Annotated in this window: 36 protein-coding genes (1 of these 36 only partly in view); 25 read left to right on the forward strand and 11 right to left on the reverse strand. The window is 73.8% G+C overall.

The features are described 5' to 3' along the window. Window positions 1-509 precede the first annotated feature (509 nt). Window positions 510-2,357, reverse strand: coding sequence for a S9 family peptidase (locus tag ABEB07_RS14805; protein WP_345668733.1), 1,848 nt, complete (start codon window positions 2,355-2,357; stop codon window positions 510-512). Between the two features lie 182 nt (window positions 2,358-2,539). On the opposite strand from ABEB07_RS14805, the gene ABEB07_RS14810 reads away from it, so the two are divergent. Beyond that, on the forward strand, window positions 2,540-3,325 hold the full coding sequence (locus ABEB07_RS14810; protein WP_176149885.1) for an SURF1 family protein: 786 nt from the start codon (window positions 2,540-2,542) through the stop codon (window positions 3,323-3,325). 65 nt (window positions 3,326-3,390) lie between these two features. Here ABEB07_RS14810 and ABEB07_RS14815 read toward each other — a convergent pair whose 3' ends face one another. The 7 genes from ABEB07_RS14815 to ABEB07_RS14845 form a co-directional block, all read right to left on the reverse strand. Continuing rightward, window positions 3,391-4,569 (reverse strand): hypothetical protein, encoded by a 1,179-nt coding sequence (locus ABEB07_RS14815; protein WP_425589004.1) that lies wholly within the window; start codon window positions 4,567-4,569, stop codon window positions 3,391-3,393. Further along, a complete protein-coding gene (locus ABEB07_RS14820) occupies window positions 4,566-5,165 on the reverse strand; it encodes a SigE family RNA polymerase sigma factor (protein WP_164582818.1) in 600 nt (199 codons plus the stop codon). The genes ABEB07_RS14815 and ABEB07_RS14820 overlap by 4 nt, the downstream gene beginning before the upstream one ends. Window positions 5,166-5,674: 509 nt before the next feature. Beyond that, entirely contained in the window at window positions 5,675-6,742 is a 1,068-nt protein-coding gene (locus ABEB07_RS14825) for an aspartate-semialdehyde dehydrogenase (protein ID WP_345668736.1), read from the reverse strand. Between the two features lie 25 nt (window positions 6,743-6,767). After that, a complete protein-coding gene (locus tag ABEB07_RS14830) occupies window positions 6,768-8,045 on the reverse strand; it encodes an aspartate kinase (RefSeq protein WP_164585635.1) in 1,278 nt (425 codons plus the stop codon). 207 nt (window positions 8,046-8,252) lie between these two features. Beyond that, entirely contained in the window at window positions 8,253-8,912 is a 660-nt protein-coding gene (locus ABEB07_RS14835; protein WP_164585636.1) for a DUF5063 domain-containing protein, read from the reverse strand. Next, window positions 8,905-9,504 (reverse strand): recombination mediator RecR, encoded by a 600-nt coding sequence (recR, locus tag ABEB07_RS14840; RefSeq protein ID WP_164585637.1) that lies wholly within the window; start codon window positions 9,502-9,504, stop codon window positions 8,905-8,907. Before recR ends, ABEB07_RS14835 begins: the two co-directional genes overlap by 8 nt. Window positions 9,505-9,594: 90 nt before the next feature. Then, window positions 9,595-9,939 carry a YbaB/EbfC family nucleoid-associated protein gene (locus ABEB07_RS14845; protein WP_164585638.1) on the reverse strand — a complete coding sequence of 115 codons (345 nt, stop codon included), beginning with the start codon at window positions 9,937-9,939 and terminating at the stop codon, window positions 9,595-9,597. Between the two features lie 276 nt (window positions 9,940-10,215). Between ABEB07_RS14845 and ABEB07_RS14850 the strand changes: the two genes are divergently transcribed. Next, a complete protein-coding gene (locus ABEB07_RS14850; protein WP_176149881.1) occupies window positions 10,216-10,962 on the forward strand; it encodes an SLATT domain-containing protein in 747 nt (248 codons plus the stop codon). A 54-nt stretch (window positions 10,963-11,016) separates the two neighbouring features. Here ABEB07_RS14850 and ABEB07_RS14855 read toward each other — a convergent pair whose 3' ends face one another. Further along, the gene (locus ABEB07_RS14855; protein ID WP_345668737.1) at window positions 11,017-12,546 is read right to left on the reverse strand and encodes a substrate-binding domain-containing protein; all 1,530 of its coding nucleotides are present in this window, start codon (window positions 12,544-12,546) and stop codon (window positions 11,017-11,019) included. A 140-nt stretch (window positions 12,547-12,686) separates the two neighbouring features. Further along, entirely contained in the window at window positions 12,687-14,387 is a 1,701-nt protein-coding gene (locus ABEB07_RS14860) for a serine/threonine-protein kinase (RefSeq protein ID WP_345668738.1), read from the reverse strand. A gap of 185 nt (window positions 14,388-14,572) precedes the next feature. Here ABEB07_RS14860 and ABEB07_RS14865 point away from each other — a divergent pair, with 185 nt between their 5' ends. From ABEB07_RS14865 to ABEB07_RS14880, 4 genes are all read left to right on the forward strand, one after another. Further along, on the forward strand, window positions 14,573-15,973 hold the full coding sequence (locus tag ABEB07_RS14865; RefSeq protein ID WP_345668739.1) for an aspartate aminotransferase family protein: 1,401 nt from the start codon (window positions 14,573-14,575) through the stop codon (window positions 15,971-15,973). Between the two features lie 112 nt (window positions 15,974-16,085). Beyond that, on the forward strand, window positions 16,086-16,826 hold the full coding sequence (locus ABEB07_RS14870) for a GntR family transcriptional regulator (RefSeq protein ID WP_345668740.1): 741 nt from the start codon (window positions 16,086-16,088) through the stop codon (window positions 16,824-16,826). After that, the gene (locus ABEB07_RS14875) at window positions 16,823-19,288 is read left to right on the forward strand and encodes a dolichyl-phosphate beta-glucosyltransferase (RefSeq protein ID WP_345668741.1); all 2,466 of its coding nucleotides are present in this window, start codon (window positions 16,823-16,825) and stop codon (window positions 19,286-19,288) included. The genes ABEB07_RS14870 and ABEB07_RS14875 overlap by 4 nt, the downstream gene beginning before the upstream one ends. Window positions 19,289-19,389: 101 nt before the next feature. Beyond that, window positions 19,390-20,040: a phospholipase D-like domain-containing protein gene (locus ABEB07_RS14880; RefSeq protein WP_345668742.1), complete on the forward strand. Its 651-nt coding sequence runs from the start codon at window positions 19,390-19,392 to the stop codon at window positions 20,038-20,040. A gap of 139 nt (window positions 20,041-20,179) precedes the next feature. Here ABEB07_RS14880 and ABEB07_RS14885 read toward each other — a convergent pair whose 3' ends face one another. Continuing rightward, window positions 20,180-21,463, reverse strand: a complete 1,284-nt coding sequence (locus tag ABEB07_RS14885; protein ID WP_345668744.1) for an adenylosuccinate synthase — start codon at window positions 21,461-21,463, stop codon at window positions 20,180-20,182. 195 nt (window positions 21,464-21,658) lie between these two features. Between ABEB07_RS14885 and ABEB07_RS14890 the strand changes: the two genes are divergently transcribed. The 19 genes from ABEB07_RS14890 to ABEB07_RS14980 all read left to right on the forward strand — a co-directional run. After that, complete coding sequence (locus ABEB07_RS14890; RefSeq protein ID WP_345668745.1) at window positions 21,659-22,549, forward strand: diacylglycerol kinase family protein; 891 nt, start codon at window positions 21,659-21,661, stop codon at window positions 22,547-22,549. Window positions 22,550-22,812: 263 nt separating this feature from the next. Further along, on the forward strand, window positions 22,813-23,559 hold the full coding sequence (gene fabG, locus ABEB07_RS14895) for a 3-oxoacyl-[acyl-carrier-protein] reductase (protein ID WP_164589301.1): 747 nt from the start codon (window positions 22,813-22,815) through the stop codon (window positions 23,557-23,559). Continuing rightward, complete coding sequence (locus tag ABEB07_RS14900) at window positions 23,556-24,323, forward strand: thioesterase II family protein (protein ID WP_217711081.1); 768 nt, start codon at window positions 23,556-23,558, stop codon at window positions 24,321-24,323. Before fabG ends, ABEB07_RS14900 begins: the two co-directional genes overlap by 4 nt. 58 nt (window positions 24,324-24,381) lie before the next feature. Next, window positions 24,382-25,317 (forward strand): TauD/TfdA family dioxygenase, encoded by a 936-nt coding sequence (locus tag ABEB07_RS14905; RefSeq protein ID WP_345668747.1) that lies wholly within the window; start codon window positions 24,382-24,384, stop codon window positions 25,315-25,317. A gap of 104 nt (window positions 25,318-25,421) precedes the next feature. Further along, complete coding sequence (locus tag ABEB07_RS14910) at window positions 25,422-26,396, forward strand: TauD/TfdA family dioxygenase (protein WP_345668748.1); 975 nt, start codon at window positions 25,422-25,424, stop codon at window positions 26,394-26,396. A gap of 180 nt (window positions 26,397-26,576) precedes the next feature. Beyond that, window positions 26,577-27,533, forward strand: a complete 957-nt coding sequence (locus ABEB07_RS14915) for a beta-ketoacyl-ACP synthase III (protein ID WP_176149870.1) — start codon at window positions 26,577-26,579, stop codon at window positions 27,531-27,533. A 78-nt stretch (window positions 27,534-27,611) separates the two neighbouring features. Continuing rightward, entirely contained in the window at window positions 27,612-27,857 is a 246-nt protein-coding gene (locus tag ABEB07_RS14920) for an acyl carrier protein (RefSeq protein ID WP_203635092.1), read from the forward strand. 3 nt (window positions 27,858-27,860) lie between these two features. Continuing rightward, complete coding sequence (locus tag ABEB07_RS14925; RefSeq protein ID WP_345668750.1) at window positions 27,861-29,327, forward strand: condensation domain-containing protein; 1,467 nt, start codon at window positions 27,861-27,863, stop codon at window positions 29,325-29,327. Next, window positions 29,324-30,358, forward strand: coding sequence for a 2,3-diaminopropionate biosynthesis protein SbnA (sbnA, locus tag ABEB07_RS14930; protein WP_345668751.1), 1,035 nt, complete (start codon window positions 29,324-29,326; stop codon window positions 30,356-30,358). Before ABEB07_RS14925 ends, sbnA begins: the two co-directional genes overlap by 4 nt. Next, window positions 30,352-31,374, forward strand: coding sequence for a 2,3-diaminopropionate biosynthesis protein SbnB (gene sbnB / locus ABEB07_RS14935; RefSeq protein WP_345668753.1), 1,023 nt, complete (start codon window positions 30,352-30,354; stop codon window positions 31,372-31,374). Before sbnA ends, sbnB begins: the two co-directional genes overlap by 7 nt. Before the next feature lie 66 nt (window positions 31,375-31,440). Then, complete coding sequence (locus ABEB07_RS14940) at window positions 31,441-36,309, forward strand: amino acid adenylation domain-containing protein (protein WP_345668754.1); 4,869 nt, start codon at window positions 31,441-31,443, stop codon at window positions 36,307-36,309. 109 nt (window positions 36,310-36,418) lie between these two features. Continuing rightward, a complete protein-coding gene (locus ABEB07_RS14945) occupies window positions 36,419-37,339 on the forward strand; it encodes an ornithine carbamoyltransferase (RefSeq protein WP_345668755.1) in 921 nt (306 codons plus the stop codon). After that, the gene (locus ABEB07_RS14950) at window positions 37,336-38,739 is read left to right on the forward strand and encodes an MFS transporter (RefSeq protein ID WP_345668756.1); all 1,404 of its coding nucleotides are present in this window, start codon (window positions 37,336-37,338) and stop codon (window positions 38,737-38,739) included. Before ABEB07_RS14945 ends, ABEB07_RS14950 begins: the two co-directional genes overlap by 4 nt. Then, on the forward strand, window positions 38,732-39,481 hold the full coding sequence (locus ABEB07_RS14955; protein WP_345668757.1) for an ABC transporter ATP-binding protein: 750 nt from the start codon (window positions 38,732-38,734) through the stop codon (window positions 39,479-39,481). The genes ABEB07_RS14950 and ABEB07_RS14955 overlap by 8 nt, the downstream gene beginning before the upstream one ends. 5 nt (window positions 39,482-39,486) lie before the next feature. Continuing rightward, entirely contained in the window at window positions 39,487-41,967 is a 2,481-nt protein-coding gene (locus tag ABEB07_RS14960) for an ABC transporter permease (protein WP_345668758.1), read from the forward strand. 271 nt (window positions 41,968-42,238) lie between these two features. After that, on the forward strand, window positions 42,239-42,454 hold the full coding sequence (locus ABEB07_RS14965; protein ID WP_164585452.1) for an MbtH family protein: 216 nt from the start codon (window positions 42,239-42,241) through the stop codon (window positions 42,452-42,454). Between the two features lie 193 nt (window positions 42,455-42,647). Further along, window positions 42,648-53,564, forward strand: coding sequence for an amino acid adenylation domain-containing protein (locus ABEB07_RS14970; RefSeq protein WP_345668759.1), 10,917 nt, complete (start codon window positions 42,648-42,650; stop codon window positions 53,562-53,564). Continuing rightward, a complete protein-coding gene (locus ABEB07_RS14975) occupies window positions 53,561-56,476 on the forward strand; it encodes a non-ribosomal peptide synthetase (protein WP_345668760.1) in 2,916 nt (971 codons plus the stop codon). Before ABEB07_RS14970 ends, ABEB07_RS14975 begins: the two co-directional genes overlap by 4 nt. Window positions 56,477-56,760: 284 nt before the next feature. Next, on the forward strand, window positions 56,761-57,671 hold the 5' portion of the coding sequence (locus ABEB07_RS14980) for a BTAD domain-containing putative transcriptional regulator (RefSeq protein ID WP_425589005.1). 901 nt of this gene lie beyond the right edge of the window; 911 of the gene's 1,812 nt are visible here — the first part of the coding sequence; the start codon lies at window positions 56,761-56,763; its stop codon lies beyond the right edge, outside the window.

Consider the following 57,671-nt stretch of genomic DNA (forward strand, 5'->3'; position numbering starts at 1 on the left):
TGGGTGGGGGTGGGGTGGGGTCCGGGCCGGTGTGGGATCCGCCCGAGACGTATGTGCTCCGCAAGGAGGATCGGGTGGTGTTGGCTGCGACTCGGCGGGGGTTGGCGGAGTTGTTGGGGCGGCGGGGGCGGGGGGCGGGGTAAGGGGTGCGGGGGTGTGGGCGGGGAGGGTTTCGCCCCCGCCGCCCTTACCCGTTCCCCTCCACAGAAGGGGCTTCGCCCCTTCGACCCCACCAGGGGCTCCGCCCCTGGACCCCGGCGGGGGCTACGCCCCCTGCGCCCCCAGGGCGGTTCGCGCCGCCGCTCCCGGCAGAGCACCAGCGGGGGCTTCGCCCCCCGCACCCCCGGGCCAGGCGCGGCCCCGTCCGCCAGCCGCCCCGGCGGGGGCTACGCCCCCCGCACCCCCACGGTGGTCCGCGCCGCCGCTCCCGGCACGGCACCAGCGGGGGCTACGCCCCCTGCGCCCCGGGGTGGTCGCTCCGGCGCAGCCCGTGATGCGTGGGGCGGGGCTCAGTTGTGGGGGCTGAGGTTGTTCGTTGCGAAGGTCAGTTCCTTGTGGACTTGTTTGATGCGTTCTTCGATGACCAGGGAGCCGTGGCCAGCGTCGTAGCAGTAGACCTCGTGGGGGGCCGCTCGGGAGGCGAGGCGTTTGACGTAGTTGTCGATCTGGCGGATGGGGCAGCGGGGGTCGTTGACGCCGGCCGAGATGTAGACCGGGGCCTTGACCTGGTCGACGTAGGTGAGCGGGGAGGACGCCTCGAAGCGTTCGGGGACTTCCTCGGGGGTGCCGCCCAGCAGGGTGCGGTCCAGGGCCTTCAGGGCCTCCATCTCGTCGTGGTAGGCCGTGACGTAGTCCGCGACCGGGACCGCGGCGATGCCCAGCGCCCACGCGTCGGGCTGGACGCCGAGGCCGAGCAGGGTGAGGTAGCCGCCCCAGGAGCCGCCGGTGAGGATCAGGCGCTCGGGGTCCGCGAGGCCCGAGGTGATCGCCCACTCGCGGACCGCCGCGATGTCCTCCAGCTCGATCAGACCCACCCGGTGCTTGAGCGCGTCCGTCCATTCGCGGCCGTAGCCGGTGGAGCCGCGGTAGTTGACGCGGACCACCGCGTAGCCGTGGTCGACCCAGGCGGCCGGGCCCGCGGCGAAGGCGTCGCTGTCGTGCCAGGTCGGGCCGCCGTGGATGTCGAAGACGGTCGGCAGCGGGCCGGTGGCGCCCGCCGGCTTCTGGACCAGGGCGTGGACGCGGCCGCCGGGGCCCTCCACCCACACGTCGTGCACCGGGACCGAGGCGGGGCACTTCATGCCGGGCGGGTCCAGGACCACGCCGCCGTTCGTCGAGCGGACCGCCGGCGGTTCGGCGGCCGAGGACCACAGGTACTCCACGCTGCCGTCCGGGCGGGCCGTCGCCCCGGACACCGTGCCCGGCGGGGTGTCGATCCGGGTGAGCGCGCGGGTCGCCGGGTCGTAGCGGAACAGCTCGCTGCGGGCCTCGAAGCTGTGCACGACGAGCAGCCCGGAGCCGTCCGGGTACCACTCGGCGCTGACGTCGCCGGGCAGCTCCAGCGCGAGGTCGCTCTCCTCGCCCGTCACCACGTCCCACACCAGCGGCTCCCAGCGGCCGCGCCGCTGGTGGCCGACGAGCAGCCGGGTGTCCCCGGTGACCGGGGCGAAGCCCAGCGCCTCCAGGCCCAGCTCGACCGTCCCGCCCTTGGTGTCGTCCAGCTCGGCCACCGTCGTGCCGTCCGGGCGCAGCACGCGCAGCGCGGAGTGCATCGCGTCGCCGTGCTCGGTGTGCTCGACGGCGATCAGCGTGCCGTCGTGGGACAGGTCGCCGACGCCCGCCGACTCGCGGTGGCGGTAGATCTCCACCGGCTCCGCGTCCGCGCCCACGTGCGCGAGGTGCAAGGTGGTGCCGTCCTCGTCCGTGGAGCGGCCCACCACCGCCGTCCGGCCGTCGCGGCCCAGGACCAGGCCCGCCGGGTAGGACGGGTCGAGGCCCGGCACGGCCGGTTCGTCCGGGCCGCCGGCGAAGGGCTGGCGGCGCCAGACGCCGAACTCGTCGCCGTCCTTGTCGTCGAACCACCAGATCCACTCGCCGTCCGGGGAGAGCACGCCGTCCGTCGTGCCGTTCGGACGGTCCGTGACCTGGCGTTGGCCGCCGGTGGCCCGGTCCCACGCGTACAGCTCGTACGTCCCGGTCGCGTTGGACACGAACAGGGAGCGCTCCGGCGCGTCCTCGGCCCAGTCGGGCAGCGACACCCGCGGCGCCCGGAAACGCTTCTCCCAGTCCGGCATGTCCTCGATCGGTCCCCGCGGACTCGGCCGGTCCACCGGGCCGGTCCCATTGCTCTCAGTCATGGCCCCATAGTGCCTGGCCGGGCCGGCGACGCGCCGCCCCGCTCCCCAACCTGTGGACAACCGGCCAACCGGCCGCTGCCCGAGCGAGCCGCCTGTGGAAAACCGGGCCGGTCCCGGGCCGGCTGTGGAAAACTCCGACCCCGCGGCCGGGGCGGGTCCCGCGGGGCCGTACCGTGGGGGGCGTGTACCGGTTTCTGCTGACGCCCCGCTGGTGGGGCATCAACGTCTTCGCGCTGCTGGCCATCCCCTTCTGCGTGTTCATGGGGTCCTGGCAGCTGAGCCGGTTCGACGCGCGGGTGGACGAGCACCGGACCGCGACGAAGCAGGCCGCCTCGTACCGGACGGAGGCGCCGCGTCCGCTGGACGGGCTGCTGCCCGTCGACAAGCGGACCTCCGGCATGCAGACCACCGCGACCGGCCGGTACGGCCGGCAGCTGCTGGTGCCCGGCCGCGAGCTGGACGGAAAGTCCGGCTTCTACGTGCTGACGCTGCTGCGGACCGGTTCCGGCAAGGCGCTGCCCGTCGTGCGCGGCTGGCTGCCGGGGCCGGCGGACGCGGCGAAGGCGCCGGTCCCGCCCACCGGCGAGGTCACGGTCACCGGTGCGTTGCAGGCCTCCGAGACGCCCGGTGACAACGGCGTCAGCGCCCAGGGCGGGCTGCCGGCCGGGCAGACCGGCGCGATCAGCGCGGCCTCGCTCGTCAACCTGGTGCCGGACCGGGTGTACGACGCGTGGGTGACGCTCAACACGGCGGACTCCGGGATGAAGGCGGTGCCGGCGAAGGCGCCGGAGGGGTCGGGGCTCGACCTGAAGGCGTTCCAGAACCTCGGTTACACCGGTGAGTGGTTCGTCTTCGCCGGGTTCGTGGTCTTCATGTGGTTCCGGTTGGTGCGCCGTGAGGTGGAGGCCGCGCGGGACGCCGAGCTGGGGCTCGTCCCCGAGGAGCAGTCCCCCGCCGTCGTCGTCTGAGGCGGCCCCCGCCGTCACCGTCAGAAGCGCTCTTCCCCGCCGTCGTCCTCCGAGGCGATCGTGGGCTACGGGGCCGGCAGCACTCCGGTGCGGTAGACCGTGCCGGCGCAGGCGTCAGGGACCGTGGCCGCGGCCGTGGCCGAGCCGCCCTCCGGGGTGTGGGAGACCACGACGCCGCCCGTGTCCTGGCCGGCGTTCCCGGCGGCGAGCTGGGGGGCGGCGCCGGAGTCCGGGCCGGTGCTCGTGCCGTCCGTCGCGCCTTCGCCCTGGGTGGGCGACGGGTCGGGCGAGGGCGCGCCGGTCTCGGTGCCGCCGGAGCCGGTGCCGCCGCCGCTTGCGCCGCCGGGGCAGGTCTGGGAGGGCACCCAGGCGAACTTCACCTCGTACGCCCCGCCCGGTGCGAGGACCAGTCCGGGGGCCTCCGTGGCGGGGTCCGGCAGCCCGGTCGCCGGGTCGCCCGCGGTGTGCTGGACGACCTGGATCTTCGTGGCGTCGGCCGCGCCCTTGGCGAGCGCCGTCACCGCGCCGGAGCCGCCGACGGTACAGCTGCCGTCGGAGACGTTGGTGACGTGGAAGGTGCCGTAGACGACGCCGGCCGAGTCGGGGGCGCCGGCCGCGCCGGTGGCGGAGCCGAGCTGGGTGGCCGTGCACACGGGGGCGCCGGTGCCCGCGGACGCCGACGGGTCGGCCGTGCCCGCGGTGGCGCCGGCGCCGGGCGCGGTGCTCCGGTCGTGCGTGGGGTCGTTCTTCTTGCCGTCGGCGCCCGGGTCCCGGGTCCTGCCGTCGGCGCCGCCCGCGGTGCTCGACGCGCCGGCCTTGTTCTTGCCCGGGCCGGTGCCGCCCTGGGCCTGCGACGCCTGGCCCGCGATGGCCGGGTCGGCGTCGGAGCCGGTGGTGTGGGAGACGTGCAGCAGGGCGGGGACGGCGGTGCCGAGGAACAGGGCGGCGGCGGCCATGCCGACCACGGCCTGCCGCTTGCGGGCCCGCCGCGCCGGGACCGCGCGCCGCAGACGGTCCAGCGTGCCGTCGCGCGGCTCGACGTCCTCGACCGCCCGGTGCAGCATCCTGCGCAGTTCCAGCTCGTCCGAGTCGAACCCCTCGGGGCCCTGTTCGGCGGGGCTGTTCTTCACGGTTCCGTTCCCAGCGTGCGTCGGCGTGTTCGGTTGCTCCGGCCGCGTCGGCTCGTGCCACGCGTACGGTTCGTGGCGGTCGTGCGAGTCGCGCCCCTCGGCGTTCTCCCTCATGTCCGCGCCCCCATGGCGACCCGGAGCGCCGCGATGCCGCGCGAGCCGTACGCCTTGACCGAGCCGAGCGATATGCCGAGGGTCTCGGCGACCTGGGCCTCGGTCATGTCCGCGAAGTAGCGCAGCACCAGCACCTCGCGCTGGCGGCGCTGGAGGCCCTTCATCGCCTGGATCAGGGAGTCGCGCTCCAGCTGGTCGTAGGCGCCCTCCTCGGCGCTGGCCATGTCCGGCATCGGCTTGGACAGCAGCTTGAGGCCGAGGATGCGGCGGCGCAGCGCCGAGCGCGAGAGGTTGACGACCGTCTGGCGCAGGTAGGCGAGCGTCTTCTCGGGTTCGCGTACGCGTCTGCGGGCGGAGTGGACGCGGATGAACGCCTCCTGCACGACGTCCTCGCAGGAGGCGGTGTCGTCCAGGAGCAGCGCGGCCAGGCCGAGCAGCGAGCGGTAGTGGGCGCGGTAGGTCTCGGTGAGGTGGTCGACGGTGGTGCCGGCCGCCGCGGTCTCCTCGGCGGCGCCGTCACGCTGACTGGGTATGCGGGCGGGCCGCGCTGCGGGCATGGGGGCGATCACCGGCATGCCGCCGGGCGGACCCGGCATGCGGGGCATGCGCGGCCCGAGCGGCGTGCGGAGCGGGCGCGGGGCGGCGCCGCCGGCCGCCGCCGGGGACACTCCCGGCTCGAAGAGCCTGGGGGACAAGTCGAGTACCTCTGCCACGCCAGTTGGACACGCGCACCCCCTCGGGGGTTGTACGTGCCGGGTGTCACTTTCGCGCCGGGCGGCGCGGCCGGCCACGTCCCCGCGCCGGGCGGCACCTCGGACGGCGCCCCACATGCCCTCATGCGTCCCGCTCTTCCCCTGTGTCGTTGACTGACAGGGGCGCCCCGCGCCCCTCGGCGTCCCCAGGCCCCCGGAGGGCGACCGCAAAGACGCTCCCCGCCGTCCGCGTGGTTGCGGAGGGCGGGGGAGAAAATCTTCGGACGCCGAGGCAGCACGGTTCAAGTGGTGTTAACCATTGGCCAGACCACACGCTCTTACGAAGATCCTACAAAGGAACCGGCCGTTGGCCAGGGGTTTCCGGCCACGGCCGGCGCCCGGCGGACGACGGGTCAGGCCCGTCCCGCCGCCAGGGATTCCGCCGCCAGGAGTTCCGCGAGCTGGGCGGTGTTCAGGGCCGCGCCCTTGCGGAGGTTGTCGCCGCTGAGGAAGAGCTCCAGGGCGGTGGGGTCGTCCAGGGCGCGGCGTACCCGGCCCACCCAGGTCGGGTCGGTGCCCACCACGTCCGCCGGGGTGGGGAACTCGCCCGCGGCCGGGTCGTCGCACAGCACCACGCCGGGGGCGGTGGCGAGGATCTCGCGGGCGCGGTCCACCGTCACCTCGTCCTCGAAACGGGCGTGCACGGTGAGCGAGTGGGCGGTGATCACGGGGACGCGTACGCAGGTGACCGCGACGGGCAGCCGGGGCAGCCCGAGGACCTTGCGGGTCTCCTCGCGCACGTCCATCTCCTGCGAGGACCAGCCGTCCTCGCGCGGCGTGCCGGCCCACGGCACCACGTTCAGCGCGACCGGGTCCGTGAAGGGGCCGGTGGCGTCCCCGACCGCCCGGCGCACGTCGCCGGGCGCGGTGCCCAGCTCGGTGCCGGCGACCAGGGACAGCTGCCGGCGCAGTGTCTCCACGCCCGCCCGGCCCGCGCCGCTCACCGCCTGGTACGAGGAGACGACCAGTTCGCGCAGGCCGAACTCGGCGTGCAGCGCGCCGAGCGCCACGATCATGGTGAGCGTGGTGCAGCCGGGCCCGGCGACGATCCCGCGCGGGCGGCGGCGCAGCGCGTGCGCGTTGACCTCGGGCACCACGAGCGGCACCTCGGGATCCGCGCGGAAGGCGCCGGAGCCGTCCACGACGACCGCGCCCTGGGCCGCCGCGACGGGCGCCCAGCGGGCGGCGACCTCGTCGGGGACGGCGAACAGGGCGATGTCCACCCCGGCCAGGGCCTCGTCGGTGAGCGCGACGACCTCGACCTGCTCGCCGCGCACGGCCAGCTTGCGGCCGGCCGAGCGCGGGGAGGCGATCAGCCGGATCTCGCCCCAGACGTCCGCGCGCTGGGACAGGATCCGGAGCAGGACCGTGCCGACGGTCCCGGTCGCTCCCACGACCGCGAGCGTCGGTCGGACGGTCATCGCGGCCCGCACCCGCGCCGGACGGTCATCGCCCGGTGCCGCCGTAGACGACGGCCTCGTCGCTCTCGGAGTCGAGCCCGAAGGCGGTGTGCACGGCGCGGACGGCCTCCGTCACGTCGTCCTTGCGGGTGACCACCGAGATGCGGATCTCGGAGGTCGAGATCAGCTCGATGTTCACGCCCGCGTCGGACAGCGCCGTGAAGAAGTCGGCCGTGACGCCCGGGTTGGTCTTCATGCCCGCGCCGACCAGCGAGATCTTGCCGATCTGGTCGTCGTAGCGCAGGGAGTCGAAGCCGATGCCGGATCGGTTCTTCTCCAGCGCGTCGATGGCCTTGCGGCCCTCGGCCTTGGGCAGCGTGAAGGAGATGTCCGTCAGGCCGGTGGCGGCGGCGGAGACGTTCTGCACGACCATGTCGATGTTGATCTCGGCATCGGCGATGGTGCGGAAGATGGAGGCGGCCTCGCCCGGCTTGTCGGGCACGCCGACGACCGTGATCTTGGCCTCGGAGGTGTCGTGCGCGACACCGGAGATGATGGCCTGCTCCACCTGCTTGTCCCCTTGCTCGATCGGCTCGCTGCTGACCCAGGTGCCCTGAAGTCCGCTGAAGGACGAGCGCACGTGGATCGGGATGTTGTACCGCCGGGCGTACTCCACGCAGCGGTGGAGCAGCACCTTGGACCCGGACGCGGCCAGTTCGAGCATGTCCTCGAACGAGATCCAGTCGATCTTCCGGGCCTTCTTCACCACCCGCGGGTCGGCGGTGAACACGCCGTCCACGTCGGTGTAGATCTCGCACACCTCGGCGTCGAGGGCGGCGGCGAGCGCCACGGCGGTGGTGTCGCTGCCACCGCGGCCGAGCGTGGTGATGTCCTTCTTGTCCTGGCTGACGCCCTGGAAACCGGCGACGATGGCGATGTTGCCCTCGTCCAGCGCGGTCCGGATCCGGCCCGGCGTGACGTCGATGATCCGGGCCTTGTTGTGCACCGAGTCGGTGATCACGCCCGCCTGGCTGCCGGTGAAGGACTGGGCCTCGTGACCCAGGTTTTTGATCGCCATGGCCAGCAGCGCCATGGAGATCCGCTCTCCGGCGGTCAGCAGCATGTCGAACTCACGCCCGGCAGGCATCGGGGATACCTGTTCGGCGAGATCGATCAGCTCGTCCGTCGTGTCGCCCATCGCGGAGACCACGACAACCACCTGGTTGCCGTTCTTCTTGGCTTCCACGATCCGCTTGGCGACGCGCTTGATGCCCTCGGCATCGGCTACGGAGGAGCCTCCGTACTTCTGCACGACAAGGCCCACGTGCGCTCCTCGCTCAGTCCGTGTGTATCGCAGCTACGCATCTGCGCGTGCGGTCGGCTCAGTCTATCGAGCGTCCGAAATCGCCCCTTCGCGATGTCGCATCGTGAGATGCCGGACGTCCGATCACCAGGACGGCTCCTGCCCACGGGGCGGTACGTCACTCGGAACGTGGGCGGGGTCACAGCGCGCGGGAGCGCGGCGGACGCCTCACGACGCGCCGTGCAGCCCCAGCGGTCCGGCGATCTCCTCGGCCATCACCTGGCCGGCCTCGAACTCCAGCGTCTCGTCGCCCATGCCCTGGTCGGTGTCCAGGCCGTCCAGCTCCGCCAGGGGCTGGTTGAGGCGGACGTGGGCGACCAGGGACTGGAGCGCGCGCAGCGCCGCGGAGGCGGTGCCGCCCCAGTTGGAGAAGTAGGAGAACTGCCACCACCACAGGGCCTCGGTGGTGCGGCCGGCGCGGTAGTGGACCATGCCGTGGCGCAGGTCGGCGACCACGTCGGCGAGGTCGTCGGAGATCCGGGCGGGCACCGGGGCGCGGCGCGGCTCGTAGGGGTCGAAGACCTCGGAGTAGACGTCGATCGGCTCCAGCAGGCGGGCCAGGTTCTCGCGCAGGACGTCCACGTCCTGCTCGGGTCCGGGATCGGGCTCGTAGCGCTCGTCGGGGAGGATGTCCTCGTGCGCGCCGAGCCGGCCGCCGGCCAGCAGCAGCTGGGAGACCTCCAGCAGCAGGAAGGGCACCGCCGAGTCGGGCTCGTCGCCCTTGGCGACCTCCGTGACGGCGACCAGGAAGCTCTCGACCTGGTCGGCGATCTGGACGGCGAAGTCGTCCGGGTTCCGGCCGGTCGCGTGCAGCGTGGCGTCAGACATCTAGGAGTCGTCTCCCCTCGAAGGCGCGGCCGAGGGTGACCTCGTCCGCGTACTCCAGGTCGCCGCCCACCGGGAGGCCGCTGGCCAGGCGGGTGACCTTCAGGCCCATGGGCTTGATCATGCGGGCGAGGTACGTCGCGGTGGCCTCGCCCTCCAGGTTCGGGTCCGTGGCCAGGATCAGCTCGGTGACCGTGCCGTCCGCCAGCCGCGCCAGCAGCTCACGGATGCGCAGGTCGTCCGGGCCGACGCCCTCGATGGGGCTGATCGCGCCGCCGAGCACGTGGTAGCGGCCGCGGAACTCGCGGGTGCGCTCGACGGCGACGACGTCCTTGGGCTCCTCCACGACGCAGATGACGGCCGGGTCGCGGCGGCTGTCGCGGCAGATGCCGCACAGCTCCTCCTGCGCCACGTTGCCGCACACCGCGCAGAAGCGGACCTTCGCCTTCACCTCCGTCAGGGCCTGGGCGAGCCGGCGCACGTCCGTCGGCTCCGCCTGGAGGATGTGGAAGGCGATCCGCTGCGCGCTCTTGGGACCGACGCCGGGCAGCCGCCCCAGCTCGTCGATGAGGTCCTGGACCACGCCTTCGTACACCGGGTCGCCGTCCTTCCTGTGGGTCGCTTCGGGGCTCTGGTTCGGTGCTCGGTTCGGTGCTCGTTCGTACGGTAGTGGCCCGCGGGCGGCCTAGAAAGGCAGCCCGGGGATGCCGCTGCCGCCGCCGAGGCCCTGGGCCAGCGGGCCGAGCTTCTGCTGCTGGAGCGTCTGGGCGTTCTCGTTGGCCGCCTGGACCGCGGCGACGACCAGGTCGGCCAGCGTCTCGGTGTCTTCCGGATCGACCGCCTTCGGGTCGATCTTCAGGGCGCGCAGCTCGCCGGCGCCGGTGACGGTGGCCCGCACCAGGCCGCCGCCCGCCTGCCCGTCGACCTCGGTCCGCGCCAGTTCCTCCTGGGCCCGCGCCAGGTCCTGCTGCATCTTCTGGGCCTGCTGGAGCAGCTGCTGCATGTTGGGCTGGCCACCACCGGGAATCACGATCGGCTCCTGCTTTCGTACGGCGTCCGCGCGGGGACGGTCTGGGAGATTCCCCGCTGGCACGAGCCTACGTGGTCCCGGCGGGCCGTGCCCCACCACTCTTTCGAGTGACATACCCGTGCGTCGTCCCCCATGATGCGGCCCTCTTTGGGGCGGAAAAGGCGTCCTTCCCGGCCGACGGCCGTCCGGCGGAGGGTAGGAAGGGGTCCGGCACGGCGGTGCGCGGCGCAGCGGCGCGTGCCGGCGACACGGTCCGTGATCAGTAGGGAGTGCCGGGTGGGTCAGCCGGAGATGCAGCCCGAGCGTCCGCCTCGGGACGGGCGGGGGGACGGGGCGGCCGGGCCGGGACCGGGCGACCTGACCGGCCGGCCGTTCCCGCTGGGCGACTGGGGCGAGCCCGCGCAGCGGCTGGACGACCTGTACCGGTGGGTGGAGCGGGGCGCGTTGCAGACCGCGTCCTGGTACCTGGCCGAACGGGTGTGGAAGCGGCGGGGCGCGCGGGCGCTGCGGTGCGGGGCCGCGGCGGGGGCGGTGGCCGGGGCGGCGCTGCCGCTGCTGGACCTGGCCGGGGTGCTGGACGGCGCGGCGCGCTGGGGGTACCTGGCGCTGCTGGTGTCGGTGGCCTGCGTCGGGGTGGACCGGTACTTCGGGGTGACCTCGGGGTGGATGCGGGACGTGGCGACCGCGCAGGCGGTGCAGCGGCGATTGCAGCTGCTCCAGTTCGAGTGGGCCTCGGAGAACGTGCGGGAGGTGCTGGGCCCCACCGAGGGCACCGCCGGGGAGGCCGCCGAGCGGTGTCTCGGGGTGCTGCGGCGGTTCTCGGAGGACGTGACCGACCTGGTGCGCACGGAGACGGCGGACTGGATGGTGGAGTTCCGGGTCGGCGCGGCGCCGATGGGCCTGGCGTCGTCCCTGGCGGGCGCCGGCCGGCCGGAGCTGGGGGGCGCGCAGGGCCGGCTCGCGCTGCCGCCGGCGGGCACCCGCCCGAACATGCCCCGGCAGCGCCCGCCGGAGCCGAGGTGAACGCACGTCGGCCGGGGTGAGCGCCCCCGGCCGCGGTCACGCGCCGGTGTGCGCTCAGGCGCAGAGCTTGAGGCCCTCCGGGGTCCAGCACGGCACGTGGCCGTGGGTGCGGACCACGTCCTGGCCGTCGCCGCGGGTGAGATAGGTGAGGAAGGCGGAGGCCAGCGAGTCGGCGGGCGGGCTGCCGTAGGTGTAGGCATACTCGATCTCCCGGTACGGGTACGCGCTCGTGCCGTGTTCGAGCGCGTCCACCGAGGCCGGCTCGCCGTCCAGATCGAGGCGGTGGACGCCCTTCGCGGCAGCCGCCAGGTTCAGCTCGCTGTACCCGATCGCGCCCTTCGTCCCGGCCACCTGCGCCAGCACCTGGTCGGTGGAGTCGAGTTCGCAGCGCACCACGGGGGCCGTGACGTCGTCCTTGTGGACGCAGTCCACCGAGGAGGCGGCGATCTCGCCGCGCCCGCCCAGCACCCGCCGCTGGAACACCTGCCGGGTGCCGGAGCCGGAGTCCCGGCCGACCAGGACGACCGGCAGCGCGGGGCCGCCCAGCTGCCGCCAGTTCGTGATCTGGCCCAGGAAGAGCCGCCGTACGTCGCCGGTGGACAGGTTCCTCAGGGGTACGGCGTCGTTGACCACCAGGGCGAACACGGAGACCGCCACCCGGTTCTCGCGCAGCTGGGGCAGGCCGCCCGGCTTGGGGCCGTCCGACAGGGCGACGACGGCCGGGGAGCCCTTCCCGGCCCGGGCGCCGGCCGCGGCGAGGTCGCGGATGCCGGCCGCCGAGCCGTGCGGGTCGACGGTGATCGTCACGCCCGCGCAGTCGTGCGCGTACTTGCCCGCCGCCTCGCGCAGCACGGGCGCGAAGGCGGTCGAGCCGGTGAGGGTGAGCGTGCCCCGCTCGCAGCCCACGGGCGGCGGGTCGTCGTCGCGGACGACGACGATCGCGGCCAGCGTCACCACGCACACCGTCAGCAGGATCGTGATCGTCCGGGCGGCCCGGCTGAACAGGGGCGGCTTGTCGTCGGGCGTGGCGCTGCGGTTGGGGTGCACCTCGCCGTCGCGCAGTCCGCCGGTCAGCCGTATCCCGTAGCCGACGTCCCCGCCGGAGAGCAGGACCAGCAGCTTGAAGTGGTCGCCGCGGTTGAGCGGGACGCGCGGGATGCGCAGCCGGTTGCCCTCGTAGCCGAAGCCGCGCTCGGCGGTGAAGTGGTCCCTCAGGTGGTCGGCGTCGGTCGGCTGGGTGACCGACGCCCCGCGGACGGTGCGGTCGGCGAAGACGGCGGTCAGGCCGTGGCGTTCGGGGCCGGTGTAGTCGTCGCGGGTGATGCCCTGCGAGCCGTCGTTCTCGATGCGCAGCAGCACCAGCGTGGCGTCCGCCATGCCCGGGGTCTCTTCGAACAGACCGAGCCGGCTGCCGGCCCGGCCCGAGCGGACGTCGTCGCCGATCGGGCTGTCCATCTGCACCCGGTACCCAACACGTTTGCGGCGCGGCACCCGGCGCTCGTACCAGAGCATCAGGCCGGAGGCGGCGATGCCGAGCACCGCCGTTCCCACGGCCACGACGTTCTCCGCACTCAGCCACTCCATCTGGGTGCCCCCGCCCCTCCGGTCCCCCTGGCCGGATCGTGGGGGCCACCGTACGTCCGTGCGGACGGGCCGTCCGGTGCCGCACGGTGAAATGCGGGGGAAGTTCAACCGACGCGTGTTTTACGGGAACTGATGCGGTGTCACTCCTTGGTGTACGTCACTTCGTCACCGGATGAGAGGTTGGTGCGGCGCAGGCCGCCGTCCGGAAGGAGGGTGACCTCGCTGGCCGCGCCCGGAGCGCAGGACGTGCTGTCCCCGCCGGCCGTCACGGTGGACGGACCGATCTTCAACGGGCCCTGCTCGGTCGGCGGTTGGGTGAGCTGGGCCTCGAAGACGCAGTGGTAGGAGTCGCCCTCCTGGCCGGTGCCGTCGGCGACGAGCCGGAGCACGGTGTCGCCGACCTCGCCCTGACTGATCGTGAGCCGGCGGGGGTTGGGGCCGTACCGGTTCTCGACGCTGCCGAGCCAGGTGCCGAGGTAGCCGGACGGGACGACGCCGTCCGCCGGGGAGGACGGGTCGGGGGACGGGGTCGCCGGGTGCGAGCCGTCGGCGGCGTCGGAGCCCTCGGAGCCTCGGGAGTCGTCCGTCGCGGTCGGCGAGGGGTGGGGGCCGCCGGTCTTCGCGTCACCGGCCCCGTCCCGCATCAGGGCGTACACGGAACCGCCCGCGCCGAGCGCGACGACCAGGGCTACGGCTATGAGCGCCGCCGTGGCCCGGCCGTTGCCGCGGCGCGGCGGCGGGTACGGCGGCGGCACGGCGCCCGGCCCGCAGGGCGGGACGGGGCCGGCGGGGGCGTACCCGGAGGGAATGCCCAGGGGGGCGGCGGGAGGGTTCGCGGGCGCGGGAGGCGTGACCGGGGGCGCGGGAGGTGTGACCGGGGGCGCGGGGAGCAAGGCCGTACCGGACGGGCCGGCCGTCTCCACCGGATGCTCCGTGTCCAGCAGCCGTACCGCGTGGCGGCCCAGTTGGGCGACCAGGGCGCTCGGCAGCCACGGGTCGCGGAGGCGGCCGTCGGACACCGTGTCCCGCGCGCCCGTGCGGCCGATGATCTCCGCGAGGCCGGGCCGGGCGGCCGGGTCCTTGCGCAGGCAGGCGCGGACCAGGTCGGCGAGGCCCTCGGGCAGCGCGGCGAGGTCGGGCTCGCCCTCCGCGATGCGGTACATCAGCACGTGCGCCCCGCTGTCCGCGCCGCCGAAGGGCAGGGCGCCGGTCGCCGCGTAGGCGAGCACCGAGCCGAGGCAGAAGACGTCGCACGCGGGGCCGACCCGGTCGCCGCGCACCTGCTCGGGGGCCATGAAGCCGGGCGAGCCGATCAGCGCGCCAGTGCGGGTGAGCCCGCCGTCCGCGACGCTCTCCAGCGCCCGCGCGATGCCGAAGTCGATGACCCGCGGGCCGTCGAGGGTGACCAGCACGTTGGAGGGCTTGAGGTCGCGGTGGACCAGCCCGGCCGCGTGGATGTCCTGGAGCGCGGCGGCGAGTCCGGCCGCCAGGACCCGCACCGAGCGTTCGGGCAGCGCGCCGTGGTCGTGGCCGACGACCTGCTGGAGGCTGGGCCCGGCGACGTAACCGGTGGCCACCCACGGCACCTCGGCCTCGGTGTCCGCGTCCAGCACGGGCGCCGTCCAGTGCCCGCCGACGCGCCGCGCGGCCCGCACCTCCTGGCGGAACCGCGCCCGGAACTCCTCGCGCCGCTCCGGCTCGCACCGCACCAGCTTCACCGCGACGGTGCGCCCCCGGTCCGAGCGGGCCAGGTACACCTGCCCCATCCCGCCGGACCCGAGCCGCGCCAGCAGCCGGTACGCCCCGATCCGCCGCGGATCGTCCGCCCTCAGCTCCTCCATGGCGACCACGCCTCCCCCGACATCCCCCGCACCGCCCCCGTGCGACGGACCGAGAATAGTGCGGCGGAGCGGAGCGGGGGCCGCGGTCGCGGGCCGGCGCACCCCGACAAGATGTCGCTAAAACCCGGCGTCCGCAGACAGGACGCCCATGCCGCGCCCACCGGCCGGCCGCCTACCCTCCCCGTATGACCCCTCAGTCCCCTCAGTCCTCCCAGTCGTCCCAGTCGTCCGCGTCGCCCCGGCCGAACCCCGAAGCCGGCGCCGCCGTCAAGGCCGCCGACCGCGCGCACGTGTTCCACTCCTGGTCCGCGCAGGACCTCATCGACCCGCCGGCGGTGGCCGGCGCCGACGGGTCGTACTTCTGGGACTACGACGGCAGGCGGTATCTGGACTTCACCAGCGGGCTCGTCTTCACCAACATCGGCTACCAGCACCCCAAGGTCGTCGCGGCGATCCAGGAGCAGGCCGCCACCATGACCACGTTCGCGCCGGCGTTCGCCGTCGAGGCGCGCTCGGAGGCGGCGCGGCTGATCGCCGAGCGCACGCCCGGCGACCTGGACAAGATCTTCTTCACCAACGGCGGCGCGGACGCCGTCGAGCACGCGGTGCGGATGGCGCGGCTGCACACCGGGCGGCCCAAGGTGCTCACGGCGTACCGCTCCTACCACGGCGGCACCCAGCAGGCCGTGAACATGACCGGCGACCCGCGCCGCTGGGCCTCCGACAGCGGCTCGGCCGGGGTCGTCCGCTTCTGGGCGCCGTTCCTCTACCGCTCGCGCTTCTACGCCGAGACCGAGGAGCAGGAGTGCGCGCGGGCGCTGGAGCACCTGGAGACGACGATCGCCTTCGAGGGGCCGTCGACCGTCGCCGCGATCGTCCTGGAGACCGTTCCGGGCACGGCCGGCATCATGGTGCCGCCGCCGGGCTATCTCGCCGGGGTGCGGGAGCTGTGCGACAAGTACGGCATCGTCTTCGTCCTGGACGAGGTGATGGCCGGGTTCGGGCGGACCGGTGAGTGGTTCGCCGCCGGTCTGTCGGGCGTCGTGCCGGACCTGATGACCTTCGCCAAGGGCGTGAACTCCGGGTACGTGCCGCTCGGCGGCGTCGCGATCTCCGGGGCGATCGCAGAGACGTTCGGCAAGCGGCCCTACCCGGGCGGCCTGACCTACTCCGGGCACCCGCTGGCGTGCGCCGCCGCCGTCGCGACGATCAACGTGATGGCCGAGGAGGGCGTCGTCGAGAACGCCGCCCGGCTCGGCGCCGAGGTCGTGGAGCCGGGGCTGCGCGCGCTGGCCGAGCGGCACCCGAGCGTCGGCGAGGTGCGCGGCGTCGGCATGTTCTGGGCGCTGGAGCTGGTGAAGGACCGCGAGACCCGCGAACCGCTGGTCCCCTACAACGCGGCCGGCGAGGCGAACGCGCCGATGGCCGCCTTCGCCGCCGCCGCGAAGGCGCACGGCCTGTGGCCGTTCGTGAACATGAACCGCACGCACGTCGTCCCGCCGTGCAACGTCACCGAGGCCGAGCTGAAGGAGGGCCTGACCGCGCTGGACGCGGCGCTGTCCGTGGCCGACGAGCACACCGTGTGACGAGCCGGTCGCGAGGAAAACCGAACGCGTAAGGTGGCGTGCTCGTAGAGACACATGTGCGAGACACATGGACGAGCACGCCGTTCGCGCGCGTAAGGGAGACGCTCCGACCATGCCCGGCATCAGCGGCCCAGGCGCCGTGACGCGCAGCACCCTGCGCCAGCAGATCGCGGACGCGCTGCGGGACGAGGTGCTGGCGGGGCGGCTGCAACCGGGGCAGGAGTTCACGGTCAAGGAGATCGCCGAGCAGTACGGGGTCTCCGCGACGCCGGTGCGCGAGGCGCTGGTCGACCTGTCCGCGCAGGGGCTGCTGGAGGCCGACCAGCACCGCGGCTTCAGGGTGCACGAGTTCTCGCCGGCCGACTTCCGGGAGATGATCGAGGCGCGCGGGCTGGTCGTGGACGGCATGTTCCGCACCCTGGCCGAGCGGCTCGGCAGCGCCCGTACGGCCGCCGGCGCCGACCCCGTACCGCCCCGCCCCCGCTCCCCGCTGGACCCCTGGACGGCGGCCACGCTCTCCGGGGTGCGCCGGCGCGGCGAGGAGGCGCAGCGCGCGGCCACCGCGGGCGACCTGAGCGTGCTGATCGGCTACGACCTGCGTTTCTGGCGGGAGCTGAGCGCCCTGTTCGGCAACGCCTACCTCGCCGACTTCCTGCACCGGCTGCGGGTGCGGTGCTGGGTGTGCGCGGTGCAGCACCTGCGCCGGCTGGACGATCTGCGCGGTCTGCTGTGGGCCGGCCACACCGAACTCGTGGACGCCCTGGCGCGGGGCGACCTGCCGGCCGCCCGGGCGGTCGTCGCCGCCCACCACGCGCACTCGCTGTCCCTGGTCGACCGGCTGGCCGGCGCGTGAGCGGGACCGCCCCGGACGCGGCCACCGCCGACGGGTCCGCGCCCGGTGAGCGGACCGTCGGCCTGTCCGTCGTCATCCCCGCCTACAACGAGGAGAGCCGGCTCGGTCCCTCGCTGGACGCCGTCACCGCCTATCTGCGCGCGCACGAGGACCGCTTCGGGGAGTGGGAGGTCGTCGTCGCCGACGACGGCTCCACCGACGGCACCGCCGGCCTCGTCACCGCCCGCCGCGACCCGCGCGTCCGGCTGGTCGCCGGGGACCGCAACCGCGGCAAGGGCGACGCGCTGCGGCGGGGCGTCGCCGCCAGCCGCGGCCGCCGGGTGCTGCTCACCGACGCCGACCTCGCCGCCCCCATCGAGGAGCTGGCGCGGCTCGACGAGGCGATCGGCGCGCGCGGCGCCGCCGCGATCGGCTCCCGCTCGGTGCCCGGCGCGGCGATAGAGCGCCACCAGCACCGGGTGCGCGAACTGCTCGGCCAGGCCGGCAACCTGCTCATCCGCCAGGTCGCGGTGCCCGGGATACGCGACACCCAGTGCGGTTTCAAGCTGTTCGACGGCGAGCGCGCCCGCGCCGCCTTCGCCGCCTCCCGGCTCAACGGCTGGGGCATCGACGTGGAGGTGCTGCGCCACTTCCACCGGGCCGGCTGGCCGGTCGCCGAGGTGCCGGTGCGCTGGTCGCACCAGCCCGGCTCCAAGGTCGGCCCGCTCGCCTACGGCCGGGTCCTGGCCGAACTCGTCCGGCTGCGGATGCGCGCCGTACGGCCCGCCGATCTGCTCGCCGTCGCCCTGTTCGCGCTGCTGTCGGCGCTGCTGTACTCGGGGCGCCTCTTCGACCCGGCGCACCGCTACCTGACCGACTCGATGCAGGACCAGAACCAGTGGGAGTGGTTCTTCGCCGTCACCGCCGACAACGTCGCCCACCTGCGCGATCCGCTCTTCACCGACCTCCAGAACTTCCCCGGCGGCGTGAACCTGATGGCCAACACGGCCATGCCGGGCCTGTCGGTGCCGTTCGCCCCGCTCACGCTGGCCTTCGGCCCCGCGCTCTCGCTGAGCGTGTGCATGGCGGTGGGCCTGGCCGCGACGGCCGCCGCCTGGTACTGGCTGATCGTGCGGCGGGTGACGGCGCACCGGGGCGCGGCCGTGGTCGGCGCGGCGCTGGCCGCGTTCGCCCCGCCGATGGTCAGCCACGCCAACGCGCACCCGAACTTCGTCGTCCTGTTCATGATCCCGCTGATCATCGACCGGGCGCTGCGGCTGTGCGCGGGCGACCGGGTGCGGCGGGACGGGATCGTGCTCGGGCTGATGGCGGCGTACCAGGTCTTCCTGGGCGAGGAGCCGCTGCTGCTCGCCGCGCTCGGCATGGCGCTGTTCGCCGCCGCGTACGGCGCCGTCCGCCCGGACGTGGCGCGGGCGGCCTGGCGGCCGCTGCTGACCGGGCTGGTGATCGGCGGCGCGGTCTGCCTGCCGCTCGTCGCCTACCCGCTGTACTGGCAGTTCGCGGGCGCGCAGAGCTACGGCAGCGTCCCGCACGGCGACAACGCGGGCAACAGCCCGCTGGCGCTGCTCTCCTTCGCCGAGCGCTCCCTGCTGGCGGGCGACGCGCGGCGCGCCGACGCGCTGTCCCTGAACCCCACCGAGCAGAACGCCTTCTACGGCTGGCCGCTGTTCCTCGTCGCCTTCGCGATCACCGTGCGGATGTGGAAGAACGCCCTGGTCAAGGCGCTGGCGGTGACGGCGGTCTGCGCGGCCGCGCTGTCGCTGGGGCCGAAGGTCCGGCTGCCGATGACCGACACGGTCTACCCGGGCCCGTGGGCGTTGCTCGCCCACGCGCCGCTGTTCGAGTCGGTCATCGAGGGGCGGGTGGCGATGGTCTGCGCGCCCGCGCTGGGCATGCTCCTGGCACTCGCCCTGGCCCGCCTGTCGGACACGCCCCGGATCGGCGCCCTGTACGGCGGGCTGCTCGCCGTGTCCCTCGCCCTGCTGCCGCTGGTGCCGGCCCCGCTGAAGGCGGTGGACCGGGCGCCGGTGCCGGCCTTCGTCGCGGACGGCGGGTGGAAGCCGTACCTGCGCGACGGCGAGGCGCTGGTGCCGGTGCCGCTGCCCGACCCGGGCGCGGCGGAGGCGCTGCACTGGCAGACGGCGGCCGGGCTCGGATTCAAGCTCCCCGGCGGCTACTTCAACGGTCCCTGGGGACCCGACCGCGTCGGCATCTACGGCGCGGTGCCCCGGCAGACCTCCAGCATGCTGCGGGACGTGCGCTACACCGGGAGGGCGCCGCAGATCGGCGCGGCGTGGCGGCGGCAGGCGCGGGAGGACTTCGCGTACTGGCACGCGGGCGTCCTGGTGCTGGCGCCCCAGCCGAACGACGACCGGCTGCGCCGGGTCGTCACCGAGCTGGTGGGGCGCGACGGCACGTGGACCGGCGGGGTGTGGGTATGGGACCTGCACGAGGGGCGCTGAGGGAACCCGCACCGACTACGCTCTACACTCCCCCGACGGCCGCTCAGGACCGTCCCGCGACCCGTCCGCACGCACCCACTCCGCTACGCGAGGAGCCCTCCTTGGCCTGTGACCTGTGGCTGGTACCGCTCGTCGACGTGTTGTGCCACACGCCCGACAATCCGTTCGCCGAGGAACTGGCGCAGTACAACAAGGTGCTGGCGGAGAACGGGCTGCCGCCGGTGCCGGTGTACCAGTACATGCCGGGCCTGTCCGGGGACGTCGCGCCGGTGGCCGGCTTCGACTACGACGCGCTGCACTTCCTGCGCCGCGCCCACCTGCTCCAGCTGTGCGGCCTCCCGCTCGCCCCGGTGGACGAACTCGGCGGCGACTACGAGCAGTTGCTGGAGATGTTCGAGCCGACGGCCCAGCAGTCGCACCTGGTCTGGCACTACGACCACGCGGGCGCCTACGTCCCGCTGGACTTCGCGCACCCGCTGTCCAACAACGAACTCCTCGCGGGCGGCGGCCCGTTGGGCTCCTCGCAGGGGCTGCTGCGGGAGCTGGAGCAGGTCGCGCCGGCGCTCGGCATCGACCCGGCCAACCCGCCCGCTCCGCCGGCGCCCCCGCCGGCCCCCACGGAGCTGGAGCAGCCGGCCGCCCCCGCCCCCTACGACCCGAGCCCCTTCGCCCGCGAGCGCCACGTCTGGCTCGGCCTGCACGCGGCGGCGACGCGGAGCCTGGCGCAGGGGTCGATGATCGTCTTCAGCTGACGGCCGTCTGCGGCCGCGTCACGCCGCCGGCCGCGTTCCGCGCCGTTTCCGGGAGCGCACGCGCGGCGGGGCGCCCGGCACGGCTGGTCCGTGCCGGGCGCCCCGCCGGGGCGCGCGTCGCCCCGCCGGGCGCGGGCGCTCAGAGGAACGAGTTGATCTCGATCGTCTCGTCGCGGCCCGGGCCGACGCCGATCGCGGAGATCGGGGCGCCGGACATCTCCTCCAGCGCCTTGACGTAGCCCTGGGCGTTCTTCGGCAGGTCGGCGAAGGTCTTGGCCTTCGTGATGTCCTCCTGCCAGCCGGGGAGGTACTCGTAGACGGGCTTCGCGTGGTGGAAGTCGGTCTGCGAGTAGGGCAGCTCCTCGACGCGCTTGCCGTCGATCTCGTACGCGACGCAGACCGGGATCTGCTCCCAGCCGGTGAGCACGTCCAGCTTGGTGAGGAAGAAGTCGGTCAGGCCGTTGACGCGGGTGGCGTAGCGGGCGATCACCGCGTCGAACCAGCCGCAGCGGCGGTCGCGGCCGGTGGTCACGCCCCGCTCGCCGCCGATCCGGCGCAGCGCCTCGCCGTCCTCGTCCAGCAGCTCGGTCGGGAACGGGCCCGAGCCGACGCGGGTCGTGTACGCCTTGAGGATGCCGATGACCCGGCCGATCTTCGTCGGTCCCACGCCCGCGCCGGTGCAGGCGCCGCCCGCGGTCGGGTTGGACGAGGTCACGAACGGATACGTGCCGTGGTCGATGTCCAGCAGCGTGCCCTGGCCGCCCTCGAAGAGGACCACCTTGTCCTGCTCCAGCGCCTGGTTGAGGATCAGCACGGTGTCGGCGACGTAGGGCCGCAGCTGCTCGGCGTAGCCCAGCAGCTCCTCGACCACCTGGTCGGCGGCGATCGCGCGGCGGTTGTAGAGCTTGGTGAGGATCTGGTTCTTGGCGTCGAGCGCCGCCTCGACCTTCTGGGTCAGGATCGACTCGTCGTAGAGGTCCTGGACCCGGATGCCCACGCGGTTGATCTTGTCCGCGTAGGTCGGGCCGATGCCGCGCCCGGTGGTGCCGATCTTCCGCTTGCCGAGGAAGCGTTCCGTCACCTTGTCGACGGTGACGTTGTACGGCGTGATGATGTGAGCGTTTCCGCTGATCAGGAGCTTCGACGTGTCGACGCCGCGCTCGTTCAGACCGCTCAGCTCGGAGAGCAGGACCGACGGGTCAACGACTACGCCGTTGCCGATGACCGGCGTACATCCGGGAGAGAGGATTCCGGAAGGGAGGAGGTGCAGTGCATACTTCTGGTCGCCGACGACGACCGTGTGGCCGGCGTTGTTGCCGCCCTGATAACGCACTACATAGTCCACTGAGCCGCCGAGCAGGTCGGTGGCCTTTCCCTTGCCCTCGTCACCCCACTGAGCACCGAGCAGCACAAGTGCGGGCACGCGCGTACACCCCTTCCGGGCGGGGCATGTCCAAGGTCAGGGGCGTACGCGGGTTCACCGCCGCGTGCACCGCGCGACCGTCGTTGGCCGCACAACCGTCGGACCGGATGCCCCGGAATAGACGAAGCCCCTGGCGCAATAGCGCAAGGGGCTCTTGCACAAAGATGCTACCCGAGGAAGCGAGGCAGGACCGAGGTGGCGACATATCCGACGTCCGAACAGCTGCTGGTGGTCATCGACCCGGTCGCCCGGCGGACGGACGGGGAGTCCGTGCGGATCGCGAAGGACGTGCTCGGAGCGGGCGCGGCCGTGAAGGTGTGCCTGCCCGAGGACCCGGAGGAATTCGCCCGCGCGCTGGCGCGGCGCGGGGCGCGGCGGCCGGTGGTGATCGGGGACGACCGGGCGCTGCTGCGGGCGGTGACCGTGCTGCACCGGCGCCGGGAACTGGCCGGCTGCGCGCTGTCGGCGGTGCCGGTGGGCGGCGCGGTCTCGCTGGCCCGTTCGCTGGGCGTGCCCGCCGGTCCGGTGGCGGCGGCCCGGGCGGTCCTGGACGGCGCCGAACGCCGCCTCGACCTGCTGGTCGACGACAGCGACGGGGTGGTACTGGGGGCGCTGCGGATCCCGCCGCTGCTCGCGCGGGACGCGGCGGGGGCGGTGGGCGATCCGGGGGCGGGGCGCGACTGGCTGCGCACCTGCCAGTCGCTGGTGCGGACCCTGGTCGCCCGTCCGGCCCGGCCGGTCGCCGACGCCGTGCCGGCCGCGCCCGCGCGGCTGCGGGTGGAGGTGGACGGGGTGACGGTGGTGGACCTGGACCGGCCGGTGGCGGCGGTGTCGGTCGCCCCGGGCGGCGCGGGACGGGCCGAGGTGGAGGTGCGGCCGCTGTCCGGCCCCGGCGCCGAGGTGTCGCCGCTGCGGGCGCGGGGCCGCACGGTGACCGTCTCCGGCGCGGACTTCCGCTACCGCGCCGACGCGACGGTCTCCGGCCCGGTCCGCACCCGCACCTGGCGGGTCCGGGAGGGCGCCTGGGGCCTGGTGGTACCGGTGACCACGGCGGACCGCGCGGCAGCCGACAAGGCAGCGGGCTGACCCCGGCCGCCCCGCACCGCCCCGGCCCGGGCCCGGTCCCTCTCCTCGACCGACATCTGGGACGCGTGCCACGTGCGCTCTGCCATCACCGTCATGCCGCTTCCTCCCGTAGGCGCGCACCAGCTTGCCTAGGAGTGCGGCGGCGTACTCCGTCGGGTGGTGAGGGCTGCGTGGGGGGTTGGTGAGGGGCGGGTGCAGGGGGGCTATAGGCCGGATATAGCCAGCGAACACACGCTCGACCCATCCGAACGGATGGGGGAGACATGCCGGACGAAGCAACTCAGGTGGCGCTGGTGACCGGAGGGTCGCGCGGAATCGGCCGCGCGGTCGCCACCCGCCTCGCGCACGACGGGTTCGACGTCGCCATCTGCTACCGCTCCGACGAGAACGCCGCGGAGCAGGTCGCCAAGGAGATCAAGGCCGCGGGCCGCCGCGTGCTGACCCGCCGGGTGGACGTGGCCGACCGGGTGGGGGTACGGGCCTTCGTCACCGACGTCGAGTCGGGCCTCGGCCCGGTGACGGCGGTCGTGACGTCCGCCGGCATCACCCGGGACCGGCCGCTGGCCCTGATGCAGGACGACGAGTGGGACTCCGTCCTGCGCACCAACCTCGACGGCACCTACAACCTGCTGCGGTCCGTGGTGCGGTCGATGATCCGCCGCCGCACCGGCACCGTGGTGACGCTGTCCTCGGTGGCCGGCGTCGTCGGCAACGCGGGACAGACCAACTACTCGGCGTCCAAGGCCGGCATCATCGGCCTGACCCAGGCGCTGGCGAAGGAGTTCGGCCGCTACGGCGTGCGGGCCAACGCGGTCGCCCCCGGCTTCATCGACACCGAGATGGTCGCCGGGGTGCCCGAGTCGGTCGCCAAGGACGCGATGAGCCGTATCCCGCTCGCCCGCTTCGGCACCCCCGACGAGGTCGCCTCGCTGGTGTCCTACCTGGTCTCGCCGCAGGCCGCGTACATCACCGGCCAGGTGGTCCGGATCGACGGCGGCATGGCGCTGTGACGGAGTCCGGGGTCTGGTTCCGGCGCTACGCGCGTACCGCGTCGCCGCGGCTGCGGCTGGTGTGCTTCCCGCACGCGGGCGGCAATGCCCGGCTCTTCCACGGCTGGGCGGCCCGGCTGCCCGCCGACGTCGAGGTGCTCGCCGTGCGCTACCCGGGCCGCGTGGAGCGCATGGACGAGCCGTGCGTGGAGTCCATGGACGAGCTGGCGGACCGGATCTCCCGGGCCCTGGAACCCGAGCTGGACCGGCCGCTCGCCCTGTTCGGCCACAGCATGGGCGCCGCCGTGGCCTACGAGGTCGCGGCCCGCCTGGAGGACCGGCCGGCCGGCGGCGCCGGCCCGGCCCTGCTGATGCTCTCCGGCCGCTCGGCCCCACACCGCACCGCGCCCACCGCGCTGCACCGGGCCGCGGACGACGTGCTGGTGGCCGGCGCGACCCGGCTGGGCACCCTCGGCGGCGACGCCTACGCCGTACCGGAGCTGCGCGAGCTGCTGCTGCCGGTGCTGCGGGCGGACTACCGGCTCATCGAGACGTACCGGCGCGAGCGGCCGGCCGTGCTGCGGGCGCCGTTCGTGGTCTACGCGGGCGACCGCGACCCGGCGGTCAGCGGGCCGGGGATCGACGCCTGGGCGGAGCTGACCGAGGGCGGCCTGAGCGTGCGCTCCTTCCCCGGCGACCACTTCTACCTCGCGCCCCGCGAGGCGGAGCTGACCGCGGACATCGCTCAGCGGCTGGCGCGCCTGGCGACGGCACGGCCGGTCTGAACCGGCGACCCGCACACCCACAGGACGAGCAAGGACGAGCAAGGAGAGGAGCGGTGACATGGCGAGCAGCACGGCTTGGGCACCGAAGGAGATCGAGGCGGCGGACGGCGGCGGGCCCGAGGAGCTGCTGCGGCGCGTGGACGACCTGAGGGAGGGCCTGTCCGGCGCACTGGTACGGGAGAAGGCGCTGGTGTTCCGCGGCTTCGGCATCACCCCCGAGACCCTGGACCCGGTCCTGGACCGGCTGCTGCCCAACCGGCTGGCCTACGTGCACGGCAACTCCCCGCGCACCAAGGTCGGCGGCAACGTCTACACCTCGACCGAGTACCCGCAGGAATTCACCATCTCGATGCACAACGAGATGAGCTACGCCCACGCCTGGCCGACCCGGCTGGCGTTCTTCTGCCAGATCACCCCGGGCGGCGGCGGCGCCACCCCGGTGCTCGACGCGGCGCTCTGGCTCGCCTCGCTGGACCCGGAGGTGCGCTCCGCCTTCGCCGACGGGGTGCGCTACGTGCAGAACCTGCACGACGGCTACGGCCTCGGCAAGAGCTGGCAGGACACCTTCGAGACCTCCGACCGCGGTGAGGTGGAGGCGTTCCTGAAGGTCGCCGGCGCCGAGTGGGACTGGCGGCGCGACGGCAGCCTGCGCGTGGAGTCGCTGCGCCCGGCCACCACCGTGCACCCGGTCACCGGCGCCGAGGTGTGGTTCAACCAGGCCGACCAGTGGCATCCGGCCGGCCTCGGCGACGAGACCTCCAAGGAACTCGCCCAGATCCTCGGCGAGGACGAGCTGCCGCAGTCGGTGACCTTCGCGGACGGCGGCTCCATCCCGGCCGAGTACGTGCTCCAGGTCCGCGACCGCGGTCTGGACGCCGCGGTCGACGTCGACTGGCACGCCGGCGACCTGCTGCTCATCGACAACGTGCTGCTGGCGCACGGCCGGCGCCCCTACACCGGGGACCGGCGGGTGCTGGTGGCGATGTCCGACTGACGCCCCCGGCGCCCGCCGTCCGGCCTCGCGCGCGCAGCGCGCCGCGGCCGGACCCCGCTCCGGACCCCGCTCCCGAAACTCCGCGACGATCAAGCGAGTTGCCCATGACCATCACCTCGGAAGAGACACCCGCCGGCTGGGCGGGGAGCGGAACCGTGCCGGGCCTGTGCCGGCCCGACGCCCCCGGCACCGGCGTGCACGCCTACCTCACCGAGCACCGCGCCGAGCTGCGCGCCCTGCTCGCCCGGCGCGGGGCCCTGCTGCTGCGCGGCTTCGACGTGGGCGGCGTGGACGGCTTCGACCAGATCGTCCGCGTCTTCTCCGGCACGCCGCCGCTGACCTACGCCGAGCGCTCCTCGCCCCGCTCCACCATCAAGGGCCAGGTGTACACGTCGACGGACTACCCGCCGGCCGAGGAGATCTTCCTGCACAACGAGAACTCCTACCAGGCGGTGTGGCCGCGCACCCTGTACTTCTACTGCGTGGAGCCGCCCACCACCCAGGGCGCGACCCCGCTCGCCGACACCCGCCAGGTCCTCGCCTCGATCGACCCGGAGGTGCGCGCCGAGTTCGAGGCCCGCGGCTGGCAGGTGGTGCGCAACTTCCACCCCGGCTTCGGCGTGCCGTGGCAGGAGGCGTTCAACACCTCCGACCAGGACGCGGTGGCCGCGTACTGCGCCGAGCGCCGGATGCGGGCCGAGTGGCGGCCCGACGGCGGACTGCGCACCACCGCCGTCCGGGACGCGGTGCACCGGCACCCGGTCAGCGGGGAGCGGGTGTGGTTCAACCACGCCACGTTCTTCCACACCGGCACGCTGCCCCAGGAGGTGTCCGCCGGGCTGCGGGCGATCTTCGCCGACGAGGACCTGCCCACGCACACCTTCTACGGCGACGGCGGCGCCATCCCCGACGACGTGCTGGACCATCTGCGCGGCTGCTACCGGGCGGCGTCCGTCCGCTTCGACTGGCAGCGCGACGACGTCCTGATCGTCGACAACATGCTGGCCGCGCACGCCCGCGAGCCCTTCACCGGGCCGCGCCGGATCGCGGTCGCCATGGCCGAGCCGTCCGACGCCTGATCCTCGGCCGCTCCGGCCGGCCCGCCAAGGCGCCTCCGGCCGCCTCGGCCGCTCCGGCGCCCCCGGTTCGCTCCGGCGCCTCCGGCCGCTCCGAACCGCTTCGCGGCCGCTTCAAGCAGCTTCGGCCGCCCCGGCCGCTTCAGCTCCTTCGACTCCTTCGACGCGCAGTTGGGAAGAGAGATGCTCACCACCTACGGATCACGCATATCGGGACTCGCCGTGTACCGGCCCCACCGGCTGGTGGCCAACGAGGAGCTGTCCGCGCGGACCACGGTCTCCCCGGAGTGGATCGAGAGCCGCACCGGCATCAAGACCCGCCACCACGCCGACGAGGAGGAGACCATCGCCGCGATGGCGACGGCCGCCGGCGAGAAGGCCGTGGTGACGGCCGACATCGACCCGGGCGAGGTCGACCTCACGATCGTCGCCAGCGCCACCCGCCGGGTCCGCATGCCCGGCGTGGCCCCCGAGGTCGCCAGCCGCATCGGACTGCCCCACTCCGGCGCCTACGACCTGAACGCGGTCTGCGCCGGCTTCACCTACTCGCTGGCCATGGCCTCCAACGCGGTACGGCTCGGCGAGGCCCGGCACGTCCTGGTCATCGGCGCCGAGCGCACCAGCGAGTGGATCGACCCGAACGACCCCGACACCTTCGTCATCTTCGGCGACGGCGCGGGCGCCGCCGTGGTCTCCCGCTCCGACACGGCCGGCATCGGCCCGGCGGTGTGGGGCAGCGACGGCGCCCGGCACGAGGTGCTCGGCATCACCGAGAAGGCCGACGGCCGCGAGTACGTCACCATGAACGGCCCGCTGGTCTACAAGTGGTCCACGGCCACCATGCCGGACGTCGCGCACCGGGCGTGCGCCGCCGCCGGCATCACGCTGGAGGACATCGCCTGGTTCGTGCCGCACCAGGCCAACAAGCGGATCATCCACACCCTGACGGCCAACCTCGGCCTGCCGCAGGACCGCGTCGTCAACGACGTCGTCGACACCGGCAACACCTCCGCCGCCTCGGTGCCGCTGGCGCTCAACCGGCTCAAGGAGAGCGGCCGCGCCACCCCCGGCGAGAAGGTCCTGCTGCTCGGCTTCGGCGCCGGCCTGACCTACGCCGGCCAGGTCGTCGACATGCCCTGACCACCGCCCCGTACCCGCACCCGCACCCGCACCCGCACCCGCACCAGAGCGACCCCTCTCACAGAAACGGAAAGAGCCATGACCAGAGACGAAATGCTCGCCGAGATCATCAACCTCACCCTGCGCACCGCGCCCGACCTGGAGGCCGAGGTCACCCCCGACTCCAGCTTCGAGGAGCTGGGCATGGACTCCCTGACCCGGATCGACCTCCTGGCCGCCGTGGAAAAAGCATTCAGCCTTTCCGTCCCCGACGAGAAGGTCGGTGACCTGCTGCGGGTCAGCGACGTCGCGGACTTCCTCCTCGCGCACAAGGCGGGAGTCTGACCCATGGCCCACACGGATCCCGAGGACGGCGGACTGCCCCTCTCGGTGGGCCAGGAAGGCCTGTGGCTGCTCCACCAACTGGCTCCCGACAGCTCCACCTACCACCTCGCCGGCGGGGTGCGGATGGAGCCGGTGCCGGATCCCGGGATCCTGGCACGCGCGGTCGACGCGGTCACCGAGCGGCACTCCATGCTCCGCTCGGTGTACGCCGGCACCGAGGCCGGCCCGCGCCGCCGCGTCCTGCCGCCCGGCCGGACGGGCCGGCTCACGGTGCGCGAGGCGCCCGGCGCCGACGACGAGGAGCTGCGCCGGCTGATCGACGCGGAGGTCGCCGCGCCGTTCGACCTCGGCGGCGAGGGCCCGTTCCGGGCCGTGCTGATCAACCGCGGCCCGGACGCGGTGGTCCTCGTCGTCACCCACCACATCGCCACCGACGCGCTCTCCCAGTGGCTGCTCTGGCGCGACCTGCTCACCGCCTTCGCGGCCGCCGCCGAGGGCGCGGACCCCGCGCTCAAACCCCCGGTCACCGACTACGGGCACTTCGTGGCGGCCGAGCGCACCCTGCTGGAGTCCTCCCGCGGCGCCCGGCAGGCCGAGTTCTGGCAGGAGCAGTGCGCCGGCTCGCAGGCCGCGGAGTTCCCCACCGACCGGCCCCGGCCGCGGACCCCGTCGTACCAGGGCGCGAGCCTGGTGCGGCGGCTGCCCGACGACCTCTCGGAGCGGATCCGGCGCACCGCCGCCGACCGGGAGGTCTCCCCGTTCGCCGTGGCGCTCGGCGCGCTCCAGGCCCTGGTGAACCGGTGGACCGGCATGCGGGACTTCCTCATCGCCTGCCCCGCCTCCGTGCGCCGCGGCGCGGCCCGCGAGGACGTCGGCTACTACGTCAACCCGGTGCTCGTGCGCGCGGAGGTCGGCAGGGCGGACACCCTGGGCGAGGTCATCGACCGCGCCGCCGACCGGCTCCGGCAGGCCACCGCGCGCGCCACCTACCCGTACCCGCTGGTCGCGCAGGCCGCCCCGTCCGGCGGGCCGCTGTACCGGATCTCCATGACGATGGTCGCCACCGACCGCTTCGGCGGCGGCTTCGCGGTCGCCGCCGCCGGAGTGCCGCTGCGGATCGCCGGGCACAGCTTCACCTACCTGGAGATCCCGCACCTGGAAGGCCAGTGCGACATCTCCCTGGAGGTGACCAGCGACGCCAACGGACTGAGCCTCGCCCTGCGCTACGACACCGCGCTGTTCGAACGGGACACCGTGGAGCGGCTGTTCGACCAGTACGTCCGGTTCCTCACCACGGCCGTCGAGGACGCCGGCCGTCCGGTCGGACGCGTCCCGCTGACCGGCGGCGACGACCGGCGGGCCCTGCTCGCCCTCGGCGCCGGTCCGGCCGCCGCGGGCACAACGGACGCGGGCACGGCGGGCGTGGGCACGGCGGGCGCGGGCTCCGGACATCCCGGCGGCGCCTCATGACCGGGCGCGTGCTCCACGGCATCCTCGACGGCGTCGGCGACACGCCCCTGGTGGAACTCACCGGGCTGCTGCCGCGCCTGGGCTCCCGCGTCTTCGCCAAGCTGGAGTCCCACAACCCCGGCGGCAGCGTCAAGGACCGCTCCGCGCTCTCCATGCTGCTGGGCCGCATCCGCGGCGGCGACCTGGTGCCCGGCCGGTCCACCGTGGTGGAGTCCAGCTCCGGCAACCTCGCCATCGGCCTGGCGCAGATCTGCCGCTACTTCGGCATCGACCTCGTCTGCGTGGTCGACCCGAAGACCACCGAGCAGAACCTGGCCGTCCTGCGCGCCTACGGCGTCACGGTCGACATGGTCACCGAGGTCGACCCGGAGACGAAGGCGTACCTGCCGGCCCGGATCAAGCGGGTGCGCGAACTCCTCGCCACCCTGCCCGGCGCGTACTGGCCCAACCAGTACGCCAACCCGCTCAACCCGCTCGCCCACGAGCGGACCATGGCGGAGATCGCGCAGGCGCTCGACGGCCGCGTCGACTACCTGTTCTGCTCCACCGGCACCGGCGGCACCCTCACCGGCTGCGCCCGCCACATCCGCGCCCACGGCCTGTCCACCACCCTGGTGGGGGTGGACGCGCTGGGCAGCGTGCTGTTCGGCGGCGTCTCCGCGCCGCGGCTGCTGCCCGGGCACGGCGCCGCCGTCCGGCCCGCCCTGTTCGACCCGACGCTGGCCGACGAGGTGGTGCACGTCTCCGACCTGGAGTCCGTGGTGGCCTGCCGCACCCTCATCGCCCGCGAGGCCATCCTCGCGGGCGGCTCCTCGGGCGCGGTCACCGCCGCGCTCGGCAAGTTCGCGGCCCGCATCCCGGCCGGCCGCAACGTCGTCCTGGTCTTCCCCGACCGCGGCGACCGCTACCTCGACACGATCTACTCCGACGACTGGGTGCGCGCCCACTTCGGAGAGGTCTCCCACCTGTGGCAGGACCCCGAGCTCCTGTGGCAGGACCCCGAACTCACACCGGCGGTGGGCACATGCTGATCATCACGCACGGGCAGGCGGACGGACTGCTGTCCGGACGCGAGAAGGAGGTCGTGGACCTCGTCGCGGCGGCCTACGAGCGGCACGAGGAGGGGCGTACGGTCCTGCCGCACTCCGTCTTCCTGCGCTTCCCGGACCGCCCCCGCGACCGCATCATCGGCCTGCCCGGCTACCTCGGCGCGCCCGCCGGGGACACCGCGGCGGACGGCGAGGTCGCCGGCATGAAGTGGATCTCGTCCTTCCCCGGCAACGTCGACGCCGGCCACGAGCGGGCCAGCGCCGCCATCCTGCTGAACTCGCTGGAGACCGGGCACCCCAAGGCCCTCATCGAGGGCTCCCTCATCTCCGCCCGGCGCACCGCCGCCTCCGCCGCGCTCGCCTCCCGCACCCTGCTGGACGGCCGCCGGCCCACCGGCGTCACCCTCATCGGCACCGGCGTCATCAACCGCGAGGTGCTGCGCTTCCTCGCCGTCGTCCACCCCCACCTCGGCTCGCTGGCCGTCTACGACACCGACCCCCGGCGCGCCGCCCGCTTCACCGCCGACCACGCCCGGCTGCTGCCCGGCGCCCGGGTACGGCACTGCGACAGCCTCGACGAGGCGCTCGCCGCGCACGACCTGGTGTCCTTCGCGACCACCGCCGCCACCCCGTACACCGGTCTCGACGCCTGCCCGCCCGGCGCCGTCGTCCTGCACGTGTCGCTGCGGGACCTCACCGTGCCCGCGATCCTCGGCGCCCACAACGTCGTCGACGACCCGGACCACGTGTGCCGCGAGAACACCTCGCCGCACCTGGCCGAGACGCACACCGGCGGACGCGGCTTCCTCCACGCCTCCCTCGGCGCGCTGCTCAAGGGCGCCGCCGAGCCCGTGCCGCACGACGGGCGGCCCGTGGTGTTCTCCCCGTTCGGACTCGGCGTGCTGGACCTGGCGCTGGCCCGCTTCGTGCACGACGAGGCCCGCGCCCGCGGCGTCGGCACCACCGTGGACGGCTTCCTGCCCGGCCGCACGGCCTGAGGCTCCTGAAGTGGAACGCCCTCCCGCACCGCAGATCCGCACCTGATCAACACCTCTGGAGAAGAGATGTCTGTCCCGCTGCACGAACTGATCGCCCGCCAAGCCGCCCGTACCCCCCACGCCATCGCGGTCGACGACGCCCAGGGGACGATGACGTACGAGCAGCTGGACCGGCACGCGAACCGCGTCGCGCGACTGCTCGCGGACCGCGGCGCCGGCCCCGAGACGCGGGTCGCGGTCAGCCTGCCCCGCGGCCGCGACCTGCTCGCCGCGCTCCTCGGCGTGTGGCGGGCGGGCGCCGCCTACGTGCCGCTGGACGCCGCCCACCCCGCCGAGCGCACCGCGTGGATGATCCAGGACAGCGGCGCCCGCCTCGTGCTGGCCGTGCACGGCTCGGCGCCCGAGGACCCCTCCGACGCCGCGGTGCTGCTGCTGGACGACCCGGCCACCGGCCTGGCCGCGCTGCCCGGCACGCCCGCGGACCTGCCCGCCGCCGACCCGTCCGGCGCCGCCTACCTCACCTACACCTCCGGTTCCACCGGCCGCCCCAAGGGCGTGCTGGTCGAGCACGCCGGCATCGCCAACCGGGTCGCCTGGACGGTGGAGCGCCAGGGCCTCGGCCCGGCCGACCGCATGGTGCACAAGACCGTCCTCACCTTCGACGCCGCCGCCCTGGAACTCTTCGCACCCCTCGTCGCGGGCGGCGCCGTGGTGATGGCCCCGCAGGGCGCCGAGTCCGACCCCGCGCTCCTGGTGCGCACCCTCGCCGAGCGCCGCGTCACCGTCCTCCAGGGCGTGCCGTCCGTGCTGCGCCTGCTCGTCGAGGAGCCCGGCTGGCCCGACTGCGCCGACCTGCGGCTGGTCTTCTCCGCCGGCGAGGCCCTGGACGCCGAGCTGTGCCGCCGGCTGGCCGAGCCGACCGGCGCCACGGTGTGGAACACCTACGGGCCCACCGAGTGCTCCATCGACGTCACCGCCCAGCGGTTCGACCCGCAGCTGCACACCGAGGCCGTGCCCATCGGCCGGCCCCTGGACGGCGTGCGGGTGTACGTGCTGGACGAGGAACTCGACCCGGTGCCGATCGGCGTCGTCGGCGAGATCTACGCCGCCGGCGCCGGACTCGCCCGCGGCTACGCCGGCCGCCCGGCGCAGACCGCGGAACGCTTCCTGCCCGACCCGCACAGCGGCGACGGCGCCCGTATGTACCGCACCGGCGACCTGGCCCGCTGGCGCTCCGACGGCACCCTCGCCTACTTGGGCCGCGTCGACCACCAGGTCAAGGTGAACGGGGTGCGCATCGAACCGGCCGAGGTGGAGGCCGCGCTCAACGCCCACCCCGACGTGCGGGGCGCGGTGGTCGGGGCGTACCCGTCCGCCGCCGGCGCCCGGCTGGTGGCCCACCTGGTGGCGGGCCGCCGCATCCCCCGCGACGAGCTGCGCAGCTTCCTGCGCCGCCGGCTGCCCGAGCCGATGATCCCGGCCCGGTTCATCGCCCTGGACGCCTTCCCGCTGACCGCCAACGGCAAGGTGGACCGCTCCGCCCTGCCCGACCCGGCCGCCGCGCCCGCCGCCGACGCCACCGCCGGCGCCCCGGACCACGTGGCGCCCCGGACCCCCGCCGAGCGGCTCGTCGCCGACGTGTGGGAACAGCTCCTCCAGGTGGAGAACGTCGGCGTGCACGACGACTTCTTCGCCCTCGGCGGCTCCTCCCTGGTCCTGACCCGCCTCGCCGTCGCGCTCGCCAAGGCGTCCGGCGACGACGTCCAGCTGCGCGGCCTGTTCGGCGCCTCCACCGTGGAGGCGCAGGCCCGCCTCGTCGAGGAGTCGCGGCCCGCCGTGCCCGAGGTCGTCCCCGTGGACCGCGGCGCGCCGCTGCCGCTCTCCTTCGGCCAGCACCGCCTGTGGTTCCTGGACCGCATGCACCCCGGCAGCCCCGAATGGGTGGCCCCCCTCTTCCTGCGGCTGCCCGCCGGCACCACCGAGGACACCGTCCGCGCCGCCCTGGACACCCTGGAGCAGCGGCACGAGGCGCTGCGCACCCGCTACCTCCTCCAGGGCGAGGAGCCCCGGCAGACCGTGGTGGCCGCGCGGCCCGTCGAACTGCGCGTGGAGGACGCCGGCGAACCGGACCTGGAGCGTCTCTTCGGCGAGCAGTTCCACCGCGGCTTCGACCTGGCCGAGGGCCCGCTGTGGCGCGCCCTGCTGGTCCGCGTCCCGCTCGGCGGCCCCGTGCTGCTGGTCACCGTCCACCACATCGCCAGCGACGGCTGGTCCACGGTCGTCCTGGAGCGGGAGATCCGCGAGCTGTGCGCCGCCGCCCACGCGGGCCGCGCACCCGAACTCCCCGCGCCCGCCGTGCAGTACGCCGACTACGCCGCCTGGCAGGCGGCCCGCTCCGACGACACCGTCCTGGACCGCGAGCTGGAGTACTGGAAGACCGCCCTGCGCGGCATGCCCGAACTCCAGCTGCGCACCGACCGGCCCCGCCCGGCCCGCCGCGACGGCCGGGGCCAGGGCGTGCGCTTCTCCGTACCCGTCGGACTCGCCGACGCCCTCAGCGGCATCGGCCGACGGCACGGCGCCACCCCGTACGCCACGCTCCTCGCCGCGTTCGCCGCGCTGATCTCCCGCTACAGCGGCCAGGAGGACTTCGGCGTCGGCAGCCCCGTCACCGGCCGGCTGCGCCCGGAGATCCAGGACACCGTGGGCTTCTTCCTGAACTCGCTCGTCCTGCGCGCCGACCTGACCGGCGACCCCTCCTTCGCCCAGCTGCTCGACCGGACCAGGGAGACCGTGCTCTCCGGCTTCGCGCACCAGGAACTCCCCTTCGAGCGGCTGGTGGACGAACTCCAGCCGGTCCGCGACCTGTCCCGCACCCCCCTCTACCAGGTGGCCTTCGACCTCCAGGACGAGGGCGCGACCGCGGTGGCCGCCGACGGGGTGCTCATGGACGCCTTCCAGGGTGCCTGGCGGGTCGCCAAGACCGACCTCACGATGTTCGTCTGGCGGCACGCCGACGGCTCCCTGACCGGCGCCTTCGAGTACGCCTCCGCGCTCTTCGCGCACAGCACCGTGGAACGCATGGCCGACCACTTCGTCCGGCTCCTCCAGAGCGTCGCCGACGCCCCCGACACCCCGCTCTCCGCCCTCGACCTCACCACCGTCCACGAACACCGCCTGCTGCGGCTGTGGAACGACTCGGCGGCAACGGTGCCGGATGTGTCCGTGCCCGAGCTGATCGCCCGCCAGGCGACCGAACGGCCGGACGCGGTCGCGGTCGCCTCGGGCGACACGACGCTGACGTACGCCGAGCTGGACGTCCGGGCCAACCGTCTGGCACACGCGCTGCGCGAAGCAGGTGTGGGCACGGAGTCCTCGGTGGCGGTCCTCCTGGACCGCTCTGTGGACCTTGTCGTGTCGCTGCTGGCGGTGTGGCGGGCCGGTGCGGGTTACGTCCCCATGGACCCCGTCCTGCCCGCCGGACGCATCGCGGGCATGGTCGCCGACGCGGGGGCGCGGGTGGCGGTGACCTCACAGGCGTACGCCGACCGGTTCGCGGTCCCCGTCGTACGGGTGGACGAGGACCACTCCCACCAGCCGGACACGGCGCCCGTGACGGGGGTCGATCCGGACTCCCTCGCCTACACCATCTTCACCTCCGGATCGACGGGCCGCCCCAAGGGCGTCCAGGTCACCCACCGCAACCTCACCAACCACATCCACTGGGCGGCACAGGAACTCACCACGGCGGGCTCGGGCGGCGCGCCCGTCTTCTCCTCCACCGCCTTCGACCTCGTCGTCCCCAACCTATGGGCACCCCTCGTCACAGGCCAGCGCACCTGGCTGTTCCACGGCGAACTCACCGATCTGGGAACGGCTCTGGCAGCCGCGGGACCGTTCTCGTTCATCAAGCTCACCCCCGGCCACCTCGAAATCCTCTCCGGCCAGCTCACCGACACCCAGATCAGCACCCTCACCGGCAAGATCGTTGTCGCCGGCGAAGCACTCCCCGGCTCCCTGGTCGAGCGGTGGCGGCAGATCCTGGGCGACGGTCAGGTCATCAACGAGTACGGGCCGACCGAAACCACCGTCGGCACCTGCACCTACCCGCTGACCGAACCCTTCGAGGGCGTCGTCCCCATCGGACGACCGCTGCCCAACATGGTCATGCGCATCCTCGACCACCACCTCCAGCCCGTCCCGGTAGGAGCAGTCGGCGAACTCCACGTCGGCGGCACCGGAGTAGCGAGAGGCTACGCGGGAGACCCCGCCCGCACCGCCGACCGCTTCCTCCCCGACCCCTACGGCCCCGCCGGCAGCCGCCTCTACCGCACCGGAGACCTCGCCCGCTGGCGCACCGACGGCAGCGTCGAATTCCTCGGCCGCATCGACAACCAAGTCAAGATCCGCGGCTACCGCATCGAACTCGGCGAGATCCGCGCCGCCCTCACCGCACACCCCTACGTCACCGACGCCGCCGTCATCGCCACCGACGACCAGCGCCTCATCGCCTACGTCGTCGGCGCCGTACCGGATCTGAGCGACACCCTGCCCGAGTACATGATCCCCACCGCCTACCTCCAGCTCGACGCGCTCCCGCTCACGCCCAACGGCAAGCTCGACCACCGCGCCCTGCCCGATCCCGACGCCCTCCGCACCGACGCCCACACCGCGCCCCGCACTCCGACCGAGGAGCGCATCGCCGCGATCTGGCACGACCTGCTCGGCAAGGACGCCAGCACGCACGACAGCTTCTTCGAGCTGGGCGGGCACTCCATCCTCGCGGTGCGGCTGGTCGCGCGGCTGCAACAGGACTTCGACCTCGATCTGCCGATGCGGGTCGTCTTCGAGCGGCCCACCATCGCGCAGCTGGCCGTGGACATCGAGGACCGCGTCCGGGCCGAGATCGACGCCGAGCTGGCCGGCTCGTCCTGAGCGCCGGGCACCGAGCACCGAGCGCGCGCCGAGCACCGAGCACGCGGGCACCGAGCACGCCGTACCAGCCCTTCCCGAGCGTCTAGGCCACCGAACGAAGGACGTCTGCATGCGTCACCTGATCTCACTGACCGATCTGACCGACGACGAGCTGTACGCGTTGGTCGCCCGGGGGGCGGAGTTCGCCGCCGGGGCGGTCGCCGAGCCGCTGCGGGACGCGATCGTCGGCGTCTACTTCCGCCGCACCTCGACCCGTACCCGTACCGCCTTCACCAGCGGGGCGCTGCGGCTCGGCGCGCGGACGATCACCTTCGGACCCGACGACCTCCAGCTGAACACCGGGGAGAGCACCGAGGACACCGGCCGGGTGCTGTCCGGGATGCTGGACCTGCTGGTGGCCCGGACCGCGGACGCGACGGACGAACTGCGGTCCTGGGCCGCGGCCGGGCCGATGTCGGTGGTCAACGCGATGAGCGCGGAGGAGCACCCGACGCAGGGGCTCACCGATCTGACCACCCTGCACTGTCACTTCGGCCGGATCGAGGGGCTGCGGGTGCTGTACGTGGGCGAGGGCAACAACAGCGCGGCGGCGCTCGCGCTGGCCCTCACCCGCTACCCGGACACCGAGCTGGAGCTGCGCACCCCACCGGGTTACGGGCTGGCGCCCGACATCCTGGCCACCGCCGCCGAGCAGGCGGCGCGCAGCGGCGCGAAGCTGTCCGAGCAGCACGACATGGCCGCGCTGCCGGCCGGTTTCGACGCCGTGTACACCACCCGCTGGCAGACCACCGGCACCAGCAAGCCGACCGCCGACTGGCGGACCGTGTTCGCCCCGTTCCAGGTGACGGGCGCCCTGTGGGAGAACAGCCCCGAGGCGGTGTTCCTGCACGACCTGCCCGCCCACCGGGGCGAGGAGGTCACCGCCGAGGTGCTGGACGGCCCGGCGAGCCTGGCGTTCACGCAGGCCACGCACAAGCTGCACAGCGCCATGGCGGTCCTGGAGTGGTGCCGGGCGGCCGGCCGTCCATGAGAAAGAGGCTGACGCCCGGCCCGGCCGAGGGCGGACACAAGCTGCCGTCGCTGCGCAGCTACCGCGACTTCCGGCTGCTGTGGACCGGCTCGGCGATGTCGGTGATGGCCGAGCGCTGCTCGGGCATGGCCTTCACCCTGCTGGTGCTGTGGCACACCGGGTCGAAGAGCGCCGCGGGTCTCGTGGGGTTCGCCGGACTGCTGCCGTCGCTGCTCGTGCAGTTGCCGGCGGGCGTCCTGGTGGACCGCATGAACCGGCGGCGGGTCATGATGACGTGCGTCGTGGTACGGATGATCGCCGTGGCCACGGTCGCCGCCTCCCTGGCGGGGGACCAGGTGCGGGTGTCGCACATCGCCGTGGTGGCGTTCGTGCAGAGCAGCATGACCGTCTTCTACCAGCTGTCCGAGCGGGCCATGGTGCGCGGTGTGGTGCCGCGCCAGCAGCTGAGCGCGGCGATGGCCACCAACGAGGCCCGCTCGCGCGGGGTCAACTTCATCGCCAACCCGACCAGCGGGGCGATGTTCGGTCTGTCGGCGTGGGTGCCGTTCCTGTCGAGCGTGGGGCTCTACCTCTTCTCGCTGATCACCCTGGTGCGGCTGCGCAAGGAGAACCAGCCGCCGCCGCGCAAGGGGCCCGGCGGGCGGCGGCTGCGCGCCGAGGTCTCGGCCGGGCTGCGCTGGGTGTGGAGCAGGGCCTACTTCAGGACGGCGCTGCTGATCATCGCGGGCAGCAACCTGGTCTTCCAGGGGCTCATCCTGACGGTGGCCGTGGTGATCAGGGAGGACGGGGGCGCCGCGGGCACCATCGGTCTGATCATGGCGGCGGGCGGCATGGGCGGTCTGTGCGGGGCGCTGTCCGGCGGCTGGCTGAACCGGCGGCTGCCGATGCGGCACATCGTGGTCCTGGCGCACACCGCCTGGGCCGTGGTGATGCCCAGTGCGGTGTTTTTCCGGCAAGCGATGGCACTTGGGGCGCTTTTCTACATAACGTCGTTTATAGGAGCCACTGTTACCGTCTCCGGCATGTCTTATCAGGTGCGCATCACCCCCAACGACATGCAGGGGCGGGTCGGCAGCGTCGTCATGCTCCTGGTGTCGGGGGCGAGTTCGCTCGGCGCGCTCGGTACCGGATATCTGCTGGAGGCGGTCGGCAGCCGGCACACCCTCATGGGGCTCTCGGCCGTGATGGCCGTGCTGGCCCTGGTGGCGGCCGCCGTGTTCAGCAGACCCGGAGCGGCCCGGGAGGACCGCGCGGACAGCACCGAACCTCCCGACGCGGCGCTGACACCCCCCGAGCCGGCCGTGCCGCCGGCGCTGGACCCGCCCGCACCGGCCTCCGTCGTGGACGGGACGCCGGCTGATCCCCTCACCACACTGGAAGCGCGGAGAACCGATGGATGACGCAGTCCGGCTGGAGTCGCTGACCAAGACCTACGGGTCCGGCGACAATGCGGTCAGCGCCTTGCGCGACGTAGAGCTGTCCTTTCCCCGAGGCGGCTTCACCGCGATCATGGGGCCCTCGGGCTCCGGCAAGTCCACCCTCTTACAGTGTGCGGCCGGTCTCGACCGGCCCACCTCCGGGCGGGTGTTCATCGACGGCCAGGACATCTCGGCACTCAACGAGACCCAGCTGACCGAACTGCGCCGCGCCTCCACCGGCTTCATCTTCCAGTCGTTCAACCTGCTGCCGTCGCTGACCGCCGAGCAGAACGTGGGGCTGCCGATGCGGCTCGCGGGCCACAAGCCGCCGCGCGGGGCGGTGCGCGAGGCGCTCGCCCAGGTCGGCCTGGAGCACAAGGCCGGCAGCAGGCCCAGCCAGCTCTCCGGCGGCCAGCAGCAGCGGGTGGCCATCGCCCGCGCCCTGGTGACCCGGCCCGCGGTGCTGTTCGCCGACGAGCCCACCGGCGCCCTCGACCTGACCACCGGCCGCGAACTGCTCTCCACCCTGCGCGAGCTGGCCGGTCCGGGCGAGGGCGACGGCCAGGTGACGACCACCATCGTCATGGTCACCCACGACCCGAACGTGGCCGCCTACGCGGACCGGGTGCTGTTCCTCGCCGACGGCGGTCTGGTCGGCGAACTCCAGCGGCCGACCGCCGAGGCCGTCGCCGCCCGCATGACCTACCTGGCGGTGTCCTCGTGATCGGCGTGGCCTTCCAGACCCTGCGGGCCCGCTGGGTCTCCTTCCTCGGCACGGTCGTCGCCCTGGTCCTCGGCGTGGCGCAGGTCGCGGCCATGGGACTGCTGCTGACGACCGCGTTCGACCTGCCCGACCGGCCGGTGGAACGCTTCGCGGGCGCGCCCGCCGTGGTGGTCCCCGACTCGCCGAACTGGGACCCGGCCCAGCACGACCTGGGCATCCGCTCCCCCCAGGCGGCCCGCGGGCTGAGCCCCGAACTGCGCGACAAGGTCGCCGCGACCGGCGAGACCGTCGTGGACCGCGCCTTCTACGCGCAGCTGAGCGACGGCCCCAAGGACCAGGTGGGCCACCCGTGGGCGGTGGCCCGGTTCGGCGGCTACCGGCTCACCTCCGGCGCCGCGCCCACCGGGGACGACCAGATCGTCGTCCCCTCCGACCAGGCCCGCACCGGCGCGAAGGTGACCGTGCTGACGGCGTCGGCCGTCCGGACGTACACCGTCAGCGGCACCGTCGCCCCGGTCGGCTACGAGGACGCCGTCTTCTTCTCCGACCAGGAGGCCGCCCGGCTGTCGCCGCGGATCGACGCGCTGGCCGCGCTCGGCCCGCCGGCGGCGGTCAAAGCCGCCGCCGGCGACCAGGCCGACGTGCTCACCGGCGCGGACCGGCACAAGGCCGACGCCAGCGAGGCCGAGGACCGCGAGACCCTGGACAACACCATCACCCTGGTGCCGGTGATGGCGAGCGTCGCCGGAACCACCGCCGTCTTCGTGGTGGCGTCCACCTTCGCCTTCGCCGTCGTCCAGCGCCGCCGGGAGGTCGCCCTGCTGCGCGCGGTCGGCGCGACGCCCCGGCAGGTGCGCAAGATGGTCCGCAACGAAGCCCTCCTGGTGGGCGGCGTCTCGTCCGCGGCCGGCGTCGTCCTCGGCCTGTTCGGGGCGCAGCTCCTGGCCGACATGCTGATCTCCATGGGCGTGTCGCCGAGCTGGTTCACCATCACCCCCTCGCTGCACTGGACCGTGCTGGCGCCGCTGGCCGGCGCCTTCCTGGTGGGGCTGCTGGTGTCGGTGGGCGGCGCGGCGGCCGCGGCCGGCCGGGCCGGCGCCGTCCAGCCGATCGAGGCGCTGCGGGAAGCCGCCGTCGACGACACCGGCGTCACCCCCGGCCGTGCCCTGCTCGGCGGGGCCGCGCTGGTCGGCGGCCTCGGCTGGACCGCGTGGATCGCCACCGGCTCCCCGGTGACGGTGCTCTCGCCGACCGTTTATGTGGTGTCGCTGATGGTGCCGGTGCTGGCGGCCGCGATCCTCGCGCCGATGGCCGTCGGACCGCTGACCCGGCTGCTGATGTGGCCGTGGCGCAACTCCGCCGGACCCACCGCCCTGCTGGTCCGGCAGAGCGCGCTGACCTCCCGCCGCCGCACCGCGGCCACCGTCGCGCCGGTGCTGCTCACCGTCGGCCTGGCGTTCTCCCTGCTCGCCGCGACCGACTCGCTGGGCGCGGCCCGCGACAGCGGCCTCCAGCACCAGGTGACGGCCCCGTACGCGCTCGCCCCCGACGGCACCCCCGGCATCAGCACCGAGGTGGTCGACCGGGTGGCGCGGGTGCCCGGCGTGAAGATCGCCGCCCCCCTGCTCACCACGATCTACGAGAAGGACGAGGACCGCTACGACGAGAACGACGGCATGGTGGTGGACACCGCGGCGCTGAAGCGGGCCATGAACCTGGAGGTCGTCGCCGGCTCCCTGGACGACCTGAACGACGACAGCATGGCCGTCGCCGACCTGTGGCACCTGGACGTCGGCTCCACCCAGACCCTGCTGATGGCCGACGGCAGCACCGTCCGCCTCAAGGTCGCCGCCGTCTACAAGGCGCTGCGCGGCGAGGACGTGGCCTATCTGCCGCCGCGGTTCGCCCGCACCGCCCAGTACGCGCGTGACGGCCTCGCCCGCCGCGCCTACATCACCCTGGACCCGGGCACCGACCGCGCGGCGGCCGAGGCGGCCATCCGCAAGGCGGTCGCCGGCGCGGACGCCACCTTCCTGACCCGGGACGAACTGGTCGCCTCGGAGGCCGCCTACGCACGGCACCTGAACGAGGTGCGGCAGCGCTCCACCGCGCTGATCATCATGCTGTTCTGCTTCATCGCAATCCTCAACACGCTGCTCATGGCGACCGCCGACCGCCGCCGCGACCTGGCGGTGCTGCGCACCTCGGGCGCCACACCGCGCCAGGTCCTGCGGTTCTTCGTCGCCGAGTCGCTGCTGGTGTCGGCGATCGGCGTGGTGCTGGCGCTGGCCGCGGGCGCCGCCAACCTCGCCGGGCTGTGGGGGGCGCTGTACCAGCTGTTCGGCGCCACCCCGATCGTCGTGCCGTACACCGTCGTCCTGGGCGTCACGGTGGTCTCCGCGCTGCTCGCGGTCGTCGGCACGGTGCTTCCGGTCGGCGCGGCCCTGCGCGCCCGCGCCGTGCAGCTGATCGGCGCCCGCGAGTAGCCCGCCGCGGGGCGGGCGGCGGCCCGCCCCGCGGTCTTCCCGGACGCACAGTCCGCCCGGCCCCCTCCAGCTCTCCCGGACCCACACGGCCCGGTCCCGACCCCCGCGGGACCGGGCCGTGTGCTGTCCGCGGCGGGCGCCGCGCCGTCTCCGCGGCCGCCCCCGGGCGCGGCCGCGGTGGCCCGCAGGTGCAAAAGAGAGCCCGTAAGAGCCCCGATATAGCTCGCCGTCCGACGCTGAGCGGGCATCCGACCACAGAAGGGGCACCGTCATGGCTGACGAGCAGACCGACCACCGCACCTACCGGGTCGTCCTGAACGACGAGGAGCAGTACTCGATCTGGGACGCGCACCGCGAACTCCCGGCCGGCTGGCACGCCGAGGGCACCGAGGGTCCGCGCGAGCACTGCCTCCAGCGGATCGAGGAACTCTGGACGGACCTCCGTCCGGCCAGCCTGCGCCGCCGCATGGACGAGACGGCCGCCTGAGGGCTGCCGCCCGGGCACGGCAGGAGGCGCGAGCGGCAGCGGGCGGCCCCGGCGGCTCGTCCCACCGGGGCCGGCCGTGCCGCACGGCCGCCGTGCCGGCGCCGGCGCCGCACCGCGATCACCCAGCAGGCAGCAGACAGCAGTCAGCACACGCAGCACGTCGTTCGAACGAAGGTCGGGAGGGGCGCTCAGCATGGCTACGGGCGAAGTTGGCACGGACGGACAGGTCGACAGCAGGCGCGAGGAACTGGTGCGGGCCCGGCTCGCCGGCGGCCGCGGCGGGCGGCGGGCCGCCGTCACCGCGATCGGCAGGGACGGCCCGCTGGCCCTCTCCCACGGGCAGCAGCAGATGTGGTTCCTCAGCCGGCTCGACCCGGACAGCTGGGAGTACAGCGTCCCGGTGGCGCTCCGGCTGCGCGGACCGGTCGACACCGGCCTGCTGCGCCGCGGCTTCGAGGAGCTGGTGGCCCGCCACGAGATCCTGCGCACCCGCTACGGCCTCGACGGCGCCGACCCCGTCCAGCTGATCGACGCGCCCGGCCCGTTCGACCTGCCCGTCGACGACCTCACCGGCGGCGGCACGCCCGCCGAGCGGGAGCGGCGGGCCCGTGCGCTGGCCGAGGCGGAACCGGGCCGCCCCTTCGACCTGGCCGAGGGCGCGCCGCTGCGGGCCCGGCTGATCCGCGTCGACGCCGAGGACCACCTGCTGGTCGTCGTCTTCCACCACGTGGCCTGCGACGAGTGGTCCGTCGGCCTGTTCCTGTCCGAACTCGCCGCGCTCTACGAGGCGTTCGGCCGGGGCGAGCCGTCACCGCTGGCCCCGCTGCCGGTCCAGTACGCCGACTACGCGGCCTGGCAGCGCCGCCGCCTCGACAGCGGCGCGCTCGACCACCAGCTCGACCACTGGCGCGAGCGCCTGGCCGGCCTCGACCCGCTGGAGGTGCCGGCCGACCGGCGCCGCCCCGCCACCCGCTCCTACGCCGGCGACGCCGTGCCCGTACACCTGCCCGCCCCGCTCGCCGCCCGGCTGCGGGATGTCGGCGCGGCGCACGGCGCGACCCTCTTCCACACCCTCCTCGCCGGCTACCAGGGTCTGCTGTCGCGCTACACCGGCCGCGACGACATCGCCGTCGGCACCGTGGTCTCCGGCCGCAACCGGCCCGAGCTGGAAGGGCTCATCGGCTACGGCATCAACACCCTGGTGCTGCGCGGCAGCTGGCAGGGCGACCCCACCTTCCGGGAGCTGGTCACCGGCGCCCGCGGATGCGTCCTGGACGCCTTCGACCACCAGGAGTTCCCCTTCGCCCGCCTGGTGGACGAGCTGGCCCCGGTCCGCGACCTGTCGCGCACCCCGCTGTGCCAGGTCGCGTTCACCATGCACCGCGAACGCGCCACCGGCTTCGCCCTGCCCGGCGTAGACGCCGAGGCCCTGACCGCGACCTCCCGCGTCTCCCGCTTCGACCTCACCCTCCAGCTGCGCGAGAGCGACGACGGCTCGGTGACCGGGACGCTGGAGTACAGCACCGCCCTGTACGACCGCGGCACCGTCGAGCGCATGGCCCGGCACCTGGTGCGACTGCTGGAGTCGGCCGCCGCCGACCCCGACCGCCCCCTGTCCCGCCTGGACATGCTCGACGCCGCCGACCTCGCCGCCCTGCTGCCCGAGGTCCACACCTTCGACGCGCCCACCCGCTGCGTCCACGAACGGGTCGCCGAGCGGGCCGCCGCCACCCCCGACGCCGTCGCCGTCGTCTGCGGCGCCGAACGCCTCACCTACGCCGAGCTGAACACCCGCGCCAACCGGCTCGCCCACCACCTGCGCTCCCTCGGCGCCGGCCCCGGCCGCCTGGTCGGCGTCCTGCTCGACCGCGGACCGCACCTCGTGCCCACCCTGCTCGCCGTGCTGAAGTCCGGCGCCGGCTACCTCCCGCTGGACCCGCAGCACCCCGCCGACCGGATCGCGTACACGCTCCAGGACGCGGGCGCCGACCTCGTCGTCACCACCGTCGGCCACGCCGACCACCTGGGCGGCGCGATACCCGGCCGCCTCGTCGTCCTGGACGACCCCGGGCAGGCCGCCGAACTGGCCGCCCGGCCCGCCGAGGACCCGCACTCCGGCGCCACCCCCGGCGACCTGATCTACGCCATCTACACCTCCGGCTCCACCGGCCGCCCCAAGGGCGTCGGCCTCAGCCACACCAACGTGCTGCGCCTGTTCAGCACCACCGAGCGGTACTACGGCTTCGGCGAGCACGACGTGTGGGCCCTCTTCCACTCGTACGCCTTCGACATGTCGGTGTGGGAGATCTGGGGCGCCCTGATGCACGGCGGACGGCTCGTCGTCGTACCGCCGGAGACCTCCCGGTCGCCCGAGGAGTTCCTGCGGCTGCTCGCCGCCGAGCGGGTCACCGTCCTCAACCAGACCCCGTCCGCCTTCCGCGGCCTGGTCGCCCTGGCCGCCGAGGACCACCCGCTGATCGGCGAACTCGCCCTGCGCGTCGTCTCCTTCGGTGGCGAACGGCTCGACGTGCCCGCCCTGCGGCCCTGGGTGGAGCGCCGCGGCCTGGACCGCACCGCCCTCACCAACCTGTACGGCATCACCGAGACCTGCGTGCACACCACGTTCCACCTGGTCACCGAGGCCGACCTGGACTCCGACACCGGCAACCCGATCGGCGTGCCGCTGCCCGACCTCCAGGTCCACCTGTTCGGCCCGCACGGCGAACTCGTCCCGGTCGGCGTGCCCGGCGAGATCCACGTCGGCGGCCCGGGCGTCGCCCTCATGTACCTGGGCCGGCCCGCCCTCACCGCCGAGCGCTTCGTCCCCGACCCGTACGGCGTCCCCGGCACCCGCCTCTACCGCAGCGGTGACCTCGCCTCCCGGCGGCCCGACGGCAGCCTCGACTACCTGGGCCGCATCGACCACCAGGTCAAGATCCGCGGCCACCGCATCGAACTCGGCGAGATCAAGGCCGCGCTCACCACCCACCCGCGGGTCCGCGACGCCGTCGTGGTCGCCCGCGAGGACACCCCCGGCGACCGCCGCCTGATCGCCTACGTCGTGCCCACCGGCGACGCCGTGGCCGCGCCCAGCGAACTGCGCGCCCTGCTCGCCCGCAGCCTGCCCGCGTACATGATCCCGGCCGCGTTCCTCGTCGTCGGCCGCATCCCGCTCACCGTCAACGGCAAGCTGGACCAGGCCGCCCTGCCCACCCCCGACCGCGGGGCGCTCGGCGTCGACGCCGTGCACGTCGCGCCGCGCACCCCGGCCGAGGAGGAGATGGTCGCCGTCTGGCGCGACGTCCTCGGCGTGGAGACCGTCGGCGTGGAGGACAACTTCTTCGACCTCGGCGGCGACTCGCTGCGCGCCGTCGCCCTCGTCGGCGCGTTGCGCGGCGGCGAGTACGACGTCACCGTCCGCGACGTCTTCGAGCACCGCACCCCCGCGGAACTCGTCACCTTCGCCACCGGCCGCCCCGCCCCCGCCGCACCGCGCCCGCCCGTCGCCCCGTTCGCCCTGATCGCGGACGAGGACCGCGAGCGGCTGCCGGAGGGCCTGGCGGACGCCTATCCGCTGGCGCAGGTGCAGCTCGGCATGGTCGTGGAGATGCTCGCCGACGACGGCCGCAACCACTACCACAACTCCACCTGCTTCCGGATCCTGGACGACCACCCCCTGGACCCGGAGGTCCTCCAGCGGACCGTGGACACCGTCCTCGCCCGGCACGAGATCCTGCGCTCCTCCTTCGCCATCGAGGGCTACTCCGTCCCGCTCCAGCTGGTGCACCCGGCCGACGCCGTGACCACCGCCGTCACCGCACGGGACCTCACCGGCCTCGACCCGGACGCCGTCGAGCGGTCGCTGCGCGCCTACATGGCCGAGGAGCGCACCCACCTCTTCGACCTGACCCGCGCGCCCCTGGTCCGCTTCACCGGCCACGCCTGCGACGACGGCTCCTGGTGGCTGACCCTCACCGAGTGCCACGCCGTCCTGGAGGGCTGGAGCCACCACTCCCTCCTGATGGAGCTGGTCACCACCTACCACGCCCTGCGCACCGGCGAGCCCCTGCCCGAGACGGACGCGCCCGCCGTCCGGTACGCGGACTTCGTCGCCGCCGAACTGGAGTCGCTCGCCGCCGACGAGGACCGCGCCTACTGGCGGGACGTCCTCGCCGAGCACGCGCCCTTCGAGATCCCCGGCGGCCTCGGCGACGACCCGACAAACACCCCGAGCGGCCTCAACCGGTCCTGGGTGCCCTACCACGACCTGGAGGCCGGGCTGCGCGCCCTCGCCACCCAGGCCAAAGCGCCCATCAAGAGCGTGCTGCACGCGGCGCACCTGAAGGTGATGAGCCAGCTCACCCCCGAGGAAGCCTTCTTCACCGGCCTCGTCACCAACGCCCGCCCGGAGGCCGCCGGCGCGGAGCGCGTCTACGGCGTCTACCTCAACCCGCTGCCCTTCGCCCACCGGCGCGACGCGCGCACCTGGCGGGACCTGGTCCGGCGGGTCTTCGACCAGGAGATCTCGGTCTGGCCGCACCGCCGCTTCCCGCTCGGCGCCATGCAGCGCGAACTCGGCGCCGGCGGACGCCTCGTCAACGTCCGGTTCAGCTACCAGAACTTCCGCCAGGTCGACCAGGACCTGGTCGACTACCCGGCCACGATCGACGACAGCCCCACCGAGTTCCCGCTCGGCGTCTCCACCCGGGCCGGCTTCATGGTGATCACGGCCCAGCGCCACTACCTCGGCCGCGCGGCGGTGGACCGGCTCGCGGCGATGTACCGGGCGGTGCTGGAGTCCATGGCCGCCGACGTGGACGGCGACGCCCAGGAGGTCTTCCTCCCGGACGGCGAACGCGACCGCGTCCTGACGTCGTGGAACGACTCGGCGGCGGCGGTCCCGGACGTGTCCGTACCCGAGCTGATCGCACGCCAGGCGACCGAACGGCCCGACGCGGTCGCGGTCGCCTCGGGCGACACGACGCTGACGTACGCCGAGCTGGACGTCCGGGCCAACCGCCTGGCACACGCGCTGCGCGAAGCAGGTGTCGGCGCGGAGTCCTCGGTGGCGGTCCTGCTTGACCGCTCTGTGGACCTTGTCGTGTCGCTGCTGGCGGTGTGGCGGGCCGGCGCGGGTTACGTTCCCATGGACCCGGTGCTCCCGGCCGCGCGGATCGCGGGCATGGTCGCCGACGCGGGGGCGCGGGTGGCGGTGACCTCACAGGCGTACGCCGACCGGTTCGCCGTGCCTGTGGTGCGGGTGGACGAGGACCACTCCCACCAGCCGGACACGGCGCCCGAGACGGTGCCCGACCCGGACACCCTCGCCTACACCATCTTCACCAGCGGCTCCACCGGCCGCCCCAAGGGCGTCCAGGTCACTCACCGCAACCTCACCAACCACATCCACTGGGCCGCACAGGAACTCACCACGGCGGGCTCGGGCGGCGCGCCGGTCTTCTCCTCCACCGCCTTCGACCTCGTCGTCCCCAACCTGTGGGCACCCCTGGTCACAGGCCAGCGCACCTGGCTGTTCCACGGTGAGCTGACCGATCTGGGGACGGCTCTGGCAGCCGCGGGACCGTTCTCGTTCATCAAGCTCACCCCCGGACATTTGGAGATCCTGTCCGGGCAGCTGTCGGACACCCAGATCAGCACCCTCACCCGCAAGGTCGTCGTCGCGGGTGAAGCACTCCCCGGCTCCCTGGTGGAGCGGTGGCGGCAGATCCTCGGCGACGGACAGGTCATCAACGAGTACGGGCCGACCGAAACCACCGTCGGCACCTGCACCTACCCGCTGACCGAACCCTTCGAGGGCGTCGTCCCCATCGGACGACCCCTGCCCAACATGGTCATGCGCATCCTCGACCACCACCTCCAACCCGTCCCCGTCGGAGCAGTCGGCGAACTCCACGTCGGCGGCACCGGAGTAGCCCGCGGCTACGCGGGCGACCCCGCCCGCACCGCCGAACGCTTCCTCCCCGACCCCTACGGCCCCGCCGGCAGCCGCCTCTACCGCACCGGAGACCTCGCCCGCTGGCGCACCGACGGCAGCGTCGAATTCCTCGGCCGCATCGACAACCAAGTCAAGATCCGCGGCTACCGCATCGAACTCGGCGAAATCCGCGCCGCCCTCACCGCGAGCACAGAGGTCACCGACGCCGCCGTCATCGCCACCGACGACCAACGCCTCATCGCCTACATCGTCGGCGACATCCCCGACCTCACCGACACCCTGCCCGACTACATGACCCCCACCACCTACATCCAACTCGACGCCCTCCCCCTCACCCCCAACGGCAAACTCGACCACCGCGCCCTCCCCACCCCCGACGACACCGACACCGCCGACACCCACACCGCACCCCGCACCCCCACCGAAGAACGCATCGCCGCCATCTGGAGCAAGGTCCTCGGCCTGGAAACCGTCGGCGTCGAAGACAGCTTCTTCGACCTCGGCGGACACTCCATCAAAGCCATCGCCCTCGTCGGCGCCCTCCGCGCCGAAGGCTTCCAGGCCGCCGTACGCGACGTCTTCCAGCACCGCACCATCGCCAACCTCGCCGCCAACCTCACCGGCGCCGAGGACACCGACACCGGTACCGAGGACACCCTCGTCGCCCCGTTCGCCCTGGTCAGGGACGAGGACCGGGAGCGGCTGCCGGAGGGCCTGGTGGACGCCTATCCGCTGGCGCAGGTGCAGCTCGGCATGCTGGTCGAGATGCTCGCCGACGACGGGCGGAACAAGTACCACAACACCACCACGTTCCGGATCAAGGACGGGCGGCCGTTCGACGTGGCCGCCCTGCGCCGCGCCGGTCAGGCCGTGGTGGACCGGCACGAGATGCTGCGGGCCTCCTTCGACCTGGAGACGTACGCGGTACCGCTCCAGCTCATCCACGCCTCGGCGGACCTCCCCGTGACGGTGCACGACCTGCGCGCCCTGAGCCCCGAGCAGCAGGCCGAGGCGCGCCGCAGGCACATCGTCACCGAACGCGCCACCGCCTTCGCACTCGACCGCGCTCCGCTGCTGCGGGTCTCCGCGCTGGTCGAGTCCGACGAGGCGTGGTGGCTGTCGGTCAGCGTCTGCCACCCGATCACGGAGGGCTGGAGCCACCGCAACCTCCTCAGCGACATCGTCGAGGGCTACCTGCGCCTGCGGGCCGGCGAGCGGCTGCGCGAGGTGGCCGTGCCCGAGGTCCGGTACGCGGACTTCGTGGCGGCCGAGCAGGCGTCGCTCGACTCGGACGAGGACCGCGCCTACTGGCGGGACGTGCTCACCGAGCACGCCAAGTTCGAACTCCCCACCGGCTGGGGCGCCCCGGAGCCCGGGGACCACGCCGTGACCACGCACGTGCCGCTCGGCGACCTCACCGCCTCGCTGCGGTCCGCCGCGCACACCACGGGCACCTCGCTGAAGGCGGTGCTGCTCGCAGCGCACCTGAAGGTGATGAGCCAGCTCACCGTGGAGGAGGCGTTCTGCACCGGCCTCGTCTCCAGCGGCCGCCCCGAGGTGGAGGGCGCGGAGCGCGTCTACGGCATGTACCTCAACACGGTGCCGTTCGCCCACCGGCGGGGCGCCCGCACCTGGGCCGCGCTCATCCGCCAGGTGTTCCAGCAGGAGACCGAACTCTGGCCGCACCGCCGCTTCCCGATGCCCGTCATGCAGCGGGAACTGGGCGACGGCGCCCGTCTCCTCGACGTCCGCTTCAGCTACCTCGACCTCTCCGACGCCCAGGCCGACAGCGACCTGGTCGACACCGAGTCCGGCGACGGCGAGGGTGCCACCGAGTTCGGCCTGGCGATCGCCGCCCGCGGCAGCGGGCTGCTGCTCACCACCGACCCGGCGGTCCTCGGCCGTACGGCGGCGGACCGGCTCGCGGCGATGTACCGGGCGGTCCTGGAGGCCATCGCCACGGACGTGGACGGCGACGCACGCGAGGCGTTCCTGCCGGACGGCGAGCTGGAGCACGTCCTCATGACGTGGAACGACTCGGCGGCGGCGGTGCCGGACGTGTCGGTACCCGAGCTGATCGCCCGCCAGGCGACCGAACGGCCCGACGCGGTCGCGGTCGCCTCGGGCGACACCACACTGACGTACGCCGAACTGGACGCCCGGGCCAACCGCCTGGCCCACACACTGCGCGAAGCGGGCGTGAGCACGGAGTCCTCCGTGGCGGTCCTCCTCGACCGCTCGACCGACCTCGTCGTAGCGCTGCTGGCGGTGTGGCGGGCCGGTGCGGGTTACGTCCCGATGGACCCGGTGCTGCCCGCCGGACGCATCGCGGGCATGGTCGCCGACGGCGGCGTACAGACCGCCCTCACGACCAAGGCATACGCCGACCGGTTCACGGTCCCCGTCGTACGGGTGGACGAGGACCACTCCCACCAGCCGGACACGGCGCCCGAGACGGCGCCCGACCCGGACTCCCTCGCCTACACCATCTTCACCAGCGGCTCCACCGGCCGCCCCAAGGGCGTCCAGGTCACCCACCGCAACCTCACCAACCACATCCACTGGGCGGCACAAGAACTCACCACGGCAGGAACCGGCGGCGCACCGGTCTTCTCCTCCACCGCCTTCGACCTCGTCGTCCCCAACCTATGGGCACCCCTCGTCACAGGCCAGCGCACCTGGCTGTTCCACGGCGAACTCACCGATCTGGGAACGGCTCTGGCAGCCGCGGGACCGTTCTCCTTCATCAAGCTCACCCCCGGCCACCTCGAAATCCTCTCCGGCCAGCTCACCGACACCCAGATCAGCACCCTCACCGGCAAGGTCGTCGTCGCGGGCGAAGCACTCCCCGGCTCACTGGTCGAGCGGTGGCGGCAGATCCTCGGCGACGGACAGGTCATCAACGAATACGGGCCCACCGAAACCACCGTCGGCACCTGCACCTACCCGCTGACCGAACCCTTCGAGGGCGTCGTCCCCATCGGACGACCGCTGCCCAACATGGTCATGCGCATCCTCGACCACCACCTCCAACCCGTCCCCGTCGGAGCAGTCGGCGAACTCCACGTCGGCGGCACCGGAGTGGCGAGGGGATACGCAGGAGACCCCGCCCGCACCGCCGAACGCTTCCTGCCCGACCCCTACGGCCCCGCCGGCAGCCGCCTCTACCGCACCGGAGACCTCGCCCGCTGGCGCACCGACGGCAGCGTCGAATTCCTCGGCCGCATCGACAACCAGGTCAAAATCCGCGGCTACCGCATCGAACTCGGCGAAATCCGCGCCGCCCTCACCGCACACCCCCAGGTCACCGACGCCGCCGTCATCGCCACCGACGACCAACGCCTCATCGCCTACATCGTCGGCGACATCCCCGACCTCACCGACACCCTGCCCGACTACATGACCCCCACCACCTACATCCAACTCGACGCCCTCCCCCTCACCCCCAACGGCAAACTCGACCACCGCGCCCTCCCCTCCCCCGACGACACCGACACCGCCGACACCCACACCGCACCCCGCACCCCCACCGAAGAACGCATCGCCGCCATCTGGAGCAAGGTCCTCGGCCTCGAAACCGTCGGCGTCGAAGACAGCTTCTTCGACCTCGGCGGACACTCCATCAAAGCCATCGCCCTCGTCGGCGCCCTGCGCGCCGAAGGCTTCCAAGCCGCCGTACGCGACGTCTTCCAGCACCGCACCATCGCCAACCTCGCCGCCAACCTCACCGGCGCCGGCGAGCCGCTCGACGCGTTCCGTCCCGTGGAGCGGTTCGTGCTGGTCGGGGAGGAGGACCGGGGGAGGCTGCCGGACGGGCTGGTGGACGCGTACCCGGTCGCGCGGATGCAGCTCGGCATGCTGGTGGAGATGCTCGCCGACGACGGGCTGAACAAGTACCACAACACGGCCACCTTCCGGATCAACGACGGACGGCCGTTCGACGCGGAGGCCCTGCGCCGCGCGGCGCGGACCGTGGTGGAGCGGCACGAGATGCTGCGTACCGGCTTCGACCTGGAGAACTTCTCCGTGCCGTTGCAGCTGGTGCACCCGACGGCCGAGCCGCAGGTGACCGTGCAGGATCTGCGGTCGGCGGACGCGGAGCGGTTCGCCGAGGCGCGCCAGGAGCACATCGCCGCCGAGCGGGCCGCGCTGTTCGACCTGGAGCGGCCGCCGCTGCTGCGGCTCGCCGCCCTGGTCGAGTCGGAGGAGGCGTGGCACCTGGGCTTCACCCACTGCCACGCCATCACGGAGGGCTGGAGCCAGCAGTCGCTGCTGCGGGAGGTCCTGGACCTCTACCAGGCGTACGCGGCCGGTAACGTGCCGCGGGAGCCGGAGGCGGTGGCGGTGCGCTACGCCGACTTCGTCGCGGCCGAGCGGGACTCGCTCGCCTCCGACGAGGACCGTTCCTACTGGCAGGGCGTCGTGGACCGGTACGCGCCGTGCCGGCTGCCGGAGGAGTGGGGCGCCGGGATCACCCGGCCGCGGGAGGACTTCAAGCTGTCCGTGGACTTCCGCGACATCGAGCCGGCCCTGCGCGAGCTGGCCAGGTCCACCGACACCTCGTTCAAGGCGGTGCTCCTCGCCACGCACCTCAGGGTGCTGAGCACGGTCACCGGCGAGGCGGCCTTCCACACCGGTGTGGTCTACAGCGCGCGTCCCGAAGCGCCGGGCGCCGAGCGGGTGTTCGGCATGTATCTGAACACGCTGCCGTTCGGGCACGACCGGTCCGCGCGCACCTGGCGCGAGCTGGTGCGCCAGGTCTTCGACCGGGAGGCCGAGGTGTATCCGCACCGCCGGTACCCGCTGCCGGCCGTGCAGCAACTGGCGGGCGGAAAGCGGCTGTTCGACGTGATGTACCGCTACCAGGACTTCCACCAGACCGTCGGCAGCGCGGTGGACGTGCAGGCGGGCGCCGGGGACAGCTCCAACGAGTTCACGCTGTCCGTGGCCAACGTGCCGGGCCGGCTCGTCCTGCGCGCGGTCAGCACCGGTCTCGACCGGGCCAACGCGGAGCGGGTGGCGGGGATGTACCGGGCGGTCCTGGAGGCGATGGCCGCCGACCCGGACGGCGACGTGGACGCCCCGCTTCTGTCCACGGCGGAGATGGCCCAGGTCCTGGGCGACTTCAACGACACCGATATGGAGTGGGAATGAGGCGCTACGTCCATGAGGTGTTCGAGGGGCAGGCCGCGGCCACTCCCGACGCCGTCGCGGTGCGGACGGGCGGGCACCGGCTCACCTACCGGCGGCTCGACGAGGCGGCCAACCGCGTCGCCCACCGGCTGCGGGAGGCCGGGGTGGGACCGGAGTCGGTGGTCGGCGTGCTGCTGCGCCGGGGGCCGGACACCCTGCCGGTGCTGCTCGGCATCTGGAAGGCCGGCGGCTCCCACCTGCCGCTGGACACCGCCCTGCCGGCCGAGCGGCTGCGCTACATGCTGGAGACGGCGGGAGCACGGCTGACGGTGACGGACGGCGGCGGGGCCGGGCTGCTCGGTGCCGGGCACCGGGGCGAGATCCTGGACCTGGACCGGGAGCGCGAGCGGATCGCGGCCGGCCCGGCGACCCCGCCCGACCGGGCGGCGGACCGCGACCCGGACGATCCGGCGCGCACCCACCGGCTGGCGTACACCCTGTTCACGTCCGGTTCCACCGGGCGCCCCAAGGGGGTGCAGATCGGGCACTACGCGCTGCTCAACGTGCTGTTCTCGATGCGCCGCTGGCACCGTTCGCAGCCGGAGCACCGCTGGCTGGCGACCACCTCGCTCGCCTTCGACGTGTCCACGGCCGAGCTGTACCTGCCGCTGGTCACCGGCGGGCGGGTGGTGCTCGCCGACGACGAGGAGGCCCACGACCCGGCCGCGCAGCTGCGGCTCGTCGCCGCCGAGGGCGTCACCCACGTGCAGGCCACCCCGGCCGGGTGGAAGCTGCTGCTGGCCGCGGGGATGGACCGGCTGCCGGTCACCGCGGTCACCACCGGCGAGGAGTGCCCGCCCGACCTGGCCCGCGAACTGGTGGACCGCGTCGGCCGGTTGAGCAATCTGTACGGGCCGACCGAGACGACCGTCTGGTGCACCGGCGCCGATCTGACGCCGGACGACACGACGGTGCCGATCGGCCGGCCGCTGCCCAACTACCGCGCCTACGTGCTCGACGCGGCGCACCAGCCGGTGCCCGTGGGCGTGGTCGGCGAGCTGTACGTGGCGGGCGCGGGCATGGCCCGCGGCTACGCGGGCCGGCCGGCGCTCACCGCCGAGCGGTTCCTCCCGGAGCCGTACGGCGGGCCGCCGGGCTCCCGGATGTACCGCACCGGCGACCTGGCCCGGTTCCGCACCGACGGTCAGCTCGAATGCCTGGGGCGCGTGGACGCGCAGGTCAAGATCCGCGGCTTCCGCATCGAGCTGGGCGAGATCGAGGAGGTGCTGCGCGCCGGGGCGGACGTACGGGACGCCGCCGTGGTGGCCCGCGACGACGAGCAGGGCGAGAAGTGGCTGATCGCATACGTCGTGGGCACCGGCGGCACAGGCGGTGCGGACGGCGCGGACGGCGGGAACGGCGCGGTCGGCGCGGGGCCGGATCCGGCGGCGCTGCGCGACCGGCTGTCGGCGACCCTGCCGGCGTACATGGTGCCCGCGGCCTTCGTGCCGCTCCCGGCGCTGCCGCTGAACGCGGCTGGCAAGGTCGACCGGTCGGCGCTGCCCGCGCCCGGCCGCTCCGCCCTCGCCTCCGACCGCCCCTACGTGGCCCCCCGCACGGCCACCGAACAGCTGCTGGCCGACATCTGCGTCCAGGTGCTGGGCGTGAGCGGCGTCGGCGTGACGGACCGGCTCCAGGACATGGGTGCCGACTCGATGCGGATCGTGCACGTGATGGCGGCCGCCCGGCGGGCCGGGCTGGACCTGACCCTGCGGATGCTGCTGGACAGCGACACCGTCGAGGACCTGGCCGAGGCCCTCGACGGCGCCCTGCCCGGCGGCGCCGCGCCGAACGGCGGCACGGACGGCACCACGGCGGAGGACGGGGCGATGACAGGAACGGCGTCGGCGACGGGGGTGGTGCGGACCGGGCCGGCCGAGGACCTGACCCGCACCATGGCCGCGCACCGGGTGCCGGGCGCGGCGGTGGCCCTGCTCAGGGAAGGCCGGCTGGTGGGCGTGCAGGCGCACGGGGTGCGGTCGGCGGACGGCGGTCTGCCGGTGACGCTGCACACCCGCTTCCAGGCCGGGTCCGTCAGCAAGCAGGTCACCGCGTTCGCGGCGCTGCGCCTGGTCGCCCGCGGCGACCTGGACCTGGACGCGGACCTGGACCGCTACCTGGCCGGGCGGCGCGCGCCGCGCACCCCGGCCGGCGCCCCGGTCACGCTGCGCCACCTGCTGTCGAACACGGCGGGCTTCTCCAGCGCCGCGGCCACCTGGTGGCGGCCCGGGGAGCCGATGCCGGATCTGGACGCCGTCCTGGACGACGTCACCGCCGAGGACGAGCCGGGGGTCCGGTTCCGCAAGGCGGGCAGCCAGTGGGCGCTGGCCGAACGGCTGCTCATGGACGTCACCGGCCGGGACTTCCCCGACCTGGTGGACGAACTGGTGTTCGCGCCGCTCGCCATGGCGGACAGCTCCTTCACGCCGCCGCCGGACGGGACCGGGGCGCGCGACGACTGGGCCTGGGGCCACGACCAGCACGGGCGGCCGCTGCTGGACGGCTTCCGGGTGCGGCCGGTACGGGCCGGCAGCGGCCTGTGGTCCACCGCCGCCGACGTCGCCCAGCTCGCCGTGGAGATCCGCCAGGCCCATCTGGGCTGCTCCGACCTGCTGCCCGCCGCGCTGGCCACGCAGATGCTCACCGAGACCTTCCCCGGCAGCTTCTACGGTCTGGGCACGGTCGTCGACGGGTCGCTGGGCGAGCCGGAGTTCGGGCACGGCGGGCAGACCGCCGGGTTCCGCGCGCTGGTCTCGGTCCGGCTGCGGTCCGGCAGCGGCTGCGTGGTGCTGACCAACGGCGACGGCGGGAAGCACGTGCACAAGGCGGTCGCCGCGTCCCTGGGCCGCGAGCTGGTCGTCGCCGACGACTGACCCGCCGCGACGCCCCGCCGCCTGCCGCCGCCGCCGTCCGCCGCCGCGTCCCGCCACCGCGCCCCGCCGCCTGCCACCGCCTACCGCGGCGGCGTCACGGCCGGGAACCGGTGGTGTTACCGAACGGATAACGCGAGAATGGAGGCCCCGCATAGCTTCTACGCGAGCAGACGTTCATACATGCCAGACGGGGGGGGCGTCGCATGGACTTCCGAGTCCTCGGCCCAGTGGAAGCGCACAGGAACGGCTTACGGATCCCGCTCTCGGGCTCCAAGGTGCACACGGTGCTGGCGGCCCTGCTGCTCGCCAGGGGCCGCGTGGTGTCGGACAGCAGACTCAACTTCCTGCTCTGGGGCTGGAAACCGCCGGCCACCTCCGGAGCCCAGATCTACACGTACATGTCGCGGCTGCGGAAGCTGCTCGGTGACGAGGTGCGCATCGAGCGGCGGCCGCCCGGCTACCTCTTCCAGGCCCCGCACAGCGCGGTGGACCTGCTGGAGTTCGAGCGGCTCGACCGGCTCGGCCGGGCCGCCCTGGCCCGCGAGCACCACCAGGAGGCGGGGCGGCTGCTCGCCGAGGCACTCGGGCACTGGCGCGGCGGCGCCCTCGCCAACGTCACCGAGCACCTGGCCGACGCGGAGCTGCCGCAGCTGGAAGAGGCGCGGATGCACGCCCTGGAGAGCCGGATCGAGGCCGATCTGGCGCTGGGCCGGCACGAGCAGCTCACCGCCGAACTCACCGGCATGGTCGCCCAGTACCCGCTGCGCGAGAAGCTGCGCGCCCAGCTGATGACCGCCCTCTACCGCAGCGGCCGGCAGAGCGACGCCCTCCAGAGCTACTACGAGGGCCGCTCGCTGCTCGCCGAGCAGCTGGGCATCGACCCGGGCGAGGCGCTGGGCTCGACCTACGCGGCGATCCTGGAGGGCACCCGCGGGCCCGGTCCCGGCGGCGCCACCCGGCCCGTGCCGCAGCCTGCGGCCGCCGGCCGCACCCCGAGCACCCTGCCGCCGGACGTGGACGGTTTCGTCGGCCGCGACGGCGACGTACGGGCGCTGCGCACCCAGCTGGCCGAGTCGGCGGCGGGGCGGGCGCCGGGCCGGCTGCTGGTCACCGGCATGGCGGGGGTCGGCAAGACGGCCCTGGCCGTGCACGTCGCGCATCTGGCCGCCGACGACTTCGGCGACGGGCGGCTCTT

Source organism: Streptomyces similanensis, assembly GCF_039543625.1.
Taxonomy (GTDB): Bacteria; Actinomycetota; Actinomycetes; order Streptomycetales; family Streptomycetaceae; genus Streptomyces; species Streptomyces similanensis.

Excerpts from the sequence above, each read along its gene's own strand:
- ABEB07_RS14865 (WP_345668739.1), top strand. The coding sequence starts at position 14,573 with ATGACCCCTCAGTCCCCTCAGTCCTCCCAGTCGTCCCAGTCGTCCGCG.
- ABEB07_RS14925 (WP_345668750.1), top strand. The coding sequence starts at position 27,861 with ATGGCCCACACGGATCCCGAGGACGGCGGACTGCCCCTCTCGGTGGGC.
- ABEB07_RS14805 (WP_345668733.1), bottom strand. The coding sequence starts at position 2,357 with ATGACTGAGAGCAATGGGACCGGCCCGGTGGACCGGCCGAGTCCGCGG.
- sbnA (WP_345668751.1), top strand. The coding sequence starts at position 29,324 with ATGACCGGGCGCGTGCTCCACGGCATCCTCGACGGCGTCGGCGACACG.
- ABEB07_RS14915 (WP_176149870.1), top strand. The coding sequence starts at position 26,577 with ATGCTCACCACCTACGGATCACGCATATCGGGACTCGCCGTGTACCGG.
- sbnB (WP_345668753.1), top strand. The coding sequence starts at position 30,352 with ATGCTGATCATCACGCACGGGCAGGCGGACGGACTGCTGTCCGGACGC.
- ABEB07_RS14815 (WP_425589004.1), bottom strand. The coding sequence starts at position 4,569 with ATGAGGGAGAACGCCGAGGGGCGCGACTCGCACGACCGCCACGAACCG.
- ABEB07_RS14905 (WP_345668747.1), top strand. The coding sequence starts at position 24,382 with ATGGCGAGCAGCACGGCTTGGGCACCGAAGGAGATCGAGGCGGCGGAC.
- ABEB07_RS14860 (WP_345668738.1), bottom strand. The coding sequence starts at position 14,387 with ATGGAGGAGCTGAGGGCGGACGATCCGCGGCGGATCGGGGCGTACCGG.
- fabG (WP_164589301.1), top strand. The coding sequence starts at position 22,813 with ATGCCGGACGAAGCAACTCAGGTGGCGCTGGTGACCGGAGGGTCGCGC.
- ABEB07_RS14945 (WP_345668755.1), top strand. The coding sequence starts at position 36,419 with ATGCGTCACCTGATCTCACTGACCGATCTGACCGACGACGAGCTGTAC.
- ABEB07_RS14825 (WP_345668736.1), bottom strand. The coding sequence starts at position 6,742 with ATGACCGTCCGACCGACGCTCGCGGTCGTGGGAGCGACCGGGACCGTC.
- ABEB07_RS14965 (WP_164585452.1), top strand. The coding sequence starts at position 42,239 with ATGGCTGACGAGCAGACCGACCACCGCACCTACCGGGTCGTCCTGAAC.
- ABEB07_RS14940 (WP_345668754.1), top strand. The coding sequence starts at position 31,441 with ATGTCTGTCCCGCTGCACGAACTGATCGCCCGCCAAGCCGCCCGTACC.
- ABEB07_RS14970 (WP_345668759.1), top strand. The coding sequence starts at position 42,648 with ATGGCTACGGGCGAAGTTGGCACGGACGGACAGGTCGACAGCAGGCGC.
- ABEB07_RS14920 (WP_203635092.1), top strand. The coding sequence starts at position 27,612 with ATGACCAGAGACGAAATGCTCGCCGAGATCATCAACCTCACCCTGCGC.
- ABEB07_RS14910 (WP_345668748.1), top strand. The coding sequence starts at position 25,422 with ATGACCATCACCTCGGAAGAGACACCCGCCGGCTGGGCGGGGAGCGGA.
- ABEB07_RS14820 (WP_164582818.1), bottom strand. The coding sequence starts at position 5,165 with ATGCCGGGTCCGCCCGGCGGCATGCCGGTGATCGCCCCCATGCCCGCA.
- ABEB07_RS14870 (WP_345668740.1), top strand. The coding sequence starts at position 16,086 with ATGCCCGGCATCAGCGGCCCAGGCGCCGTGACGCGCAGCACCCTGCGC.
- ABEB07_RS14950 (WP_345668756.1), top strand. The coding sequence starts at position 37,336 with ATGAGAAAGAGGCTGACGCCCGGCCCGGCCGAGGGCGGACACAAGCTG.
- ABEB07_RS14835 (WP_164585636.1), bottom strand. The coding sequence starts at position 8,912 with ATGTCTGACGCCACGCTGCACGCGACCGGCCGGAACCCGGACGACTTC.
- ABEB07_RS14955 (WP_345668757.1), top strand. The coding sequence starts at position 38,732 with ATGGATGACGCAGTCCGGCTGGAGTCGCTGACCAAGACCTACGGGTCC.
- ABEB07_RS14975 (WP_345668760.1), top strand. The coding sequence starts at position 53,561 with ATGAGGCGCTACGTCCATGAGGTGTTCGAGGGGCAGGCCGCGGCCACT.
- ABEB07_RS14855 (WP_345668737.1), bottom strand. The coding sequence starts at position 12,546 with ATGGAGTGGCTGAGTGCGGAGAACGTCGTGGCCGTGGGAACGGCGGTG.